The sequence below is a fragment of the Xanthomonas maliensis genome (assembly GCF_009192945.1).
GTDB classification, from domain to species: Bacteria; Pseudomonadota; Gammaproteobacteria; order Xanthomonadales; family Xanthomonadaceae; genus Xanthomonas; species Xanthomonas maliensis.
This window is the reverse complement of record NZ_NSET01000062.1, coordinates 1-57,671: the sequence shown is the minus strand read 5'-3', so window position 1 is coordinate 57,671 and position 57,671 is coordinate 1. Positions and strand designations below refer to the sequence as shown.

44 protein-coding genes and 4 tRNA genes (1 of these 48 running past the window's edge) are annotated in these 57,671 nt (G+C 64.1%); 35 read left to right on the top strand and 13 right to left on the bottom strand.

From position 1 onward, the window contains the following. From CKY51_RS18430 to CKY51_RS18420, 3 genes are all read left to right on the top strand, one after another. A protein-coding gene (locus tag CKY51_RS18430) for a pilus assembly protein (RefSeq protein ID WP_211904925.1) crosses the window boundary here: on the top strand, positions 1–3,864 show its 3' portion. The gene continues 9 nt to the left of window position 1, outside the view; 3,864 of the gene's 3,873 nt are visible here — the last part of the coding sequence; the start codon falls outside the window, past its left edge; the stop codon is at positions 3,862–3,864. A gap of 12 nt (positions 3,865–3,876) precedes the next feature. Continuing rightward, positions 3,877–4,326, top strand: coding sequence for a type IV pilin protein (locus CKY51_RS18425; RefSeq protein WP_152249632.1), 450 nt, complete (start codon positions 3,877–3,879; stop codon positions 4,324–4,326). A 54-nt stretch (positions 4,327–4,380) separates the two neighbouring features. After that, positions 4,381–4,457 (top strand) — tRNA-Asn (locus CKY51_RS18420). Between the two features lie 42 nt (positions 4,458–4,499). Here the strand turns inward: CKY51_RS18420 and CKY51_RS18415 are convergent. Continuing rightward, the gene (locus CKY51_RS18415) at positions 4,500–5,048 is read right to left on the bottom strand and encodes a GspH/FimT family pseudopilin (RefSeq protein WP_022974400.1); all 549 of its coding nucleotides are present in this window, start codon (positions 5,046–5,048) and stop codon (positions 4,500–4,502) included. 141 nt (positions 5,049–5,189) lie between these two features. On the opposite strand from CKY51_RS18415, the gene uvrB reads away from it, so the two are divergent. The 3 genes from uvrB (at position 5,190) to CKY51_RS18400 (ending at position 9,456) form a co-directional block, all read left to right on the top strand. Continuing rightward, positions 5,190–7,211, top strand: coding sequence for an excinuclease ABC subunit UvrB (gene uvrB / locus CKY51_RS18410; protein ID WP_152249631.1), 2,022 nt, complete (start codon positions 5,190–5,192; stop codon positions 7,209–7,211). Positions 7,212–7,321: 110 nt separating this feature from the next. Continuing rightward, positions 7,322–7,396 (top strand) — tRNA-Val (locus CKY51_RS18405). A gap of 443 nt (positions 7,397–7,839) precedes the next feature. Beyond that, entirely contained in the window at positions 7,840–9,456 is a 1,617-nt protein-coding gene (locus tag CKY51_RS18400; RefSeq protein WP_152249630.1) for an alpha-glucosidase, read from the top strand. Between the two features lie 390 nt (positions 9,457–9,846). On the opposite strand, the gene CKY51_RS18395 is transcribed toward CKY51_RS18400, so the two are convergent. Together CKY51_RS18395 and CKY51_RS18390 are read right to left on the bottom strand one after the other, a co-directional pair. Then, entirely contained in the window at positions 9,847–12,612 is a 2,766-nt protein-coding gene (locus tag CKY51_RS18395; RefSeq protein WP_152249629.1) for a TonB-dependent receptor, read from the bottom strand. A gap of 328 nt (positions 12,613–12,940) precedes the next feature. Beyond that, positions 12,941–15,028, bottom strand: a complete 2,088-nt coding sequence (locus CKY51_RS18390; protein ID WP_022974405.1) for a glycoside hydrolase family 97 protein — start codon at positions 15,026–15,028, stop codon at positions 12,941–12,943. A 237-nt stretch (positions 15,029–15,265) separates the two neighbouring features. Here CKY51_RS18390 and CKY51_RS18385 point away from each other — a divergent pair, with 237 nt between their 5' ends. The 3 genes from CKY51_RS18385 to CKY51_RS18375 are packed head-to-tail and all read left to right on the top strand — an operon-like array spanning position 15,266 to position 20,602. Then, on the top strand, positions 15,266–17,452 hold the full coding sequence (locus CKY51_RS18385) for a glucosidase family protein (RefSeq protein WP_022974406.1): 2,187 nt from the start codon (positions 15,266–15,268) through the stop codon (positions 17,450–17,452). After that, positions 17,449–18,933, top strand: a complete 1,485-nt coding sequence (locus CKY51_RS18380) for an MFS transporter (RefSeq protein ID WP_022974407.1) — start codon at positions 17,449–17,451, stop codon at positions 18,931–18,933. Before CKY51_RS18385 ends, CKY51_RS18380 begins: the two co-directional genes overlap by 4 nt. A gap of 4 nt (positions 18,934–18,937) precedes the next feature. Further along, positions 18,938–20,602, top strand: a complete 1,665-nt coding sequence (locus tag CKY51_RS18375) for an alpha-amylase family glycosyl hydrolase (RefSeq protein ID WP_425479908.1) — start codon at positions 18,938–18,940, stop codon at positions 20,600–20,602. 20 nt (positions 20,603–20,622) lie between these two features. Here the strand turns inward: CKY51_RS18375 and CKY51_RS18370 are convergent, their stop codons facing one another. Beyond that, positions 20,623–21,744 (bottom strand): LacI family DNA-binding transcriptional regulator, encoded by a 1,122-nt coding sequence (locus CKY51_RS18370; RefSeq protein ID WP_022974409.1) that lies wholly within the window; start codon positions 21,742–21,744, stop codon positions 20,623–20,625. Between the two features lie 319 nt (positions 21,745–22,063). Here CKY51_RS18370 and thrS point away from each other — a divergent pair, with 319 nt between their 5' ends. The 23 genes from thrS (at position 22,064) to CKY51_RS18255 (ending at position 46,106) form a co-directional block, all read left to right on the top strand. Further along, positions 22,064–23,968 (top strand): threonine--tRNA ligase, encoded by a 1,905-nt coding sequence (thrS, locus tag CKY51_RS18365; protein WP_152249627.1) that lies wholly within the window; start codon positions 22,064–22,066, stop codon positions 23,966–23,968. A 48-nt stretch (positions 23,969–24,016) separates the two neighbouring features. Further along, positions 24,017–24,559, top strand: coding sequence for a translation initiation factor IF-3 (gene infC, locus CKY51_RS18360; protein ID WP_152249626.1), 543 nt, complete (start codon positions 24,017–24,019; stop codon positions 24,557–24,559). Between the two features lie 249 nt (positions 24,560–24,808). Continuing rightward, positions 24,809–25,006 (top strand): 50S ribosomal protein L35, encoded by a 198-nt coding sequence (gene rpmI / locus CKY51_RS18355; protein WP_010342861.1) that lies wholly within the window; start codon positions 24,809–24,811, stop codon positions 25,004–25,006. A gap of 10 nt (positions 25,007–25,016) precedes the next feature. Further along, positions 25,017–25,376: a 50S ribosomal protein L20 gene (gene rplT, locus CKY51_RS18350; protein WP_003484828.1), complete on the top strand. Its 360-nt coding sequence runs from the start codon at positions 25,017–25,019 to the stop codon at positions 25,374–25,376. 247 nt (positions 25,377–25,623) lie between these two features. Continuing rightward, positions 25,624–26,619 carry a phenylalanine--tRNA ligase subunit alpha gene (gene pheS / locus CKY51_RS18345; RefSeq protein WP_022974414.1) on the top strand — a complete coding sequence of 332 codons (996 nt, stop codon included), beginning with the start codon at positions 25,624–25,626 and terminating at the stop codon, positions 26,617–26,619. A 115-nt stretch (positions 26,620–26,734) separates the two neighbouring features. Next, complete coding sequence (pheT, locus tag CKY51_RS18340; protein WP_022974415.1) at positions 26,735–29,113, top strand: phenylalanine--tRNA ligase subunit beta; 2,379 nt, start codon at positions 26,735–26,737, stop codon at positions 29,111–29,113. Positions 29,114–29,134: 21 nt separating this feature from the next. Continuing rightward, complete coding sequence (locus CKY51_RS18335; protein ID WP_022974416.1) at positions 29,135–29,434, top strand: integration host factor subunit alpha; 300 nt, start codon at positions 29,135–29,137, stop codon at positions 29,432–29,434. Beyond that, positions 29,415–29,771, top strand: a complete 357-nt coding sequence (locus CKY51_RS18330; protein ID WP_152249625.1) for a MerR family transcriptional regulator — start codon at positions 29,415–29,417, stop codon at positions 29,769–29,771. The genes CKY51_RS18335 and CKY51_RS18330 overlap by 20 nt, the downstream gene beginning before the upstream one ends. A gap of 61 nt (positions 29,772–29,832) precedes the next feature. After that, positions 29,833–29,909: transfer RNA gene (locus CKY51_RS18325), tRNA-Pro, on the top strand. Between the two features lie 475 nt (positions 29,910–30,384). Continuing rightward, complete coding sequence (locus CKY51_RS18320) at positions 30,385–31,083, top strand: polysaccharide biosynthesis/export family protein (RefSeq protein WP_170292350.1); 699 nt, start codon at positions 30,385–30,387, stop codon at positions 31,081–31,083. Further along, positions 31,065–32,504: a GumC family protein gene (locus tag CKY51_RS18315; RefSeq protein ID WP_211904923.1), complete on the top strand. Its 1,440-nt coding sequence runs from the start codon at positions 31,065–31,067 to the stop codon at positions 32,502–32,504. The genes CKY51_RS18320 and CKY51_RS18315 overlap by 19 nt, the downstream gene beginning before the upstream one ends. Before the next feature lie 239 nt (positions 32,505–32,743). Continuing rightward, positions 32,744–34,198: an undecaprenyl-phosphate glucose phosphotransferase gene (locus tag CKY51_RS18310; RefSeq protein ID WP_152249623.1), complete on the top strand. Its 1,455-nt coding sequence runs from the start codon at positions 32,744–32,746 to the stop codon at positions 34,196–34,198. Positions 34,199–34,292: 94 nt separating this feature from the next. Next, entirely contained in the window at positions 34,293–35,582 is a 1,290-nt protein-coding gene (locus tag CKY51_RS18305; protein ID WP_170292349.1) for a polysaccharide biosynthesis protein GumE, read from the top strand. After that, complete coding sequence (locus CKY51_RS18300; protein ID WP_022974424.1) at positions 35,582–36,676, top strand: acyltransferase family protein; 1,095 nt, start codon at positions 35,582–35,584, stop codon at positions 36,674–36,676. Before CKY51_RS18305 ends, CKY51_RS18300 begins: the two co-directional genes overlap by 1 nt. Further along, on the top strand, positions 36,673–37,821 hold the full coding sequence (locus tag CKY51_RS18295; protein ID WP_152249621.1) for an acyltransferase family protein: 1,149 nt from the start codon (positions 36,673–36,675) through the stop codon (positions 37,819–37,821). The genes CKY51_RS18300 and CKY51_RS18295 overlap by 4 nt, the downstream gene beginning before the upstream one ends. A 4-nt stretch (positions 37,822–37,825) precedes the next feature. Further along, positions 37,826–38,971 carry a glycosyltransferase family 4 protein gene (locus CKY51_RS18290; RefSeq protein WP_152249620.1) on the top strand — a complete coding sequence of 382 codons (1,146 nt, stop codon included), beginning with the start codon at positions 37,826–37,828 and terminating at the stop codon, positions 38,969–38,971. Beyond that, entirely contained in the window at positions 38,968–40,017 is a 1,050-nt protein-coding gene (locus tag CKY51_RS18285) for a glycosyltransferase (protein ID WP_022974427.1), read from the top strand. Before CKY51_RS18290 ends, CKY51_RS18285 begins: the two co-directional genes overlap by 4 nt. A gap of 17 nt (positions 40,018–40,034) precedes the next feature. After that, positions 40,035–41,516 (top strand): lipopolysaccharide biosynthesis protein, encoded by a 1,482-nt coding sequence (locus tag CKY51_RS18280; protein ID WP_031340909.1) that lies wholly within the window; start codon positions 40,035–40,037, stop codon positions 41,514–41,516. Between the two features lie 63 nt (positions 41,517–41,579). Then, a complete protein-coding gene (locus CKY51_RS18275; RefSeq protein ID WP_022974429.1) occupies positions 41,580–42,782 on the top strand; it encodes a GumK N-terminal domain-containing glycosyltransferase in 1,203 nt (400 codons plus the stop codon). Between the two features lie 36 nt (positions 42,783–42,818). Further along, on the top strand, positions 42,819–43,613 hold the full coding sequence (locus tag CKY51_RS18270; protein WP_152249618.1) for a polysaccharide pyruvyl transferase family protein: 795 nt from the start codon (positions 42,819–42,821) through the stop codon (positions 43,611–43,613). A 7-nt stretch (positions 43,614–43,620) separates the two neighbouring features. Further along, positions 43,621–44,412, top strand: a complete 792-nt coding sequence (locus CKY51_RS18265; protein WP_022974431.1) for a WecB/TagA/CpsF family glycosyltransferase — start codon at positions 43,621–43,623, stop codon at positions 44,410–44,412. 130 nt (positions 44,413–44,542) lie between these two features. Continuing rightward, complete coding sequence (locus CKY51_RS18260; protein ID WP_022974432.1) at positions 44,543–45,007, top strand: cupin domain-containing protein; 465 nt, start codon at positions 44,543–44,545, stop codon at positions 45,005–45,007. Between the two features lie 85 nt (positions 45,008–45,092). After that, a complete protein-coding gene (locus CKY51_RS18255) occupies positions 45,093–46,106 on the top strand; it encodes a TraB/GumN family protein (protein ID WP_031340912.1) in 1,014 nt (337 codons plus the stop codon). Positions 46,107–46,277: 171 nt separating this feature from the next. Here the strand turns inward: CKY51_RS18255 and dxs are convergent, their stop codons facing one another. From dxs to CKY51_RS18230, 5 genes are all read right to left on the bottom strand, one after another. Continuing rightward, on the bottom strand, positions 46,278–48,194 hold the full coding sequence (gene dxs, locus CKY51_RS18250) for a 1-deoxy-D-xylulose-5-phosphate synthase (protein WP_038223523.1): 1,917 nt from the start codon (positions 48,192–48,194) through the stop codon (positions 46,278–46,280). 184 nt (positions 48,195–48,378) lie between these two features. Then, positions 48,379–49,035 carry an HNH endonuclease gene (locus CKY51_RS18245; RefSeq protein ID WP_031340913.1) on the bottom strand — a complete coding sequence of 219 codons (657 nt, stop codon included), beginning with the start codon at positions 49,033–49,035 and terminating at the stop codon, positions 48,379–48,381. A 215-nt stretch (positions 49,036–49,250) separates the two neighbouring features. Further along, the gene (locus CKY51_RS18240) at positions 49,251–51,044 is read right to left on the bottom strand and encodes an acyl-CoA dehydrogenase C-terminal domain-containing protein (protein ID WP_022974437.1); all 1,794 of its coding nucleotides are present in this window, start codon (positions 51,042–51,044) and stop codon (positions 49,251–49,253) included. A gap of 31 nt (positions 51,045–51,075) precedes the next feature. Then, a complete protein-coding gene (locus CKY51_RS18235) occupies positions 51,076–51,555 on the bottom strand; it encodes an LEA/WHy family protein (RefSeq protein ID WP_022974438.1) in 480 nt (159 codons plus the stop codon). 76 nt (positions 51,556–51,631) lie between these two features. Beyond that, positions 51,632–52,174 carry a lipocalin family protein gene (locus CKY51_RS18230; protein ID WP_022974439.1) on the bottom strand — a complete coding sequence of 181 codons (543 nt, stop codon included), beginning with the start codon at positions 52,172–52,174 and terminating at the stop codon, positions 51,632–51,634. A gap of 180 nt (positions 52,175–52,354) precedes the next feature. Between CKY51_RS18230 and CKY51_RS18225 the strand changes: the two genes are divergently transcribed. The 3 genes from CKY51_RS18225 (at position 52,355) to CKY51_RS18215 (ending at position 54,891) form a co-directional block, all read left to right on the top strand. After that, a tRNA-Phe gene (locus CKY51_RS18225) sits at positions 52,355–52,430 on the top strand. A gap of 274 nt (positions 52,431–52,704) precedes the next feature. Beyond that, a complete protein-coding gene (locus tag CKY51_RS18220; RefSeq protein WP_152249647.1) occupies positions 52,705–54,267 on the top strand; it encodes a hybrid sensor histidine kinase/response regulator in 1,563 nt (520 codons plus the stop codon). Positions 54,268–54,438: 171 nt separating this feature from the next. Continuing rightward, positions 54,439–54,891: a DUF6491 family protein gene (locus tag CKY51_RS18215; RefSeq protein WP_022974441.1), complete on the top strand. Its 453-nt coding sequence runs from the start codon at positions 54,439–54,441 to the stop codon at positions 54,889–54,891. Positions 54,892–55,042: 151 nt separating this feature from the next. On the opposite strand, the gene CKY51_RS18210 is transcribed toward CKY51_RS18215, so the two are convergent. The 4 genes from CKY51_RS18210 to ftsY form a co-directional block, all read right to left on the bottom strand. Then, positions 55,043–55,321: an oxidative damage protection protein gene (locus CKY51_RS18210; protein ID WP_022974442.1), complete on the bottom strand. Its 279-nt coding sequence runs from the start codon at positions 55,319–55,321 to the stop codon at positions 55,043–55,045. 22 nt (positions 55,322–55,343) lie between these two features. Continuing rightward, positions 55,344–56,417: an A/G-specific adenine glycosylase gene (gene mutY / locus CKY51_RS18205; RefSeq protein ID WP_022974443.1), complete on the bottom strand. Its 1,074-nt coding sequence runs from the start codon at positions 56,415–56,417 to the stop codon at positions 55,344–55,346. Between the two features lie 61 nt (positions 56,418–56,478). Further along, positions 56,479–56,739: a hypothetical protein gene (locus CKY51_RS18200; protein ID WP_022974444.1), complete on the bottom strand. Its 261-nt coding sequence runs from the start codon at positions 56,737–56,739 to the stop codon at positions 56,479–56,481. Continuing rightward, the coding region (gene ftsY / locus CKY51_RS18195) for a signal recognition particle-docking protein FtsY (protein ID WP_152249616.1) at positions 56,740–57,671 on the bottom strand (932 nt) is incomplete at its 5' end. It abuts the gene before it with no gap.

Here is a 57,671-nt window from a genome sequence, read left to right as displayed (position 1 = left end):
CGCACCGTTCGAACCGCCATCGCCTCCGTCGTCCTGCTTGTCGCGGTGGGTGGCTACTTCGTCTACAGCTTGATCGCGGCCCAGGGGCAGGGCGCTTTGGCGCAGGCTCCACTCAATAACGCGACCTCGATCCCGCCGGCATTCATTATTTCGGTGGATGATTCCAACTCGATGACGTTCGAGCGCATCTTCACCGGTGGTGATGGACGTCTGCAATGGACAGGCAGTAGTTTCTTCAGCTCTGCTGGTGTCTTCTACAATTCTAGCGAGGGGTGTGCAAATAACTCAGCCGATTGCTATGTATACCTGTATCCAAGCGACGGCTATAACGCCTCTTATTCGCCAGGTGATGCGATGCCGCCGCTTGATGCGTTCGGGTTTGCTAGATCACCAACCTATAACAAGAGCTACTACAATCCCGACGTACTCTACCAGCCATGGACGCCGCCCACACAAACGACGGCGACAGCTAATCTTTGGCCGGCAGCCACGTTCAGTCAGGCGCGCCTGGATCCGCGTAATCCAGCGGTTTACGGCACTGATTTCACCAAGGGGTACAACACTACCTACAATCTTGCCTATCGCGAGGGAAACGACGAGTCGTTCCAGTTCCTAACGGGAATGACGATACCGTCGGGGACGCGATATCGGTCGAGCAGTCGGTCGTGTAATACGACCAACAGTAATGGATTGCCTAGCAGTAACGGAATTTGGGCAACATTAGGTAGCACAGTTTCCATCATGGCCAATTGCCAGGTTCAGATCGGCTACGTCCCGGCAACGTTTTATCTGCCTGTGGGCGCTCCTGCGCCGACGGGCTATCTCACTAACGATGCCAATCGACCGATTATTGCCAATGCCTGTGGTCCAGGCTGCAATATGCGGCGCTATCAGATATTGGCAGCGAATTACGGCACCAATACCGCTGCCTATACCGCTGCGCAACAGAATTTTGCTAATTGGTTTCAATATAGTCGTAATCGAATTCTTTCGATCATCGGCTCCGCATCGCGCACTTTGGCCGATGTCGACAAGATGCGAGTTGGGTATTTCACGATTAATAACCGAACTAACGTGACCATGTACGACATGGATGACGACGCCTCGCGCACATCGCTATTCGGGCTGATCTACAGACTTAAGCCGAATGGCGGTACGCCGAACCGCGTCGCCATCGATTTCCTGGGTAAGCAGTTCAAGCGGACCGGAGATGGTGCACCGGTGGTGCGTGCCTGTCAGAAAAATGGCGGTATGCTGTTCACTGACGGCTATACGAATAGCAACAATGTTGCTACTGGATATGGCAATGCAGATTCGACCGGCACGGTGGATTTTCCGGCCTCTCCCTTTGCCGACAATTACAGCAATACGATCGCCGATATCACTGCCAGCTATTATTCTGGCGCGTCTACGCCGTTGGTAACCGGTCCAAGTTTTCCGACAGGCCTCGTGCCCGTGGACGATAAGTGCGCGACGCTCGACAAGACATCGGCGGATTGGAAGCGCTTGGACTGCCAGAAAGACCTGCATATGAATTTCTATGCAATCACTCTGGGTGCTCAAGGAAATATCTACGAGGTCAATCAGGCAGCTACCAATGATCCTTATGCCAATGCTCCCGACTGGAATAGCAATGGCGATCCGATTGCAGATGACGATGGCCGCGTCATCGACGAGCTCTGGCACGCCACGATCAATAGCCGCGGTCAGTTCATCAATGCCAAGAGCCCTGATGAAGTGACTGGCGCCATGCGTCGGGTGCTGTCGGCTGCCAGCGCTGCCAATTCACCATCGGGAACCTTGGCCTTGACGGGTGCGCGTATTGGCGCGGGCTCCTTGACCGTGACTCCCGAATACCAGATCAAGAACAACGGTACCGATTGGTCGAGTAAGTTGAAGGCCAATCAGGCCACGGTCGATCCGGATACGCGGGAGGCGCGCTTCACCCCGATCTGGGAAGCATCTGCGCAGATGCCCGCTGCCACTGCGCGCAATGTGTACTTCAACGATGGCACCAATGTACAGAAGTTCGATGGCACTACGATCAGTTTGAGTGGCTTGTGCGGTCTGTCCAAGACCTTGTATCCCAGTCAGACGCTCTGCTCGCAAACGGATCTGACCAACCTTGGGGCAACAGCCGTCACTGCAGCCAATTATCTGCTGGGTGATCGGAGCGGGGAAATTCAGCAGGGTGGCAAGTTCCGCGACCGAACCACGGTGCTGGGCGACATCATCAACTCCGCGCCGGTGATCAGTGCGCCGGTCGACGACTATGGGTATCGTGGTCTGGGTGGGACGCTTGGAACCAGCTATACCAACTACCTGAACAGCAAGCGTAGCAGTCAGGGCTATATGGTGTATGCGGGCGCCAACGACGGCATGCTGCATGCGTTCGATGGAGGCATGGACAGCGCCGGCGCTATCACTGGCAGCGGTGGACGCGAACGCTTTGCGTACGTGCCTGCGACGTCTTATGGCCATATGGGAAATCTGCTGCTGCCGTATCAAGCAAACAAGGGAAATGCCCAGCCGTTTGATCATCGCTACTTCGTCGATGGTCCGATTGCTGTGGGAGATACGTATTACAACAACACCTGGAAAACGACCCTGGTCGGCACCACAGGGGCAGGCGGTCGCGGTGTCTTCGCATTAGATGTCACTAATCCGGCGACCTTCGGTACGAGCAGCCGCCTCTGGGAGATCAACGACCTCAGTGGTGATGCCACCGTGCGCGCGAATATCGGCCATGTGCTCGGCAAGCCTGTCATCGTCCCGGTGCGCGCCGCCAATGGCACGGTCAGCTGGAAGGCGATCTTCGGCAATGGCTATGATAGTGCCAGCGGTAAGGCAGTGTTGTTCGTTGTTGATATCGGAACCAATGCCACTCCGACCGTCCGTATGATTGAGGCAACGGAGTCGGGAAGCACACTTAGCGGTCGCAACGGGCTCGGCAACATCGTTGTGCTGGACCGCATCGATAATGTGACGATCGACCCTGCGACCAATAAGCCTGCTCGGACGCGCGATGGTTACGCCGATACGGTCTATGCGGCCGACCTTCGCGGGGCGATCTGGAAGTTCGATCTCACCTCGACCGCAACCTCGGTCACCGTTCCGGCGTTGACAACGGGTACCTATGTCGACGGTGGTTTGACCTACCGGCAGCCGATTACCGGCGGCCTGCAGGCTGCGTCTGGGGAGAACGGTGGCGTACTGGTGCTGTTTGGAACCGGTAGTTTTTCGTTCAATGACGACAGCCTCCCGAGTTCGGCGCTCCAGACTCAGAGCTTGTATGGTTTCACCGATCAGGTCGACGGTGTGATCAGCACGACGCTGACCAGAGCGAACCTGACGCCATATTCTGTCGTTACCTCTGGTACTACCCGCTCACTGCAAATTGGGACCGCACCGGCAGGCTCGCTTGGCTGGTACGTGGATCTGCCCGCTGGCGAGCGATTTGTGGGCTATCCGGAACTCGTCTCTGGAATCTTGTTCATGCCGACGTATTCGCCACTCGCGATCAGCAGCGGATGTAGTACCGACGGTGTGAACTGGTTGTTTGGGTTGAATCCGCGCACGGGCGTCGGTGCCCTGTCCGGCGTGCGCATGGGGGGCATTGGTGGCTCCACGCTTGCTGGCGGTTCTGCGGGCATCTCGCTCAATACCGGTGGCAATGCGCCGGTCAAGGACGTGGGGGTGTCGGTGGTGCCCAGACTTGAGCCGAAGGTCAATCCGAAGGATGGTTCTGCGGCGCCCAACGTGCCGGCAGGTTCGGGCTGCTGGATGATCGTCAGTGTGGCTGGTGCCCCGCCCATGTATGTTCCTTATCCTTGCGGTCGCCAGTCCTGGCGCCAGCTTCAGTAACGGAGGTTGCCAATGTCTTCAGGCTTGTCGCAGTCCGTGTCTCGTCACCTCCGTCAGCGTGCTGGTGCCAACGGCTTCACCTTGATCGAACTGATGATCGTCGTGGCGGTCGTCGGCATCCTGGCAGCGGTTGCCTACCCGTCGTATAGCGACCATATCCGCAAGTCTCGCCGCGCCCAGGCCAAGGCCGACCTGGTCGAGTACTCGCAGTTGTTGGAACGCTCGCATACCACCAACAACACCTATGCCAATTTCAAGTTCGGAAATGGCTCGACGACTATCCAGTCGCCGCGTGAAGGTGGTACGGCGCAATACAACATCACGCTCGCGACCAGTCAGTCCACCTTTACCTTGACCGCAACGCCGCAGGGTGGTCAGGCCAAAGACAGGTGCGGCACCCTGACTTTGAATCAGGCAGGGGTGAAGACGCCGAGCGCGACCACCACTTCAGGCTGCTGGTAGCCAGTCTGCGAGGTGTTGCGCTGCTGCAAGCTTGCGTCTAGAATACGCCTCCCCGCCCGAATAGCTCAGCCGGTTAGAGCACTTGACTGTTAATCAGGGGGTCGTTGGTTCGAGTCCAACTTCGGGCGCCAAAGTTGCAGGAAGGCCGCGAGCGATCGCGGCCTTCGTCTTTTTCAGCCGTTGGGATGTGGGCAGGGCGGTGGATCGCGATAGCGCAAGGTACGTGTCCTGCCCGCGTTGTTGACCACGACATCGGCCAGTCGACGCGCACCCGCACACAGGCTGATGGTCGCGTTGGTGCCGCGGCTGCGGCCATCGGGAAGGAAGCGAATCACCGCTCTGCCGATGCTGGTCTTGATGATCGGCTTGCTTGCGCTGGTGCGTTGTTCGGCGCGCAGGATCGCCGCTGGCCCAGTCGGAGTGCCGGTCCGTTCGCGGTCCTCGAACAGAATCCATCCGTCGCTCCAGTCTTGATCCTGGCGGCAGCTGACTCCATCTTTGGAGGGGCAGGCGCTGACTGGCTGTCGACGTGTCACCGCGGCATTGCGCGCCATCGCCAGGTGGGCGGTCAGCTGGTGCAGGCTGGCCGCCACTTGTTGTCGTTCGAACGTCGCGCGGAAGCCCGGCAAGGCAATGCTGGCGAAGATTGCCACTGCCGCCATCACGATTAGCAGTTGGACCGCCGTGTAACCTCGGACATGCAGGCGATTGAGCGTATGCATCGGGGTTGCCCTTGAGGACGATGCATCCAGTCTCTACGTCGTTGGGATGGCCGGTAATGCCCGGTGGGCCCAATGGAGCGTCAGAATTTCTCTCGTGTTGTTGTCCGGCGTCTCATACCGTCTTTGTTCCGAGAACCATCCATGACCGACCGCTTTCAACTCGTCTCCCCCTATGCTCCCGCTGGCGACCAGCCGGCCGCCATCGAGAAGTTGGTCGCCAACTTCGAGGCTGGCTTGGCCAAGCAGACGCTGTTGGGCGTGACCGGTTCGGGCAAGACCTACACCATCGCCAATGTTGTCCAGCAGGTACAAAAACCGACCTTGGTGATGGCGCCGAACAAGACCCTGGCGGCGCAGTTGTATGGCGAGTTCAAGTCGTTCTTTCCGCATAACGCGGTGGAGTACTTCGTCAGCTACTACGACTACTACCAGCCGGAAGCCTACGTGCCGTCGTCGGATACCTTCATCGAGAAGGATAGTTCGATCAACGAGCACATCGAGCAGATGCGGCTGGCAGCGACCAAGACTCTGCTGTCGCGGCCCGATGCGCTGGTGGTGGCGACCGTCTCGGCGATCTACGGCCTGGGCGCGCCGGAGGACTATCTGTCGCTGCGCTTGATCCTGTCGGTGGGCGAGCATATCGATCAGCGTCAGCTGATCCGTCATCTCACCGATCTGCAGTACACGCGCAATGAGTTCGAGCTGACCCGCGGCGCGTTCCGTGTTCGTGGCGAAGTGCTGGATGTGTTTCCGGCCGAGTCCGACAGCGAGGCGCTGCGGATCGAGCTGTTCGATGGCGATATCGAACAGTTGACCCTGTTCGATCCGCTGACCGGCGAGACCTTGCGCAAGCTGCAGCGCTATACCGTCTACCCGAAGACCCATTACGCCACCACGCGCGAGCGCACGCTCAGCGCGGTCGATACAATCAAGGAAGAGCTCAAGGAGCGACTTGAGCAGCTCTATGCGCAGAACAAGCTGGTGGAGGCGCAGCGCCTGGCGCAGCGAACCCAGTTCGATCTGGAGATGATGGCCGAGGTCGGCTTCTGCAATGGCATCGAGAACTACTCACGCCATCTCACCGGCAAGGCGCCTGGCGAGCCGCCGCCGACGCTGTTCGACTATCTGCCGCCCGATGCCTTGCTGGTGATCGACGAGTCGCACGTGACCATTCCGCAGATCGGCGCCATGTTCAAGGGCGACCGCTCGCGCAAGGAAACCCTGGTCGAGTTCGGTTTTCGCCTGCCGTCGGCGCTGGACAATCGGCCGTTGCGTTTCGAAGAGTGGGAGGCGCGCTCGCCGCGCAGCATTTATGTGTCGGCCACGCCAGGTCCGTACGAGCTGCGCGAGTCGGGTGAGGAAATCACCGAGCTGGTGGTGCGCCCCACCGGTCTGATCGATCCGGTGGTGGAGATTCGTCCGGTTGCCACCCAGGTCGACGACTTGATGTCGGAGGTCAACGAGCGGATCAAGCTGGGCGATCGTGTGCTGGTCACCACGCTCACCAAGCGCATGGCCGAGAACCTGACCGAGTACCTGGGCGAGCATGGCATCCGCGTCCGTTATCTGCATTCGGACATCGATACGGTCGAGCGGGTGGAAATCATCCGCGATCTGCGCTTGGGCAAGTTCGACGTGTTGGTCGGCATCAACCTGCTGCGCGAAGGCCTGGACATGCCGGAGGTATCCCTGGTCGCCATTCTCGATGCCGACAAGGAGGGTTTTCTGCGTTCGACCGGCTCGTTGATCCAGACCATTGGCCGCGCTGCGCGCAATCTGCGCGGCAAGGCGATTCTCTATGCCGACAACATGACCCGTTCGATGAAGTCGGCGATCGAGGAGACCGACCGGCGCCGACAGAAGCAGGTCGAGTACAACCTCGAGCATGGCATCACCCCGAAGTCGGTCGCGCGGCCGATCTCCGACATTCTGGAGGGCGCACGCGAAGAGGCGGGCGAGAAGAAGTCCGGCAAGGGGCGCTCGAAGGCGCGGCAAGTGGCCGAGGAGCCGGCCGACTATCGGGCGCTGGGCCCGGCGGAGCTTGCCAGCAAGCTCAAGGCGCTGGAGCAGCAGATGTACCAGCACGCCAAGGACCTGGAATTCGAGGCCGCGGCGCAACTGCGCGACAAGATCCAGAAGCTCAAGGCTGCCAGCCTGGCCTAGTGGGGCCAGGGCAGGCGGCTGGACGGCGGCGCTGGGCGCAGGGCTTGTGGCAACGCAAACCCTGCGCTAGAATGCGCGCCCTGCACAACGCAACGTTGCTGCAGCAAGACGGGCGGTTAGCTCAGCGGTAGAGCACTACCTTGACATGGTAGGGGTCACAGGTTCGAACCCTGTACCGCCCACCACTCGAAACCCAGGCATAGCGCGGTTTCGGTGGATCCTGCATCACCTCGCACTTCCTCGACTGACCCCGAACTAACCCCAGGGGGACGCAGTCGGGATGTCGCGCTTGCTCCTCTAAGAACTCCGGCCGCTTCGCGTGCGCCTGGCAGCGGTCGCATCGAAGCGCGCAATGGTGTTAGGCCCGGGTGGCCGCCGCGATCTTCGTCCCGAGGATACGCCGCTCCATGTCCACGACGGTGGCGGCGCATCGCGGCCCAATCGGTCCCCGCCGTGTCTACCCAACATCGATGACCAGAGTCTGCAGGCCGAGCACGCGTCAGTGCTTGTCGCCGCGCGGCGTGCCATGAATACGTATGCGCGCGCACGCCGCGACGCGCAGCTGCCGCTACGCTAATGCTCTTGGTTGGGTGCCCACTTGGCGCTCTCTTGCCCGGGAGGGGCGCACATGTCGCAGACACCGTGGTGGCGCGGGGCCGTCATCTATCAGATCTATCCACGCAGTTTCCTCGACTCCAACGGCGATGGCGTTGGCGATCTGCCCGGCATCGTGGCCAAGCTGGACCATATCGCCGATCTGGGCGTGGATGCGATCTGGATTTCTCCCTTCTTCAAGTCGCCGATGGCCGATTACGGTTACGACATCGCCGACTATCGCGCGGTCGATCCCCTGTTCGGCACGCTGGCCGACTTCGATCGCCTGCTCGACAAGGCGCATGCGCTGGGTCTGAAGGTGATGATCGATCAGGTACTCAGCCATACCTCTATCGCGCATGCGTGGTTCCAGGAAAGCCGGCAGGACCGCCGCAACCCCAAGGCCGACTGGTACGTCTGGGCCGATCCGCGCGAGGACGGCACGCCGCCCAATAACTGGCTCTCGTTGTTCGGTGGCGTCGCCTGGCAGTGGGAGCCGCGCCGCGAGCAGTACTACCTGCACAATTTCCTGGTCGATCAGCCCGATCTCAACTTCCATCATCCCGAGGTCCAGCAGGCGACACTGGACAATGTGCGTTTCTGGCTGGATCGGGGAGTCGACGGTTTCCGGCTGGACGCGATCAATTTCTGTTTCCACGATGCGCAACTGCGCGACAACCCGCCCAAGCCGGCGGACAAGCGCGTCGGTCGCGGCTTCAGCGCGGATAATCCGTACGCGTATCAGTACCACTATTACAACAACACCCAGCCGGAGAATCTGGCCTTCCTGGAGCGTTTGCGTGCGCTGCTGGACCGTTATCCCAACGCCGTGAGCCTGGGCGAGATTTCCTCGGAGGACTCGCTGGCCACCACCGCCGAATACACCGCGGCCGGTCGCCTGCATATGGGCTACAGCTTCGAGTTGCTGGTGCAGGATTACAGCGCGGCCTACATCCGCGACACGGTAAGCCGCCTGGAAGCGACGATGCTGGAAGGGTGGCCTTGCTGGGCGATCTCCAATCACGACGTGGTGCGTGCGGTGACCCGTTGGGGGGGCGCGCAGGCGTCGCCGACGTTCGCACGGATGGTGGTGGCGCTGTTGTGCTCGCTGCGCGGTTCGATCTGCCTATACCAGGGCGAGGAGCTGGGGCTGGCGGAAGCCGACGTGGCCTTCGAGGACCTGCGCGATCCCTATGGCATTACCTTCTGGCCCACCTTCAAAGGGCGCGATGGCTGCCGCACGCCCATGCCCTGGACTGATGCTCCTTCGGCGGGCTTCACCAGCGGAACGCCGTGGTTGCCGCTGGGCGCCGACCACCGTGCCAATGCGGTCAGCGTGCAGCAGGCAGACCCGACATCGGTCTTACATGCCGTGCAGGCGTTCCTGGCCTGGCGTAAACAGCATCCCGCCTTGCGCGAGGGCAGTATCCGGTTCGCGCAGACCGCCGAGCCGGTGCTGATGTTCGAGCGCGCACATGCTGGCCAGACCTTGCTACTGGCATTCAATCTGTCTGCCGTGCCTGCGATGGCCAGTTTGCCTGCGGGCAAGTGGCAAGCCTACACGGTCCCCGGAGTCTTGCAGGGAACGCTGCAGGATGGTCAGGTGCAGTTGCCGGGACATGCGGTCGTGTGCGCATTGGCGATCGATTGATCGCAGGATGGGGTAACGCAGGGCAGGGGAGCCGCACACGGTCGAGCGCCGCTGCGTGTGCGGTGATGGCATGGACGGTGCTCCCTGTGCAGAACTGGCCGGTGTGGACGGTGCGCCCAGTACGCGAACGCTGGCGTCGTCCCGAGCGCCTGCCGGCATCCGAAGCCGCGCGTAAGGCGTAGACGCCTCGCCGCAGACATCAGACAGCGCATGCGGGGCAGTGCCAGCAAGCGGCTCTGCACGCGTGTACCCGCAATAGACAATGTTGCTTGCCACCGCAGACATGGACTCGGCGGCACCGGTTGCCGGAGCTGGCTCGAAACGCATCCAACGCCAGCAAAAGAAACGCCCGCCAGCAGATGCCGACGGGCGTCGCCATCACGGCCGTACTCAGAACTTGTAGTTCACGCCAAGCAGCAAGGTGCGGCCCCATTCGGTGTATTCCAACGGGCGATCCTTGCTCTGGGCATAGGTCTTGTACGGCGTATTGCCCAGGTTGCTCGCCTGCAGGAGAACCGTCAGTCCGTCGAGACTGCCGCTGCCGAAGGTGTAGCTGATCTGCGCATCGGTGACGTTCTCGCCGACCACATAGCGCAAGGTACGGTTACCGTTGAAGTTACCTATCTCGCCGATGAAGTCCGAGCGTCGCCGCTGGCTGACGCGCGCCTCGAAACCACTGCGTTCGTAATAGGCAGTCAGGTTGTATACCCGCTTCGAAAGGCCCGGCAGGCTGATGTCGCCATCGCCGACGCTGTCCTTGCTCTCAGGATCGCGAATCTTGATGTCGCTGTCGTTGAAGGTGGCGCTGGCCTGGATGCCGAAGCCCTGCAGCGGTGCCCACAGCAGGTCCAGCGGGATCGAGGCGGTCAGCTCCAGGCCCTTGAGCATGCCGCCGTCGTTGTTCTCCGGGCCGGTGAAGGTGCCGGTGGTCTGGGCCGGCGGCTGGCCTGGTTGCGGGACGTAGTTGGCCACGAAGGCGGAGAAGTCGTAGCCGTCCTGGGTACGGGTGTAGATGTAGCTCTTGAGGTCCTTGTAGAAGAATGCCGCAGCGACATAGGCGCGCTCGGCGAAATACTTTTCATAGGACACATCGAGCGCGTTGGCACGCCACGGGTTGAGTTCCGGGTTGCCGCCGGACGCGCCAGGGCGCCCCGTGGTGGTGTCCACGCCAAAGTCGACGCCGGCGCGCAACTGATCCACGCGCGCACGTGCCAGTTGCTTGGCTGCAGCAAAGCGCACGGTCTGCTCGTGCGGCAGCATGAAAACCAGGTTCAAGCTGGGCAGCCAGTCGTTATAGGTCTTGCCGCCAGTGATCGGCTGCACTTCCTGTCCGGCCGGGCGCGTCGCATCGAAGTAATTCGAGCTGGAGGACTGGTCGGTGCGCTGCATCTGCACGCCGATGTTGCCGCGCAGAGTCACGTTGTCGCCCAGCGCGGTGTCCAGGTTGGCGCGCAGCCATGCAGTGGTGATCTTCTCTTCCACCGTCCATGCCTTGGGAATCAGGTAGGAGAGGTTATCTACCGGCTGGAAGCTCATGTAGCGAGAGACCGCCGCCGGCACGTTCCAGGCGGGAATGTAGCCGACGCCGGCGAATCCCAGGTTGACCGGCGCGTATTGCAGATCGCTGGCGATGGTGGTGTCGCCTTGTGCGCCAACCAGGATATTGCCCTCCGGCTGGGTCTTGTTCTTGCGACGGTCGGCGTAGTTGACGCCGATATCCAGATCCGAGATCCAGCCCACCGCTTCGGACATCGGAATGCTGGCCTGCAGGCGTGCACTCTTCAGCCGATCCTCCACACTGGGCACCTTGCCATAGCCGGACGCGTAGATAGTGTCGGTGAGGAACAGCGTATCGGGGTTGGAATAATCGCGGCCGGGGATCAGCTGCGAAAAGCCATTGCTACGGTAGCGTAGCTGCACGTCGTCCAGTTGCGGTTTGGGCGTCTGCTGTGTGTTGTTTTCCAGGTTCAACTCGTCGCGCGTGGCCTTGGAGTAGCTCAGATCGGCATTGAGGCGCACGCCGGACTCGAAGCTGAACTCGTTGTTCCAGCCAAAGGCATCGATCTTGTCCTCGCGCTTGTTGTACATGCCGCGGACCAGCGGGTAGACATTGTTGGCAGTGCCGCCGGTCATACTGTTGTTGCCGTTGACCTGCGGATCGCTGATGACCACCGTCGGCGTGTAGCCGCCATTCCAGCCGCTGAGGTTGACCTCGAACTGGTTGGCGGTATCGATCTGCTCGGCCTCGGTGTGAAAGGCGTCGAGCGTGCTGGTCCAGGCATTGGACGGGCGGTACTGCAGCGTCATCATGTAGCCGTCGCGCTTGTTGTTGCCGGTGCGACGCAGCGCCTTGATGCCGTCGCTGTAGTAGGTGCCAGCCGGCACGTTGGGGCGCGCGCCTGTGTCGGTGTCCTTGGTGCTCCAGGGTTCGTACAGGCCGACCTGATTCTCCTGGATCGGCATGTCGGTGTGGGCGTAGCCGATGGTCAGGCCGATGGTGCGATCGGCAAACTGATCGATGTAGCTGGCATTGAAGCGATTGCCATAGGGGTCGACATCGGCCGCCTTGCCCAGCGAGTTGCGCTGGTAGCGGCCGCCGACGGCGATCACGCGCTGGTCGAAACTCAGCGGGCGCGCAGTCTGTAGATCCACGGTGCCGGACAGGCCCTGGCCGACCAGGCCAGCATCGGGAGTTTTGTAGACGGTGACGCCACTGACCAGCTCGGACGGGTACTGGTCGAACTCCACGCTGCGGTTGTCGCCGGTGCTGACGACCTCGCGGCCGTTGAGCAGGGTGGTGGAGAAGTCCGGCGACAGGCCGCGCACGCTGATGACCTGCGCACGGCCGGCGACGCGCTGCGCCGCCAAGCCGGGCAGGCGTGCCAGCGATTCGGCGATGCTTACATCGGGCAGTCGGCCAATGTCTTCGGCGGAAATCGCCTCGACGATCGAGGTCGCGTCGCGCTTGACCGAGATGGCGCCCTCAATCGCGCGGCGCAAGCCGGTGACCTGCACCTTGTCCAAGTCGGTGACCTCGCCGCTGGCTTGCGTGCCAACGGCGTCCTGTTCCGGCGATGCCGTCTGTGCGGTCGCCCATGTCGGTGCCATGGCGAGCGCCAAGGCGATACTTAGCGCAGAGCGCTTGTGGTTCAACATTTTCCCCTCCCAGGTACATGTTGTTTCTTTGATGTGCCGATCCGGCAAACGCCTGGATGCGATGGAGCGCGCGCCATGACGGCGATCACGACTGCAACGTATGGTAGACAGCGCGCCCACATGGCAACGCGGGCTGCATACGTATTCAACGCGGGCGGATGCATTGGAATCGATTCCAAGCCGCAGCCATCCTCCCCATGACGGATAGCAGTGGCGTGCGGCAGTGCAGCGAAGATCGTCGCCGCTGGCGCCGCTTTTCTCGATGCTGGCCACGCATCGGCGCCCGCACGCGATCGCTCATTCTGCCGCGCGTGCGGACGCTGTGCCGTCATTGGTGCCCGACGGCATCGAGCGGAACAAAGCGGATCGCCTGTCCCCCGCCGGGCGCCAGCCGCAGGTCCAGGGTCTGACTGCTGCTTACCTCGCGTTCCTCGCGGACGAAGGCGAAGGGATTGCGCTGGTAGTCGGCGTCGTCGCCGTCGCGATAGATCTCGGCGCGATAGCGCACGCCGGGGTCGAGAAAGCCCAGCGGCACCTGCAGCAGGCGACCGTTCTCATCAGTGATGCTGCCCAGGAACCAGTCGCGTCCGCCGCGTTGCTTGCGGGCGATGGTGACGTAGTCGCCGACCTCGCCATTGAGCGCCCGGGTCTGCTCCCAATCCACGGCCACGTCCTCGATGAAGCGAAACGCTTCGCGATGTTGCAGATAGTGCTCGGGCAGGTCGGCGGCCATCTGGATCGGGCTGTAGAGCGCGACATAGAGCGCCAGCTGCCGTGCGAGCGTGCTGGGAATGGCCTGGCCATCGCGGCCCTTCAGGCTGAGGATGCCGGGGGTGTAGTCCATCGGTCCGGCCAGCATGCGAGTAAAGACCAGGTTGACCTCGTGCTCGGGCGGGTTCGGTGGCTGCCCCCAAGCGTTATATTCCATGCCACGCGCGCCCTCGCGCGACATCCAGTTGGGGTAGGTGCGGCGTAGCCCGGTGTCCTTGATTGGCTCGTGCGCGTTGATGGCGATATGACGACGTGCTGCCTCGCGTACCACGTGCAGATGATGGCGTGCCATCCACTGTCCATCGTGCCACTCGCGTAGGGCCTCGCCGCCGGCTGGATTGCGCCGTTCTACCTGGCCATCGTCGCAGACATAGCCGGTCTTGACGACATCCACACCGTTGCGGGCATACAGGTCCAGTGCCTGCGCGAGCTGATCTTCGTAGTGGTCCACCGCGCAGCCGGTTTCGTGGTGGCCGATCAGGTGGACGCCCTTGGCGGCTGCATAACGGCTCAGCGCCGGCAGGTCGAAATCGACGGTCGCGCGGGTGAAATCGAAGCTGCCGCCATTGCCGAACCACTCGCCATTCCAGCCGGGATTCCAACCTTCGACCAGCACGCCGCGGAAGCCGTGCGCAGCCGCAAAGTCGATGTAGCGCTTGGTGTTGGCGGTCGTCGCGGCGTGTCGCGGACCGGTTGCCCAGGTTTGTTGGTTGAGATGCATCGACCACCACACGCCCACGTACTTCGACGGCCTGACCCAACTCACATCGCCCAAGGCATTGGGCTCATTGAGGTTGAGGATCAGATTCGACTCGACCAACCCGGTGGCCTGGTCGGCGATCTGCAGCGTGCGCCAGGGGGTGTCGAACGGAAGCGTGCGGCGCACTTTCCAGCCTTCGGCCGCCGGCGAGAGTTGCGCGCGCAGGCGCTGGCCGTCGGTGCGACGCACCCACATGCCGGCATAGTCGACCAAGGCCGCTTCGTGCAGGGCGATATGCAGGCCGCCCTCGCTGCGCAGCGTCAGCGGCGTATGCGCCAGCGACACCTGGTTCAATGGCGTGCGGCGATACAGGTATTCGTAATGGATTGGCTCGCCGGCCGGGATCCACCATGCCTCGGCGGGTGCGGCAATGGCGAACTCGGTGAGTTCGTCGTCGATGATGGCCTCGCGCATGCCGACTTGTTGCGGGAACGCATAGCGAAAACCCACTCCATCGTCATAGACGCGGAACACCACGTCCAGCCGCCGTCGCTTGCCGCCGTGCTCGCCTAGCTGTACGCGCAGCTCGTTGTAATGATTGCCGATCCAGCGGGTTTCGCCCCACGGCTGTTCCCAGGTGTCGTCGGCCTCGCGCCGGCTTTGTCCAAGCACGATCAGGTCGCGGTCCAGGCGGCCGTCGCGTAGCTGGAAACCAAGCTTGGAGCGTTCGATCACCGATTGTCCCAGGCGCTGCACCCGGTAATACGGCGTGCCGCCATCGAGTTCCAGCGTCACCTGCAGAATGTTGCCGGGCGATGCGACATCGATGCTGGAGGATGCGGCGTGCACAGCGAAACTGCCACTGCCCAGCGCGATCAGGGCCAGCAGCCAGGCGATCCACCTGACAGAGCGTGTCGAGCGCGCTCGAGCGGAAAACAGCGGCATATCCCCTCCCAGGGCGATTCCAAGTGCCGGTGACTATGCCGCCGAGCGGGGTGGCTGCGTCGTGCCGGCATCGGCGCCCAGCGATGAATACGTATGCAGGGATGCCGCGTCAGCGGATGCCCGTCTACCATGGCATCACGGTACCTGGGAGGGGCCGCGGCCGTGGCCTGCGCCACGCATCACAACGCGTGCAATGAGGGAGGACGGCCGACCGCCGCAAGCCGGTGGGCCGCGTCGATGCTGAAAATGATCTGCATGGCTGCCACGCTGGGCATGGCGGCGAATTCGTCGGCACTCGCCGACACCATCGAATTTCAAGGGCGCCGCGCACAGGCGCAGGCGCTGCCGGATGGAGGCTTCGTGCTGCAGTCGCCGCAGGGCGAACGGCGTATTCCAGCGCAGGCCTTGCGCAGCCACACCGCCAGCCCGTTGTTCGATGCCTTGTTCGCCTTGGCGCAGCAGGAGCTGGCCGATGATCGCGTCGAGGCCATTCGTGACCCGGCCTTCAATCATGGCCAGCCGGTGCCCTGCGTTTGCTTCGAGACCGGAGAGCGCTGGCCTTACGTGTGGACGCGTGATCTCAGCTTCGCTGCCGATCTGGCGTTGGCGCGGCTGGAGCCGGAGCGCACGCGCACGGCGCTGCGGTTCAAGCTGTCGCAGGCGCGCGATGGCCATACACCTGGTCTGTTTGTGGCCCAGGACACCGGGTCGGGCGGCAGTTGGCCGATCAGCAGCGACCGGGTGGTGTGGTTTCTCGCCGCACGCGGTCTGCTCGACGACGATGCGTTCGCTACCGAGGTGTGGCAAGCGCTGCAGGCGACGTTGGCGCAGGATCGCGATGCGGTGTTCGATCCGCGGATGGGGCTGTATCGCGGCGAAACCTCGTTCCTGGACTGGCGCGAGCAGACCTATCCGGCGTGGACGCAGCAGGACGTGGTCTTCATCGGCGAATCGTTTGCCTTATCCACCAATGTGCTGCACTACCAAGCCTTGCGCCTGGCCGAGACGCTGGCGCGTCAGCGCGGCGATGCACGCGCGGGCAAGTACGCGCAGTGGGCCGACGCGCTGCGGCGCTCCATCGATGCGCGCTTCTGGGATGCACGCAATGGTCAATATGTCAGCTATCTCGGTCCTGCCGCCCATCCGGTGCGCGTGGCCAAGGTCGACCTACTGGGCCTGGCGCTGGGCGTCCTGGCCGAGGTGTTTCCTGCTGAGCGGGCGCGGCGGGCGCTGCAGCACTATCCAACCGTCGCCGGCGGCAGCCCGGTAGTGTGGCCACAGGAGGCGGCGCAGCCGATCTACCACAACCGCGCGGTGTGGCCATTCGTCAGTGCCTACAGCCTGCGCGCCGCGCGCGCGCTCGACGACGCGCCGCGCATCGCACTGGAGCTGGAATCGCTGATACGCGGTAGCGCATTGGCGGGCTCCAACATGGAAAACTATGAAATGCAGAGCCTGGCCGTGCATGTGGAGGAGGGTGCGCTCAGTGGCCCGGTGGTGAACTCCCCGCGTCAGTTGTGGTCGGTGGCCGGTTATTTGTCGGCGGTGCTCGAGGGGGTGTTCGGACTGCAGGCCGATGGGCAGATTGCGCCCAAGCTGCCGCGTCGCCTGCTGCCTTTGTTGTTCGGCGATACCGAGCAGATCGAGCTGAGCGATGGCCAGCAGCGCTGGGTATTGCGGCGGCCGCGCGAGACCGGTGGCACGCTGTTGGTCGCCGGCGATATCCGGAGGCAGGGTCAGACCACGGTCGTACAGCTGGTGGCGCGTGCTGGCGATGACACCCCGCCTGCGCGGCCAAGCCACATGTTCGCGCCGCAGACGCCGGAAGCACCGGTCGCTACCCCGCATGCCGATGGACATCGCATCGCGATCCCGTCGGGCACCACGCTATTCGTCGATGGTCGCGAGCAGGACGCGCGCGTCGTCTTCGAGCTGCCCGACGACGGCCGCTTGCATATGCTCAGCTTGGTGCGTCGTGCCAACGGGCTGGAATCGCTACCTAGCCCGCTGGTGTGGGTGGGGCCGCAGCAGGTGCTGCCCGGCGCCGAGCACTGGGACTGGTGGCCGACGCACAGCGGGCGACACCGCGTGGCCTTGCGCTATCGCAACGACAACGGACCGATCAATACCGGTGTGACGGCGGCGGTCAAACAGCTGGTACTGGAGTGCCCAGGGCGTGCGCCGCAGGTCACGACCGTGGTGATGCCGCACAGCGTTGGCGTGCAGGTGTCCACCCAGGTGAGCGTGGAGGCCGCGGCGGGACAGGCCTGTCGGTTCCATCTACAGCAGGGTTTCAACATGAGTGCACTGGCGCATTTCGCTCAATACACCGGCGGTCGCGGCGGTCGCGACGGCGTGCGCAACCAGGCCGATGTCGAGGCCTTGCTGGTTGGTCCAGCCAGCGATGCGGAGGCGGCGCCATGACCGCCAAGCCGCGTCTGCATTTCTGGCAGATCTGGAACATGTGCTTCGGCTTTCTCGGCATCCAGTTCGGATTCGCGCTGCAAAACGCCAATGCCAGCCGCATTTTTCAGACACTGGGCGCCCAGGTCGATGACGTGCCCGGCCTGTGGATCGCCGCGCCGCTGACCGGACTCATCGTGCAGCCCATCATCGGCTATCTGTCCGATCGGACCTGGACCCGCTGGGGGCGCCGGCGTCCGTACTTCATGCTCGGTGCGGTCTTCACCACGCTGGCCTTGTTGGTGATGCCCAACGCGCCGGTGCTGTGGATCGCAGCGGGCACGCTGTGGGTGCTGGATGCCTCGATCAACATCTCGATGGAGCCCTTCCGCGCGCTGGTCGGCGATCAACTGCCGCCGGTGCAGCGGCCGACCGGCTATGCGATGCAAAGCTTCTTCATCGGCGTCGGCGCGATCGTGGCCAGCTTGTTGCCGTGGCTGCTGGCGCACTGGGGCGTGGCCAATACCGCCGCTGCCGGGCAGCTGCCCGATAGCGTGCGCTATGCGTTCTATCTCGGCGCGGCAGTGCTGTTTCTGTCGATCGCCTGGACCGTCCTGCGCACGCGCGAGTACATTCCCGCCGAATTGGCAGCGTTCGACGATGTGCATCCACCCGCAGCCGCGGTGGCCAAGACCAGCACGTTGCCGCCACTGACGACCAGCCTGTGCTGGTGCGCGATGGGACTGGCGTTGGCGGCGACCATCGCCTGGCAGCAAGGCGATCGCATGCTCTACGTGCTGGCCGGCCTGTGCCTGGCCTATGGCGGGTTGCTGGCATTGGCACGAGTGACGTCTGCGAACGGCATGCTGGTCGCGATCGTGCAGGATCTGCGACAGATGCCGCTAGCCATGCGGCGGCTGGCCTGGGTGCAGTTCTTCTCCTGGTTCGCGCTGTTCGCAATGTGGATCTACACCACCGCGGCGGTAACGCAGTTGCACTTCGGCACCACCGATCCGGGCTCGGCGGCCTACAACGACGGCGCCAACTGGGTGGGCGTGCTGTTTGGCGCCTACAACGGGTTTGCGGCATTGGCGGCGGTGGTCATTCCACTGCTGGTACGGGTGATCGGCGTGCGCTGGAGCCATCTGTGCAATCTGTGGTTGGGCGCGGCCGGCTTGCTGTCGATGCGCTGGATCGACGATCCGCACTGGTTGTTGCTGTCGATGCTGGGCGTCGGCTTCGCCTGGGCCTCGATCCTGTCGCTGCCCTATGCATTGCTATCCGGTAGCGTGCCTGCCACCAAGATGGGCGTGTACATGGGGATCTTCAATTTCTTTATCGTGATTCCGCAGTTGGTCGCCGCCAGTGCGTTGGGCTTCGTGCTCCGCGCGTGGCTGGGCGGGCAACCGATCCATGCGCTGGCGATCGGCGGGCTCAGCCTGCTGCTTGCCGGGGTCTGCGTCCTGCGGGTGCCAGCGGCGGTGGAGGCCAGCAATGCGTAAGGTGATGGCGGCCGCGATCGCGGCATGGGTGGGAATGGCGCAGGCGGCGGAGCCGGGGGATTACTACGGAACGCTGGAGCCGTTCGCGTCCGAAGCGGTGTACTTCGTGGTCACCGACCGCTTCGTCAATGGCGATCCGGGCAACGATCAGCGCGACCAGGGCGGTGCACACCCTACCTTCGATGTGCCCACCCCGTGCGCCGATGGCAGCGAGGACAACATCGGTTACCTCGGTGGCGACTTCAAGGGCATCGTCGATCACGCCGACTACATTCGCGACCTGGGCTTTGGGGCGGTCTGGATCACGCCCATCGTCGACAATCCCGACCAGGCATTCACCGGTGGCAGACCGATCACGTGCGGCAGTACGTTGAGCGACCACGGCAAGACCGGCTATCACGGCTACTGGGGCGTCAACTTCTACAAGCTCGACGAGCATCTGCCCAGCCCGGGCCTGGACTTTGCCGGCTTCACTCGCGCCATGCACGCACAGCAGCTGAAGGTCGTGCTGGATATCGTTGGCAACCATGGGTCGCCGGCCTACACCATGCCGACCGCGCAGCCGATGTTCGGCCAGTTGTACGACGCCCAGGGCCGGCTGGTGGCCGATCACCAGAACCTGCCGCCGGACAAGCTCGACCCGCAGCACAATCCGCTGCACGCCTTCTACAACACCGGTGGCGGGCTGGCGGAGCTGTCCGATCTCAACGAAAACAATCCGGCGGTGCTGGACTATCTGGCCGGCGCCTACCTGCAGTGGCTGGAGCAGGGCGCCGACGCCTTTCGTATCGATACCATCGGCTGGATGCCCGACCGCTTCTGGCATGCCTTCGTGGCGCGGATCCGGCAACGCCATCCAGGCTTGTTCATGTTCGGCGAAGCATTCGACTACGACCCCGGCAAGATCGCCGGCCATACCTGGGCCCGCAATGCCGGGGTCAGCGTGCTGGATTTCCCGCTCAAGCAGCAGCTTGCCGCGGTGTTCGGCCATGCGCAGTCCGGCTATGAAGCCTTGCAGCAGCCGCTGTTCCTGCGCCAGGGCCCGTATGCCAATCCCTACGATTTGATGAGTTTCTACGACAACCACGACATGGCGCGGCTGGATGCCAGCGATAGCGGTTTCATCGACGCGCACAACTGGTTGTTCACCGCTCGCGGGATCCCGGTGATCTACTACGGCTCGGAGATCGGTTTTATGCGCGGAAGGGCCGAGCATGCCGGCAACCGCAACTACCTCGGGGCCGAGCGTATCGCTGCCGCTCCGCGTAGCCCGATCTTCGCGCCGCTGCGTGCCATCGCACGCCTGCGCAGCCAGACGCCGGCCCTGCAGCGCGGCCTGCAGGTGGATCTACGGCTACAGGGCACACAAGCCGCCTTTCTGCGCGTCTACCAGCATGCCGGTATCCGCCAGACCGCGCTGGTGCTGCTCAACAAGGGCGATCAACCGGCCACCATCACCGTCGAGCGCTTCCTGCAGCCGGGCCACTGGCGCGATGCGCTTGCTGGCGGTACGGTCGACGTGCAGGGCCGCTTGGCGGCCGAGGTGCCGGCGCACGGCGTGCGCGTGCTGCTGTCGGACGCTCCCATCGACGATCGCGCGCTGCGCCGTCAACTGGATGCGCAAATGGCCGAACAGGCCGCGCGCGATGCCCGCAATCGCGGCCGCTGAAGCGCGTGTGTGATGCGCGTCTAGCGGGTCGTGCGGGTCTTGCCGGGGCTGCATTCGGCCGGGGCGAGGTGCTCGCTGGCGGTGGGTCGCCAGCCTAGTGGCGGTTGCAGGCCATCGCTGCGGGTGGATTCGCGCACGGCCAGGCGGACCGGAATGGTGCGGCTCTGTGCCGGCTCGCCACGGATCAGCGCAACCAGGCTTTCCACCAGCAGGGTTCCGGCCTGCTTGGTGTCCTGTTGCACGGTCGACAGCGATGGTGCCACCGAGGCCGCCAGCGCGATGTCGTCGAACCCGCTGACCGCCACGTCCTGCGGCACCCGCAGGCCGCGCTCGCGCAGGGCCCGCATCGCCCCGATGGCGATCAGGTCGCTGGCGGCGCACACCGCATCGAAGGCTTGCCCTGAGTCCAGCAGCGCCTGGCAGGCGGCATATCCGGACGACTCGGTGGTGATGGCGTCGAACTGCAGTGACGGCTCGGCCGCCAGTGCGTGCTGTGCCAGCGCGGTGGCATGCCCGCGGTAGCGCTCCTCGAACTCAGGGTAATGGTTGGAGGCGTGGCCGAGGAAGGCAATGCGGCGGCAACCTTGCGCCAGCAGGTGGGCGGTGATGTCCAGGCCGCCCCGATAGTTGTCGCTGCCGATGGAAATGCCTGGCTGGCCGGGCAGGGCGGCGCCCCAGCGCACGAAGTGGGTGCCTTGTTCGACCAGCAATTGCAGGCGCTGCCGCGATTCCTGGTAATCGCCATAGCCGAGCAGAATGATGCCGTCGGCCTTGTTGCTGTCCTCGTAATCGGCCTGCCAGTCCTTGGACAGCTGCTGGAAGGACACCAGCAAGTCGTAGCCCTGCAGCGCGCAGGCGCGGGTGATCGAACCCAGCATGGCGTGGAAGAACGGGTTGATCAGCGAGTCGTCGGCGGTCGGGTCCTCGAAGAACAGCAGGGCCAGCGTGCCGGCATTGCGCAGGCGCAGTGCCGAGGCATTCTTGTCGACCTTGTAGTTCAGCTCGCGGGCGATCCGCAGGATGCGCTTGCGGGTTTCCTCGTTGACCATCGGGCTGCCGCGCAAGGCGCGCGAGACGGTGGGCTGCGAGACGCCGGCCAGGTAGGCGATGTCCAGGGAGGTGGCTTTACCCTTGATGGTCATGGGCGGCAGTGGCAGGGCAGGTGGCCGGCATCATGCCATGCGCCCGCCGCGCCCGTGCCGGCCTGCGCATTGGCGGGCTGATTGGTTTACCATGCGCGGCAGACACACTTGCGAGAAGGTGGCCCGCGCCCCAGCGCCGGCCGAGCGTGCGACATGAGCACTACCATCGCCCACCGCTGAGCCCTCCCGGCGCCGCTCCGCAAGGCGCCCGCCCGGCGCTTTTTTTTCGCCCGGCGCTTGCCGGCATCCCTTCCGATCCCATGTTGCCGTCGGCCCTCGTCAGGTCACCGACCGCTGCCCTCGACCTCTATCGTTGCCCATGATCACCATTACGCTCCCCGACGGCAGCCGCCGCGAATTCGAATCCCCCGTCTCGGTCATGCAGGTCGCCCAGTCGATCGGCGCCGGTCTGGCCAAGGCGACCATCGCCGGTCAGGTCGACGACCGCCTGGTCGACGCCAGCGACGTCATCGACCATGACGCCCGCCTGCGCATCATCACCGCCAAGGATGTCGAAGGCGTGGAGATCATCCGCCACTCCTGCGCCCACCTGGTCGGGCATGCGGTCAAGCAGCTGTATCCGGACGTCAAGATGGTCATCGGCCCGGTCATCGCCGAAGGCTTCTACTACGACATCTACAGCGAGCGCCCGTTTACGCCCGAGGACATGGCCGCGATCGAGGCGCGCATGCAGGAGCTGATCGCGCAGGACTACGACGTGATCAAGAAGGTCACCCCGCGCGCCGAGGTGATCGAGGTGTTCCGCCAGCGTGGCGAGGACTACAAGCTGCGCTTGATCGAGGACATGGGCGAGGACGTCACCGCCATGGGCCTGTACTACCACCAGGAATACGTGGACATGTGCCGCGGCCCGCACGTGCCCAACACCCGCTTCCTCAAGGCATTCAAGCTGACCCGCATCTCCGGCGCGTATTGGCGCGGCGACGCCAAGAACGAGCAGCTGCAGCGGATCTACGGCACCGCCTGGGCCGACAAGAAGCAGCTGGACGCCTACATCCTGCGGATGGAAGAGGCCGACAAGCGCGACCATCGCAAGATCGGCAAGGCCCAGGACCTGTTCCACCTGCAGGAAGAGGGGCCTGGCCTGGTGTTCTGGCATCCCAAGGGCTGGTCGATCTGGCAGGTGGTCGAGCAGTACATGCGCAAGGTGTATCGCGACAGCGGCTACGGCGAGGTGCGCTGCCCGCAGATCCTGGACGTGTCGCTGTGGCAGAAATCCGGCCACTGGGACAACTACCAGGAGAACATGTTCTTCACCGAGTCGGAGAAGCGCACCTACGCGGTCAAGCCGATGAACTGCCCCGGCCATGTGCAGGTGTTCAATCAAGGCCTGCACAGCTACCGCGACCTGCCGATCCGCTATGGCGAATTCGGCGCCTGCCATCGCAACGAGCCCTCCGGTGCGCTGCACGGCATCCTGCGCGTGCGTGGCTTCACCCAGGACGACGGGCACATCTTCTGCACCGAAGAGCAGATCGAATCGGAAGTCACTGCTTTCCACCAGCAGGCACTGAAGGTCTATACCGACTTCGGTTTCGACGACATCCAGATCAAGATCGCGCTGCGCCCGGAAAAGCGCCTCGGCGACGACGCCACCTGGGACAAGGCCGAGGCCGCCTTGCGGGCCGCGCTGGGTGCCTGTGGGGTGGAGTGGCAGGAGCTGCCCGGCGAGGGCGCCTTCTATGGGCCGAAGATCGAATACCACCTCAAGGACGCCATCGGCCGCACCTGGCAGCTGGGCACGATGCAGGTGGATTTCATGATGCCCGGCCGTCTGGGCGCCGAATACGTGGACGAACACAGTCAGAAGAAGCATCCGGTGATGCTGCACCGGGCCATCGTCGGCTCGATGGAGCGCTTCATCGGCATCCTGATCGAACATCATGCCGGCGCCTTCCCGGCCTGGCTGGCTCCGGTCCAGGTCGTTGTCGCCAATATCACTGACGCCCAGGCAGATTATGTCGACTCGGTTCGGAAAACCCTTGCAAATCAAGGCTTCCGTGTCAGCGCCGATTTGCGTAACGAGAAGATCGGTTATAAGATTCGTGAGCATACGCTGCAACGCGTGCCGTATCTGCTCGTGGTCGGCGACCGCGAGAAGGAAAACGGCGCGGTCGCCGTGCGAACTCGCGCTGGTGAGGATCTGGGAACCATGTCGGTCCAGGCCTTCGTCGAGCGCCTGCAGGCAGAGCGGGCAGCGTGAGCCAACCCCGGCCAGTCTGGATGATCCGGAAGAGCCGGTTCGATACCTCTGGGAGATTGCAATATCAGTACCCCTGACAACAAACAGAACCGCAAGAACCAAGAAATCCGTGTGCCGCGCGTCCGCGTGATCGGCAGCGACGGAGAGATGGTCGGCGTGTTGTCGCGCGACGAAGCGCTCGCCAAGGCCGAGGATGAAGGCCTGGATCTGGTCGAAATCCAGCCGCAGGCCGATCCGCCGGTCTGCAAGATCATGGACTTCGGCAAGTTCAAGTTCGAGCAGCAGAAGAAGGCCAACGAGGCCAAGAAGAAGACCAAGCAGGTCGAGATCAAGGAACTCAAGTTCCGCCCGGTCACCGACGAAGGCGACTACCAGATCAAGCTGCGCAACATGCGCCGCTTCCTGGAAGAGGGCGACAAGGTCAAGGTCAACATCCGTTTCCGTGGCCGTGAAATGAGCCACCAGGAACTTGGGCGCGAGATGGCGGCCCGGATCGAGGCCGACCTGGGTGACGACATCGTCATCGAATCCCGTCCGCGCCTGGAAGGGCGGCAGATGGTGATGATGATCGCTCCCAAGAAGAAGGTCTGAGTCTCGGCCTGCGCGCGGTGGCCGGCCCCTGACGGGGCGGTTGCCGCGGCGATGTTTCAGGTTTGCAACACGTTCCGACTCCGGGCATACTATGCGGCCCGGATTTCCGGGGAGCCGCGTGAGCGGTCTCAGGACCTGCCCCAACTCGTTTCCGATCAGGGGCTTACAAGCAGGCAAGGGCAAGGATGGAAAGTGCAGCCGCAAGGGTGCCGCCCGTGTCAGTGACAAAACATCATCAAGGACATAGCAATGCCCAAGATCAAGACCAACCGGGCGGCGGCCAAGCGTTTCCGCAAGACCGCCTCCGGCAAGTACAAGGCTGGCCACGCCAACCGTAGCCACATCCTCACCAAGAAAGCGACCAAGCGGAAGCGCAACCTGCGGCAGACGAACCACGTCCGCGCAGAAGACGCAGGCCGTCTGGACCGCATGCTTCCCTACCTCTGAGGACTGACACATGGCACGAGTTAAGCGTGGCGTACAGGCGCGTCGCCGCCACAAGAAGATTCTGACCCTGGCGAAGGGCTATTACAATGCCCGCCGCAAGGTCTTCCGCGTCGCCAAGCAGGCGGTCATCAAGGCACAGCAGTACGCCTACATCGGCCGCAAGCAGAAGAAGCGCAATTTCCGTTCGCTGTGGATCACCCGCATCAATGCGGCTGCCCGCATCAATGGCCTGAGCTACAGCCGTTTCATGAACGGTCTGCTGAAGGCTGGCATCACCCTGGATCGCAAGGTGCTGGCGGACATCGCCGTGCACGACGCCGCCGGCTTTGCCGCGCTGGCCGAAAAGGCGAAGGGCGCGCTGGCTGCGTAAGTGCGAGGCCCTCGCGAGAGTCCGCGCATGCATGTGCGGGCTTTTGAAGGGGGAGGTCATCGGCGGCGAGCGCATGGTCGTGCGCCTGTTCGGTGAGTAACACGCAGATATGCAGAGGGGAAGGGCGCAAGTCCTTCCCCTTTTGCGTTTGGGGCGATCGCTGCATTGTGGCGATGATCGCCAGGTGAGCAAGGCGGCCCGGTACGACCGGGAGAACGTTCGGTGGAGCAGTCGAGGCGCAAGTGCAATGAGTGAGATCCAAACCCTGACCGCGCGCGCGCTGGCCGATGTCGCCGCCGCGCAGACGCCGGAGCAACTGGAATCCCTGCGGGTGGCGCTACTGGGCAAGAGCGGCAGCATTACCGCCCAGCTCAAACAATTGGGTGCGCTGCCGGCCGAGCAGCGCAAGGCCGCCGGCGAGGCGATCAACCTGGCGCGCGATGCGGTAACCGCGGCGCTGGGGCAGCGCAAGCAGGTCGTCGAGGGTGCGGCGCTGGACGCGCGCCTGGCCGGCGAGCGCATCGACGTCACCCTGCCGGGCCGGCGCAGTGAGCGTGGCGGTCTGCATCCGGTCACGCGCACGCTGGAGCGGATCGTCGAGATCTTCGCGCGGCTGGGCTATGAGTTGTCCGACGGCCCGGAAATCGAGGACGACTGGCACAACTTCGAGGCGCTGAACTTCCCGCCGCACCATCCGGCGCGTGCAATGCACGACACGTTCTATTTCGGCGATGGTCGCTTGTTGCGTACCCATACCTCCGGCGTGCAGGTGCGGTATATGGATCAGCACGCGCCGCCGCTGCGCATGATTGCCGCTGGCAAGGTCTATCGCTCCGATTCGGATCAGACGCATTCGCCGATGTTCCATCAGGTCGAAGGTCTGCTGGTGGACGAACATTCCACCTTCGCCGATCTGAAGGGCACGTTGTCCGAGTTCGTGCGCGCGTTCTTCGAGCGCGATTTCGACATGCGTTTCCGTCCCAGCTATTTCCCCTTCGTCGAGCCTGGCGCGGAGGTGGATATCGCCTGGCAACAGCCCGATGGCAGCACCCGTTGGCTGGAAGTGCTCGGCTGCGGCATGGTGCATCCGAATGTGTTGCGTGCAGTCGGCGTCGATCCGGAGCGCTACACCGGCTTCGCGTTCGGTCTGGGCGTGGAGCGCTTCGCAATGCTGCGCTACGGTGTCAACGACCTGCGTGCCTTTTTCGAAAACGACGTGCGGTTCCTCCGGCAGTTCGCTTGAGGTTGGGTATGGGGGATGCGGCGGCAGGGATCGGCACCACTGTTCTTGTCCTGCGCAAACCCGGCAACCTGGCTCCGACGACTCTCACATCCCGAATCACGAATCCCGGCTCTCCATGAAATTCTCTGAAAACTGGCTGCGCAGCCATGTGCCCACGCAGGCGACCCGCGACGAGCTGGCCGCCACCCTGACCGCGATCGGCCTGGAAGTCGAGGAGGTCACATCGCTGGGCGATGCGCTCGGGCAAGTGGTGGTGGCGCGGATCGTCGAGGCCGTCCGCCATCCGGAGGCCGATCGTTTGCAGGTGTGCAGCGTCGATGCCGGGCAGGGCGAGTTGCTGCAGATCGTTTGCGGCGCCCCCAACGCGCGGCCGGGATTGGTCGCTCCTCTGGCACTGGTGGGCGCGCAGATCGGCACCTTGACCATCAAGGCGGCGAAGCTGCGCGGAGTGGCCTCCAACGGCATGCTCTGCTCGGCCAAGGAGCTGGGCCTGGATAGCGATGCGTCCGGGTTGTTCGAATTGCCGGACGATGCGCCGGTCGGGCAGCCGCTGGCGGACTATCTCGGCCTGCCGGATGCAAGCATCGAGATCAAGCTGACGCCGAATCGCGCCGATTGCTTCAGCGTGCGCGGCATTGCGTTCGACGTCGCCGCCGCCTTCGCCAGTGCGGTAGTGCCGTTCGAAACCGCCGCCGTGGCGCCGGTGTCCACCCGAACCTTGGCGGTCGAACTACAGGCAGGAGCCGAGGCGCCGCGCTACTGCGGGCGCGTCATCGAAGGCATCGACCCGGCAGCGCGTACGCCGGTCTGGATGGCCGAACGCCTGCGCCGCAGCGGTGTGCGGCCGCTGTCCCTGTTGGTGGATATCACCCAGTACGTGATGCTGGAACTCGGACAACCGATGCATGCCTTCGATCTGGACACCTTGCAGGGGCCGATCGGCGTGCGGCGCTCGCGCGGCGGGGAGCAGCTGTCACTGCTGGATGGTCGCCAGGTCGTGCTCGACGACAGCTTCCTGACCATCACCGATGGCGATCGTCCGGTGGCACTGGCCGGCCTGATGGGCGGGCTGGACACACGGGTCACCGACAGCACCCGCAACGTCTTCCTGGAGTCGGCGTATTTCGCGCCGGCGGCCATCATGGGCCGTGGCCGTAAGTTGGGGCTGCATACCGATGCCGGCCATCGCTTCGAACGCGGTGTGGATCCCGCATTGGCGCCGCAGGCCATCGAAGTGGCGACCCGGCTGGTGCTGGAGCTGGCTGGAGGCGTGCCCGGTCCGGTGGTGCATGCCGAGCTATCCGAGCACCTGCCGTTGCCGGCGGCGATCGCGCTGCGTCGTGCACGCATCGCGCGCGTGCTCGGCATCCAGATCGACGATGCCGAGGTCGAGCGCATCCTGACTGCGCTGGGCATGGAGGTGACGCCGTCGGCCGACGGCTGGCGCGTCATTGCGCCGTCGCGTCGCTTCGATATCGCCATCGAGGAGGATCTGATCGAGGAGCTGGCGCGTATCCACGGTTACGACCGCGTGCCGACGACGCTGCCGGGCGGCGCGAGCCGCATCGCCATGCCGAGCGAAACCCAGCTGGACGAGCTCAGCGTGCGTCGCCAGTTGGTCGCGCGCGACCTGCAGGAGACCATCAACTACGCCTTCGTCGATGCCGCGCTGTTGGAGCGGTGGCAGCTGAGCGCGGGTGTGGTGCCGTTGGCCAACCCGCTCAGTGCCGAATTGGCGGTAATGCGGCCGCGGCTGCTGCCCGGCATCGTGGCTGCGCTGGGGCGCAACGTCGCCCGACAGGCCGGGCGGGTGCGGCTGTTCGAATTGGGCAAGGTCTTCGGTGCACCGGTTGTCGAAGGCGATGCGCCGGGGGAGGCCCAGCACCTGGCAGCTGCCGTCTGCGGCGACGCGCTCGCCGTGCAATGGGGCGAGCCGGCGCGCAAGGTCGACTTTCACGATCTGAAGGGCGACCTGCTGTCGCTGGCGGCCGCCAGCGGCGCACTGCTGGAGTTCCGTCCATCGTCCCAGCCATTCGGGCACCCGGGGCGGTCTGCCGACATCTTCCGCGATGACGCCTGCATCGGCTGGATCGGCCAGCTGCACCCCGGCCTGGCCAAGGCGCTGGAAATCGATGTGGACGTGATTGCGCTGGAAGTGCACTTGCCGCCGCTGGTGCAACGGGCGCTGCCGCGGGCGGCGGAGGTGTCGCGCTTCCCCTCGGTTCGCCGCGATCTCGCCTTTGTGGTGCCGGAGCAGGTCAGCTGGGCCGCGTTGGCGCACAGCGTGCGTACCGCGGTCGGCCCAATGTTGCGGGATGTGCAGTTGTTCGACCGCTATGTGGGCACAGGGGTCGAGGCAGGATGCAAGAGTCTGGCTATGGGCTTGATTTTGCAGGATAACTCGCGCACTCTCACCGACCGGGACGTGGAAGGTGTGGTCGCCGAGGTGGTGGCCACGATCGCGCGCGAGCATGGCGCACGGATCCGGAGTTGAGGCGGTAGCCAGGGGAAAGCGATGGCGTTGACGAAAGCGGAGATGGCCGAACGTCTGTTCGACGAAGTCGGCCTGAACAAGCGCGAGGCGAAGGAATTCGTCGACGCGTTCTTCGACGTGCTGCGCGATGCCTTGGAGCAGGGACGTCAGGTCAAGCTGTCCGGCTTCGGCAACTTCGACCTGCGCTGCAAGAACCAACGGCCGGGGCGCAATCCCAAGACCGGCGAGGAAATTCCCATCTCGGCCCGCACGGTGGTCACCTTCCGGCCTGGCCAGAAACTCAAGGAGCGGGTGGAAGCCTATGCTGGATCCGGGCAGTAATCGCGAACTACCGCCGATTCCGGCCAAGCGCTACTTCACCATCGGTGAAGTCAGCGAGCTGTGCGACGTCAAGCCGCACGTGCTGCGTTATTGGGAAACCGAATTTCCGAGTCTGGAGCCGGTCAAGCGGCGCGGCAACCGCCGTTACTACCAGCGCCACGACGTGTTGATGGTGCGCCAGATCCGCGGCCTGCTCTACGAGCAGGGCTACACCATCGGTGGTGCACGCCTGCGGTTGGAAGGCGATGGTGCCAAGCGTGAGTCGGCACTGAGCAATCAGATCATCAAGCAGGTGCGCATGGAGCTGGAAGAAGTTCTGCACCTGCTGCGCCGCTAGGAAAACGCGACGCAAAGCCGCTATAATCGCGGGCCGCCCTCACCGGCGGATGCAATCTCTTCGGGGTATAGCGCAGCCTGGTAGCGCACTAGTCTGGGGGACTAGTGGTCGTCGGTTCGAATCCGGCTACCCCGACCAATTCGAAGGCCCATGTCGCTCGACATGGGCCTTTTTCGTTGCGGTGCAGCAATAGGGCGGACCGTGCCAGCGCTCCCTTGGGGCCATTTGTAGGGTCCGCTTGAACTTGTGGCGGCTGGCGGCTGCGTGAACTGTCGTGTTTGCTTCTAACATGTCGCCAAGATGACGACTTCGCCGCACAGATTGCGCAAAAACGTCGAGAAGTTCGTGGTAGCGATATCACTATAACGGACTTGGATCACAGTCTCTTAACGCCGAAACGACGAACTTGAATCAATAGGCCAACGCCGTCAAAAAAATGACGAGGCCTTGATTTCGGCGCGATCGATCTATGCCATAGTGCACTGCAACACGCGACCGGATCGTTGTCACGGTCACCGAAAGCACTCCCTGTCGTACGTTCCAGTTGGTGTTGGTTGCCAGGTGGGATAGCGCGCGGGGCCCGCCACATCCAACAGAGGCAGCCAGCCCCTGCATGAAAAAAATGATCGAACGTCTCTGCCAAGGCCTCAGCCTGGCTCTGATCTGCTCGATAGGGCTCGGTGCGTGCAGCACCGGCAAGAACATGGCCAGTTCGCTGCCGCACCCGGATCCGCTTGCGCTGTCGACGGTACAACCGGAGTACCGGCTGTCCCCTGGCGACCTGCTGCTGGTCAAAGTGTTCCAGATCGATGACCTGGAGCGCCAGGTCCGGATCGATCAGAACGGGCACATCTCGCTGCCACTGATCGGTGACGTCAATGCAGCGGGCTTGGGCGTCGGCGAGCTGGAAAAAATGGTGGCCGAGCGCTACCGCAGTGGTTATCTGCAGGACCCGCAAGTCTCGGTCTTCGTGCAGGAGGCCAACGGCCGGCGGGTGACCGTCAGTGGTGCCGTCGACGAACCGGGCACCTATCCGATCATCGGCGCCAACCTGACATTGCAGCAGGCAGTGGCGCAGGCCAAGGGTGTCAGCCAAGTGGCTAGCCGCCGCAACGTGGTGGTGTTCCGCACCGTCAACGGGCAGAAGATGCTGGCGCGTTTCGACCTGGCCGCCATCGAGAAGGGCGAAAACCCGGATCCGGAGATCTACGGTGGCGACATCGTCGTCGTCTATCGCTCCGACGCGCGGGTGCTACTGCGCACCATGCTGGAACTGACTCCCTTCGTGATGGTGTGGCGCGCTTACCGATGAGCATGAACTCCGACAACCGTTCTTCTTCCGCGCCTCGCCACGGGCATCTCGAGTTGGCCGACGTCAACCTGCTCGATTACTGGCGCGCGCTGGTCTCGCAGCGCTGGCTGATCGTCATGATCGTTGTGGGCACCGTGCTGCTTGCGCTGATCGTCACGCTGCTGATGCCGGTCAAGTACCGCGCCACCAGCACGCTGCAGATCGAGCGCGATTCGCTCAACGTGGTGAACGTCGAAAATCTGATGCCGGTGGAGTCTCCGCAGGATCGCGACTTCTATCAGACGCAGTACCAGCTGCTGCAGAGTCGCTCGTTGGCCCGTGCGGTGATCCGCGAAGCCAAGCTCGATCAGGAGCCGGCCTTCAAGCAGGTGGTCGACGATGCGCTCGCCGACGCGGCAGAGAAAAATCCTGAGGCAGGCAAGTCGCTGAGTTCCCGCCAGGCCATCGTCGAGCGCGCACTGACCGACACACTATTGGCTGGGCTGGTCATCGAGCCGATTCTCAATTCGCGCCTGGTTTACGTGAACTACGACTCGCCCGATCCGGCGTTGTCGGCCAAGATCGCCAACGCTTACTCGCACGAGTTCATCGTCAGCACGCAGCAGCGTCGTCTGAAAGCGTCCTCCTTTGCGACCAAGTATCTGGGTGAGCGACTGGCGCAGTTGCGTTCCAAGGTCGAGGAGTCGGAGAAGAATCTTGTCGACTACTCCACCGATCAGCAAATCGTCTCGGTGGGCGAAGACAAACCATCGTTGCCGGCCCAGAACCTCAGTGAGCTGAATGCACTGCTGGCCACCGCGCAGGATTCCCGTATCAAGGCCGAGGCCGCCTGGCGCCAGGCCAGCAGCGGCGACCCGATGTCGATGCCGCAGGTGCTCAGCAATCCGCTGATCCAGAACCTGCGGGGCGAGCAGATCCGCTTGACCACCGAGTACCAGCAGAAGCTGTCCACCTTCAAGCCTCAGTATCCGGAAATGCAGCGTTTGAAGTCGCAGATTGAAGAGTCGCGTCGGCAGATCAATGGCGAGGTGGTCAATATCCGCCAGTCGCTGAAAGCCGAGTACGACGCGGCGGCTCGCCAGGAGCAATTGTTGAACGACCGGATCGCCGGTTTGCGCAATGACGAGCTCGACCTGCAGAACCGCAGCATTCGTTACAACATGCTCAAGCGCGAAGTGGATACAAATCGTCAGCTCTACGATGCGCTGTTGCAGCGGTACAAGGAAATCGGTGTGGCCGGTAACGTCGGCGCGAATAACGTGACCATCGTCGATACCGCGGACGTGCCTACGTCGAAGGCCTCACCAAAACTCAAGCTGAATCTCGCGCTTGGATTTATTTTCGGTGTATTCCTAGCGCTGGCTGTTGCATTGGTGCGGTATTTCCTCCGTGGACCGGAGCCCGAACCACGTCTGCGCTGACATCATGATGTTGCAAAACAGTGGTTAATTGACGTGATAACCGATTCAGCGTGTAACGCGGCAGATGCCGTATGTTCCGAGCTCCACCGTTTGACAGTTCGTCTCTGTTGAAACAAATGGCTGTTGGGTGATCTGGGGTCGGCGATAGTGCCGCGGTGATTGCTCAACGGATGATTGAGAGCCTGTATGTGTCCGCATGTTCCCCCGCATGCGCCGCATCTGGTCTGGAGGACATCCCCATGCTTTTGGCAGATCTGAGTAGCGCGACCTACACCACTTCCTCGCCGCGATTGTTGTCCAAGTATTCGGCCGCTGCCGATTTGATGCTGCGCGTCTTCGACCTGACGATGGTCGTCGTCTCCGGCCTGGTCGCGTACCGCATCGTGTTCGGTAACTGGGTGCCCGCCGCGCCGTATCGTGTCGCGATCGGCACCACACTGCTGTACTCGGTGATTTGCTTTGCGTTGTTTCCGCTCTATCGCAGCTGGCGCGGGCGTGGCCTGCTCAGCGAGTTGATGGTGCTGGGTGGCGCCTTCGGTGGCGTGTTCGCCTTGTTCGCCGTGCATGCCTTGATCGTGCAGGTCGGTCAGCAGGTTTCGCGCGGTTGGGTGGGGCTGTGGTTCGTCGGTGGCCTGGTGTCGCTGGTCGCAGCGCGTACGCTGCTGCGTGGGTTCCTCAACCATTTGCGTGCGCAGGGCGTGGACGTGCAGCGCGTAGTGGTGGTGGGACTGCGTCACCCGGTGATGAAAATCAATCATTACCTGAGCCGCAATTCCTGGGTCGGTATGAACCTGGTCGGCTACTTCCGTACGCCTTACGACATTTCGTTGACCGAGCAACGGCAGACGCTGCCGTGCCTGGGGGAGCCGGATGAGTTGATCGAATATCTGCGCAACAACCAGGTCGAGCAGGTATGGATCTCGCTGCCACTGGGCGAGCGCGATCACATCAAGCAGCTGCTGCAGCGCCTGGATCGGTACCCGATCAACGTCAAGCTGGTGCCTGATCTGTTCGACTTCGGCCTGCTCAACCAATCGGGCGAGCAGATCGGCAATACGCCGGTGATCAACCTGCGCCAGGGCGGCGTGGACCGCGACAATTACTTCGTGGTGGCCAAGGCGCTGCAGGACAAGATCGTGGCCGTGGCGGCGCTGCTGGTGTTGTGGCCGCTGATGCTGGCCATCGCCGTGGGCGTCAAGCTGAGCTCCCCGGGGCCGGTGTTCTTCCGCCAGCGCCGAAATGGCTTGGGCGGTCGTGAGTTCTACATGATGAAGTTCCGCTCGATGCGCGTGCACAACGACAATGGTGCGTCGATCAAGCAGGCGACCAAGAACGACGCCCGCATTACCCGCTTCGGTGGCTTCCTGCGTCGCACCAGCCTGGATGAACTGCCGCAGATCTTCAATGTGTTGGGCGGCAGCATGTCCATCGTCGGGCCGCGTCCGCATGCAGCCCAGCACAACACGCACTACGAAAAGCTGATCAATCACTATATGCAGCGTCACTACGTCAAACCGGGTATCACCGGTTGGGCGCAGGTCAACGGCTTCCGCGGCGAGACCCCGGAGCTGCGGACGATGAAGAAGCGCATCCAGTACGACCTCGACTACATCCGTCGTTGGTCGCTGTGGCTGGATATCCGCATCATCGTTCTGACAGCGGTGCGCGTGCTCGGTCAGAAGACCGCTTACTGATGATGCTGGTAGGTAGGTACGTGGGCGCCTCATGCGCCGCGGGCGGCTGCGTCGCAGCCGCCCTTTCCATGCCGGGGGGCGCATGCTGATCCAGATGAGCGAGCAGACGCGCGTGCGGCTGCACAACTTGCTGATCGAGGTGGTGTTGCTGGTCGGGGTGGGCTACAACCTGCCACTGGCGGTGGTCAACGCCAACGTGTTTACCGTGCGGCCTGCGGTGACCTACGCGGTCGAATTCATGGTGTACGCAGGATGCTTCCTGCTCGGCCTTGGATCGATGAGTCGTAAGCGCATCGCGCTGGTCGTCAGCGGCTTGGGCTTCATCGTCACCTTGATGTTCGTGCGTTTCCTGGTCAACTGGGATGTCGACCCCAAGTTCTTCCGCGACGCCCTGGTCGTTTTTGCATTCGTGGTGCTGGGCTCGGCCTATACCGGCTCGCTGCCCAAGCTGTTCCTGCGGATGACGCTGATCATCTCGTTGGTGGCGGCGTTCGAGCTGGCATTGCCGACCCATTACGGCGACTTGGTCAATCCGAAAAGCTTCTTCGTCAACGCGCGTGGCATGAGCGCCGAGGGTTTCTGGAACCAGGACAGCAACCTGTTCCTCAGCGCGACCCGCCCAGGCGAGCGCAACTTCCTGCCCGGTTCCAATCTGCCGCGCGCTTCCTCGATCTTCATCGAACCGGTGACGATGGGGAACTACATCTGCTTCTTCACTGCGATCCTGCTGACGTTCTGGCGCTGGATGCGCCCATGGGCGTTGGTCCTCGCGGTCGGCTTGATCGGCTTTCTGATCGTGGCATCGGACGGACGCCTGGCAGCCGGTACCTGCGTGCTGATGGTGTTGCTGTCGCCACTGCTGAAACGGCTGGATCAGCGACTCGCGTTCCTGGTATTTCTGCTGGTCATCGCGTCGGCTTGGCTATTGATCTGGGTCACCGGTATCACCGCCTATCAGGACACCACGCTCGGCCGCGTGTTCTTTACGGTCGATTCGATGAACAACCTGTCCTTCGAAAGTTGGCTGGGGCTGGATTACGAACAGGCCTACCGTTACTTCGATAGCGGAATTTCCTACTTCATTGCCTCGCAATCGGTGGTGGGAGTGCTCGCCTTCCTGTTGGCGTATTCGTTCCTGATGTTGATGCCGAGCAAGGAAGGACAGTTGTTCAAGAACCTGGCGATCTTCGCGTTCGCCTTGAGCTTGCTGGTCTCCAACGGTTATTTCTCGATCAAGACCTCGGCGCTGTGGTGGTTCGTTTGCGGAGCGCTATGGCATCTGCAGCCGACCTGGGCGGCAGCGAAGCCTGCGCATCTGGCGCGTGTTGCCGAGGAGGACGCAGCGACGGGCGCCTGGCCGTCTCCCGCGGGAGGCGCGCGATGATGACGGCACTGGCGGCGCCCGCAACGGTGTCGGCGCGTTCGGTGCCCGCCACGGCAACGGCAGTCGTGGCCGGCCGGCAGCGCGATCCGCGCATCGATGCCACCAAGGCGATCGCCATCCTGCTGGTGGCGTTCTGCCACGCCAAGGGCGTGCCGCATGGCATGACGCTGTTTGCCTACAGTTTCCATGTGCCGCTGTTCTTTCTCGTGTCGGGCTGGCTTGCAGCGGGCTATGCCTCGCGTAGCAGCGGCGTGCTCCAGACCCTGCGCAAGCAGGCACGTGGTCTGTTGCTTCCGTATGTCATCTTCTATTTGCTGGGATATGCCTACTGGCTGCTGACGCGCAACATCGGCGAGAAGGCTGCTCGCTGGGGTAGCCACCCGTGGTGGGAGCCACTGGTTGCGATGTTTACCGGTGTGGGTCCGGATCTGTACGTCCAGCCTCCCTTGTGGTTCCTGCCGGTGATGCTGGTGACGGTGGTCGCGTACGTGGTGTTGCGCCGCTGGATGACGCCGCTGGTGATCGCGGTGGCGTCGCTGGTGCTGGCGTGGTGGTGGATGGGGTGGTTCCCGCAGCAAGGCGTGCGATTGTTCTTTGGCCTGGACGTGTTGCCGGTGTCCTTGTGCTTCTATGCGCTTGGAGCGTTGTTGGTGCATGTATCGGGCCGGTTGCCGACCTCGCTGCCTGCCAGCTTGGTCGCAACTGCCGTACTTGCGGGGGCGGTGGCGTGGCTGTCCGAACGCAATGGCCGCATCGACGTCAACATGCTCACGTTCGGGCAGAACCATGCGCTGTTCCTACTGAGCGCGCTGCTGGGCTCGTTGATGGTGATCTGCGCTGCGCGCGTCGTGCAGGGCTGGGCCTGGGTGCAGTGGATCGGGCGCAATACCCTGCTGATCCTGTGCACGCACATGCTGGTGTTCTTCGTGCTCTCCGGTGTTGCCGCGATCGTTGGCGGCTTCGGGGCGACCGGCCCCGGACTGGGCTGGGCCGTGTTCGTGACGGCATTCGCGCTGGCTGCCTGTGTGCCGATGCAGTGGTTCTTTCAGCACTTCGCGCCCTGGGCGATCGGCGCACGCCCGGTGACGGCATGAGCGGCATATCGGCCAGCGTGGGCGTGGATCGTCATGTGGCTGAAGCTGCCGTCGGCAGCGTGCCTGTGGCGTCGCGCGATCTGCAAATCGACGTTGCCAAGGCGCTGGCCATCGTGCTGGTGGCGTTGGGGCATGCCAGTGGCATGCCGCCGGCCTACAAATTGTTCGCCTACAGCTTTCATGTGCCGCTGTTCTTCCTGTTGTCCGGCTGGGTCAGCGAGCGCTTCGGGCGCCGCTCGCTCAATGGCGCAACCTTGGCGAAGTTGGCAAGGACGCTGCTGGTGCCGTATCTGGCGTTTTTTCTGGTGGCCTACGCCTATTGGATGCTGACAGCATTCGTCAACGGCGCTGCGCAGCAGTGGAACGGCCATGCGTGGTGGCATCCCTTGCTGGGGGTAGTGTGGGCCAACGGCTCCAGTCTCTACGTGCTGCCGGCGCTGTGGTTCCTGCCAGCGCTGTTCGTTGCCACGCTGGGGTACCTGGCGCTGCGCACGCGCTTGGGTGTTGCCGCTGCTGCCGCGGTGAGCCTGCCAGTTGCGCTGGCATGGTGCGCCTGGTTTCCGGCCCTGCATCTGCGGTTGCCACTCGCACTGGATGTACTGCCGGTGGCGCTGTTCTTCATTGCCGTCGGCGCCTGGTTGTCGACCCACGCGGCGCCATTGCAGAGCAAGCCTGTGTTCTGGATCGTCGCTCTGCCGGTGTTCGCCGTGTGTTGGGCGGTGCTGGCGTCGATGAACGGGCAGGTCGATGTCAACAACCTGCAGTTTGGGCACTCGGTCGCGCTGTTCCTGCTGGTCAGCCTGCTTGGCACCGGGTTGACACTGTGTGTGGCCTACTTGGTCCAGCAATGGCGCTGGTTGCAGTGGATCGGCAGCAACACCTTGTTGATCCTGTGCACGCACACCCTGGTGTTTCTGGTGGTGACCAGCGTTGTGACCCGGACCGGATTGATCGATCGTCACTTGATCGGAACGCCCGGGTGGGCAATGGGCTTGTGTGCGGTCGCCATCCTCGCCAGCGTGCCGATGCGCGCAGTGTTGATCCGCGTTGCGCCGTGGATGCTGGGATTGCAGCGTCCGCGCCGAAGTGGCCGCGGCATCGGTCGACGCAATCGCGATTTGCACGGCGCCGGTACAGGAGAGTGACGTAATGAAAGTGGTGCATGTGGTCCGCCAGTTCCATCCTTCGATTGGCGGAATGGAGGAGGTCGTGCTGAACGTGGCGCGTCAGCACCAGGCGACCAGTGACGACTCGGTCGAGGTCGTCACCCTGGACCGTGTTTTTACCAATCCGACCGCGCAGCTGGCCGCCGAGGAAACTTATCGTGGCCTTCCGATCCGTCGGATCGGATATCGCGGATCGTCACGCTACCCATTTGCACCATCTGTGCTCGCTGCGATCCGTTCGGCCGATCTGGTGCACCTGCATGGCATCGATTTCTTCTACGACTATCTGGCATTGACCAAGCCGCTGCACCGTAAGCCGATGGTGGTATCCACGCATGGCGGGTTCTTCCATACCGCTTATGCGTCACGCATGAAGCAGATCTGGTTCCAGACACTGACCCGCACCTCCGCGCTCGCCTATGCGCGAGTGATTGCCACCAGCGAAAACGATGGCCAGCTGTTTGCCAAGGTGGTTGCGCCCTCGCGCCTGCGGGTGATCGAGAATGGCGTGGATGTGGAGAAATATGCCGGCCAGGGGGCGCAGTCACCTGGCCGGACCATGCTGTACTTCGGGCGCTGGTCGGTGAACAAGGGGCTGGTCGAAACCTTGGACCTTCTGCAGGCGGCGCTGGTGCGCGATCCGCAATGGCAGTTGATCATCGCCGGACGCGAGTACGATCTGAACGAGGCCGACCTACGCAAGGAGATCGCTGCGCGAGGATTGCAGGATAAGGTCACCTTGCACATGTCGCCGTCCGAGGAAGCCCTGCGCGCATTGATGCGGCAGGCCCAGTTCTTCGTCTGCCTGTCGCGCCACGAGGGCTTCGGCATCGCCGCCGTCGAAGCCATGAGCGCTGGGCTGATTCCGATTCTCAGCGATATCCCGCCGTTCGTGCGGCTGGCGGGCGAGTCCAGGCAAGGCGTCATCGTCAATCGCGAGCGCATCGAGGCAGCGGCCGAGCAGGTGCAGGCGCTGGCGCTGCAGGCCGACCAGGATTTCGCCGCGCGTCGTGCGGCAGCGATGGCCTACGTCGGCCGGTATGACTGGCGACACGTGGTCGGCCGCTATGTCGACGAGTATCACGCGGCGTTGGGAAGCGTGCGTCCGGCGGGTCAGGTGGTGCGATGAGCGCAGTGACCTCCGCTCCGGTCGCGCCGAGTGGCGCCCGCCCGCCGATCACCGTGCTGTTCTCTACCGAGCGCCCAGGCAGCAACACCAATCCGTATCTCACCCAGTTGTACGATGCCTTGCCCGATGCGGTGAGCGTGCGCTTCTTCTCGATGCGCGAGGCGCTGTTGTCGCGGTACGACGTCTTGCATCTGCATTGGCCGGAGTATCTGCTGCGTCACCCCAGCACGCTGGGGACGTTGGCCAAACAGGCGTGCGCGGTCCTGTTGCTGTTGAAGCTGCAACTGACGGGCATACCGATCGTACGCACGCTGCACAATCTGGCGCCGCACGAGGATCGCGGTTGGCGCGAGCGCGCGCTGCTCGGGTGGATCGACCGTCTGACCCGCCGCTGGATCCGCATCAATGCGACCACGCCTCCGCGGCCGCCGTTCACCGATACCATCCTGCACGGCCACTACCGTGATTGGTTCGCGCCGATGGAGCGGGGCGCCGTCGTGCCTGGGCGCCTGCTGCACTTCGGGCTGATTCGCCCATACAAAGGTGTTGAGACGCTGCTCGACGTCATGCAGCAGGTACGCGATCCCCGCTTGAGCCTGCGCATCGTCGGCAACCCGGCCACCGCGCAAATGCGCACGTTGGTGGAGACGGCCTGCCATGAGGATCCGCGCATCAGTGCGCACCTCGCCTATGTGGAGGAGCCTGTGCTGGCGCGCGAGGTCAGCGAAGCGGAGCTGGTGGTGCTGCCGTATCGGCAGATGCACAACTCCGGCACCTTGTTGCTGGCCTTGTCGCTGGCGCGGCCGGTGCTGGCGCCGTGGAGCGAGTCGAATGCGGCCATCGCCGAGGAAGTCGGGCCAGGCTGGGTTTTCCTCTATGAGGGCGACTTCGATGCGGCGCTGCTGGGCGGCATGCTTGACACCGTCCGCGCGGCGCAGCGTGGTGCTGCGCCCGATCTTTCCCAACGCGACTGGCCGCGGATTGGCCAGCTGCATTACCGCACGTATCTGGAAGCGCTCGGCAAGGATGGAGGTCCGGCGCTGTGACCGTAGAGACTTCGACGATGACATCCGCTCCGCCACCTCCCCAGCGCAGCCTCGGTTCACGCGCCGCCGGCGGCGCAGCGGTCACGATGATCGGCCAATCGGCCAAGATGGTGGTGCAGTTCGGCGGCATCGTGCTGCTGGCGCGCCTGCTGACGCCTTATGACTACGGTCTGATGGCAATGGTGACTGCGATCGTCGGCGCGGCCGAGATCCTGCGCGACTTCGGTCTGTCGGCCGCAGCCGTGCAGGCCAAACATGTCAGTCGCGAACAACGCGACAACCTGTTCTGGATCAACAGCGGCATTGGGTTGCTGTTGTCGATCGTGGTCTTCGCATCGGCCCACCTGATCGCCAATTTCTACAAGGAACCGGCGCTGGTGACGATCTCCCAGGCGCTGGCGTTGACCTTTCTGCTCAACGGCATGACCACGCAATACCGCGCGCACCTGAGCCGGGCACTGCGCTTTGGCCAGGTGGCACTCAGCGACGTCGGCGCCCAGGTGCTGGGACTGGTGGCGGCCGTCGCCGCTGCGCTGGCGGGGTGGGGCTATTGGGCGCTGGTGGTGCAGCAGGTGGTGCAGGCCTTGGTCAACTTGGCCATCGCCGTTGGCTGTGCCCGCTGGCTGCCGCGTGGCTACCGCCGCGATGCGCCGATGGCTGCCTTCATGAGCTTCGGTTGGAACCTGATGGCGGCGCAGTTGCTCGGCTATGCCAGCCGTAACGTCGGTCAGGTGATCATCGGGTGGCGCACCGGCCCGGATGCGCTGGGTCTCTACAACCGCGCATTCCAGTTGTTGATGATGCCGTTGAACCAGATCAATGCGCCGGCCACCAGTGTCGCCTTGCCGGTGCTGTCGCAGCTGCAGGACGACCGCGAACGGTTTAGCGCCTTCCTGCTGCGCGGTCAGACGGTGATGGTGCATTTGATCGTCGCCTTGTTCTCGTTTGCCTGTGCGCTCGCCTTTCCACTGATCGTGCTGGTGCTGGGCAAGCAGTGGCGGGCCGCGGTGCCGTTGTTTCAGGTGCTCACCCTGGGTGGCATCTTCCAGACCGCGGCCTATGCGACCTATTGGGTCTTCCTCGCCAAGGGCTTGATGCGCGAGCAATTGGTCTACTCCCTGGTCGGTCGCGTCCTGCTGATCGCCTGCATCTTTGCCGGCTCGCAATGGGGCGCCATGGGCGTGTCGGTCGGTTACACGATCGGTCTGTTCTTGATCTGGCCGTTGTCGCTGATCTGGATCGGTCGCATTACCGATGTGCCAGTCATGCCGTTGTTCCACAATGCCATGCGCGCGATCGTCGCCTATGGTCTTGCGGGCGCGGCCGCCTACGCCGCTTCAGTCCGCATCGGCGGTCCGCTGTGGGAGCAGTTGGGAGTCGGTGCCGCAGCGATGGCGCTGAGTTGCCTGTTGTTGCTGGTGTGGCCGGCATTCCGTCGCGACGTCGTGTCCATCATCAGCATCCGCAAGCTGCTGATGCAGGCGCGGGCACGGCGGTGAGCACCACATGGTCTTCGCCTGCCTTCGGGCATGCTTTCCTTCATACGTCATAGGACTCGGCACATGAGCGATACGTCTGCTGCCCCTGCCACCGGCATCCGTCGGCCTTGCTATCTGGTCTTGTCCGCGCACGATTACCGGACGCCGCGCCGCGCCAATATCCATTTCATCACCGATCAGCTGGCGTTGCGTGGTACCACGCGCTTCTTCTCGTTGCGCTATAGCCGGCTGTCGCGCATGAAGGGCGACATGCGACTGCCGCTGGATCACACCGCCAATACCGTGGTGTCGCACAAGGGCGTGGATTGCTTCCTGTGGCGGACCACCGTGCATCCGTTCAATACGCGGCGCGCCTGGTTGCGTCCGGTCGAGGATCTGATGTTCCGTTGGTACGCGGCGCATCCGCCGCGGCAGTTGCTCGACTGGATGCGCGAGGCCGATGTGATCGTGATCGAGAGTGGCATCGCGGTTGCGTTCATTGAGCTGGCCAAGCGCGTCAATCCGAAGGCGAAGCTGGTCTATCGCGCGTCCGACGGCTTGAGCACGATCAATGTCGCCTCCTATATCGAGCGCGAGTTCGACCGCGTCGCGCCGATGCTCGATGTCATCGCGCTGGTATCCCCGGCGATGGCGGCCGAGGTGGCCAGTCGCGACAATGTCTATCACGTCGGCCACGGGGTGGATCACAACCTGGATCAACTTGGCGATCCGTCGCCGTATGGCGAAGGTATTCACGCGGTGGCGGTCGGTTCGATGCTGTTCGATCCGGAGTTCTTCGTTGTCGCCAGCAAGGCCTTCCCGCAGGTGACCTTTCATGTCATCGGCTCGGGGATGGGGCGCCATCCCGGTTACGGCGACAATGTGGTGGTCTATGGCGAGATGAAGCATGCCGAGACGATTGCATACATCAAGCATGCACGCTTTGGCATTGCGCCGTATGCGTCCGAGCAGGTGCCGGTCTACTTGGCCGACAGCTCGATGAAACTGCTGCAGTACGATTTCTTTGGGTTGCCGGCGGTGTGCCCCAATGTCGTCGTTGGGCCGTACCAGTCGCGCTTCGGCTACACGCCGGGCGATGCCGATTCGATCGTTGCCGCCATCGGGCGCGCCTTGGAGGCGCCGCGTGTGCGTTATCGACAGTGCCTGAATTGGTCCGACACCACCGACCGCGTACTGGATCCTGCCGCCTATCCCGAAACCCGTCTGTACCCCCAGCAGCGTGGCGCAGCCATGGCTGCGCCCGCGGAGACCGCATTTGCGCCTTGATCGGCGCGCTCATTGCTTTGAAGGAGACCTCTTGTTATGGCCAACGCCTTGCTGCAGAAATGGATAGAACATGCCGAACGACGCGCACTGTTCTGGTGGCAGCCGAAAAACAAGGGAGTCAACATGGGCGATCACCTGTCCAAGGTGATCGTGTCATGTGTGTTGTCGATGCAGGACAAGACGCTGATCGAAAAGCGCGATCTGAGCAAGAAGCTGATCGCGATCGGTTCGGTGCTGCACTTCGCCAAGGACGGAGATACCGTCTGGGGCAGTGGCATCAACGGTAAGATTCCGTCCGAGCGCAACACCTTCAGCACGCTCGATGTCCGCGCGGTGCGTGGGCCGAAGACCCGTCAGTTCCTGCTCGATCGCGGCATTGCCGTGCCCGAGGTCTATGGCGATCCGGGCCTGCTCACGCCGCGCTTCTTCCCGGCCGATGCGCTGGGGCCGATCGAGAAGCGACCGTTCGCCATCGTTCCGCATTTCAATGAGCCGGTAGAAAAGTACAGCGCCTTCGCCGACCACCTGGTGTTCCCCAACGTCAAGCCTGCGACCTTCATGAGTGCCTTGCTCGGTGCCGAGCTGGTGATCAGCAGCTCGCTGCACGGGCTGATCCTGGCCGAAGCCTATGGCATCCCAGCGGTCTATCTGGACTGGGGCAATGGCGAGGACCGCTTCAAGTACGACGACTATTATTTCGGCACTGGTCGTCAGCAGTGGCATGCCGGACACAGTGTGGAAGAGTGCCTTGCCCTGGGTGGCAACGGCGATTTCGACCTCGCCCGCCTGCAGGCCGGATTGTTGGCGGCCTTCCCCTACGATCTTTGGTGAGGTGGCCATGCACGGTCAGCAAGCGCATACCGGCACAGCCGAGATCACGGTGACGCCGCCGCCGCAGGGCGTGATCATTCCGCTGGGAGGCATGCCGGTGCTGTCCACGACGCAGGACGTGTTTGCACTGGAGCTGTTCCACGCCTTGGCCGCTGGCCAGCGGCGGCGGGTGTTCTTCGCCAATACCAACTTCATCGTGCAGTGCCAGGGTTTGCGCCAGCGGATGCGTGAGCCGAGCGTGCGCATCGTCAACGACGGCATCGGTATGGATCTAGCGGCGCGTCTGATCCATGGGCGGCGCTTTGCAGGCAACCTCAACGGCACCGATCTGATCCCTTATCTGTGCCGCGAGGCCGCCCAGCCGCTGAAGTTCTTCTTGTTGGGCGGGCGCCCTGGTGTGGCGCAGACGGCGGCCAAGACCTTGACCGAGACGCTGGGGCAGCAAGTGGTCGGCCTGTGCGATGGTTACGGCGAATTCGCTGCCGCCGGCGAAGGCTTGAGCGAGCGGATCAACCAGTCCGGTGCGGATGTCCTGCTGGTCGCGTTCGGCAATCCCTTGCAGGAGCGTTGGATTCTCGATCATAGCCAGGCGCTGCAGGTGCCGTTGGTGTTCGGCGTCGGTGCCTTGTTGGATTTCCTGTCCGGTACCGCGCAGCGGGCGCCGCAGTGGGTGCGGCGCCTGCACATGGAGTGGATGTACCGCTTGCTGCGCGAGCCGCGTCGCCTGTTCAAGCGGTATAGCTGGGACTTGTTGGTGTTCTTCCGCACCTGCCTGCGTGCGGGAAAGCATCTGTCCTGACGCAGTGCGGGACGCCCGGCGCCGAAGACGGCCAGGGGACAAGCCAGTGGCCGGAAGCGCGACGACGCAAGCGTGTCGGCGCAGTCTCACGGACTGTCTCCCTGCATCTGACACGTTCTAGGATGACGGCATGCATCCGATTGCCGCCGACCTGATTCGCTCGCTTGAGCTCTCTCCCCATCCGGAGGGTGGGCACTTCCGACGGATCTATGCATCCACCCACCAGGTCAGCGACGGCGTTCGTCTGCGCCCGGCATTGACCGCAATCCGCTTCCTGCTCGCTGCGGGCGAATGCAGTGCCTGGCATCGGGTCGACGCGGAAGAAAGCTGGCATTGGCAGCAGGGTGCGGCGCTCGAACTGTCGCTCTACGATGAGGTCTCCGGGCAGCTGCGCCGCCGGATTCTGGATGCCGCCGAGCGTGGCGGCGAGCCGATGCACGTAGTGCCTGCCGGGCACTGGCAGGCGGCCCGCTCGCTGGGCGATTTCACCCTGGTGGGCTGTACGGTGTCGCCAGGCTTCGTCTGGGAAGGGTTCATGCTGCTCGACCCGCAATCCCCGCTGGCCGCGCATCTGGCAGCGCTCGCTCCGCGCTGAGGCGACGCCGCTGGCGGCAAACGCTTCCCTAACGCAGCGGCGGTCCGCTTGGCATAGTGTGCGCGTCAAACAGGGAGCGTGTGTGATGCGATACAGGGGAGTGCTTTGCGGAGCCGGTTTGATGCTGGTCGCGCTGATGGCCACTGCCGGGGAGACTCCACCTTCGGCCGTCACTGCGCCACCGCCAGTGGTCGACCTGGAGGCGATGGTCGTGCGTGGCGTGCAGCCAGGACCAGGCCTGTGGAAGGTCAGCAAGGGCGATCACGTGTTGTGGATCCTGGGCACCGTGTCGCCTCTGCCAAAGCGGCTGCAATGGCAGTCCGCCGAGGTGGAGGCCATCATTGGCCGGTCGCAGCAGGTCTTGGAGGCGCCCAGCGTCAAGTTGGATGCGGACATCGGCTTCTTCGGCAAGCTGACCTTGCTGCCTTCGGCGATGAAGGCGATGAAGAACGAGGATGGGCGCGAACTGCGCGAGATCCTGCCGGCCGACGTGTATGCGCGTTGGCTGGTCGCCAAGGCGCGTTACATCGGTCGCGATGGGGGCGTGGAACGCAAGCGCCCGATGGTGGCTGCCGGGGAGTTGTACGAGGCGGCCGTCAAACGATCCGGTCTGGCGCGTTCGCCAGTGGTCTGGCCGGTGGTGGAACGGGCGGCCAAACGCGCAGGTCTCAAGCCGACATCCACGGCGCTGGATTACACGATCAAGGACCCGCGGCAGGCGCTGAAGGAGTTCCGCGCCGGCGGCATGGACGATGTCGGCTGTTTCCGCAGCATCCTGGCGGCGGTGGAACGCGATCTTCCCACCATGGTCGAGCGCGCCAATGCCTGGTCGGTCGGCGACATCGACACCCTGCGCCAGTTGCCGCGCGAAGATCCGCAGGCTGCCTGCATGCAAGCGATTGCCAGCTCCGAAGCGATCAGGAAACGTGGGATCGACGATCTTGACCGCCGCATGCGCGAACACTGGCTCGCCATCGCCACCGGTGCGCTGCAACGCAACCGCAGTACCTTCGCGGTGTTGCCCATCAGCCGTTTGACTGCGCCGGATGGCTATGTGGCGCGCTTGCAGGCGCTGGGCTACGCCGTCGAAGCACCGTGAGCTACTCGTTGGCTTGCCACAGACAGAGCCATGCCGGCGACGCGCGCCGCAATGACGTCCACGCGCTGAAGCACGCATACGACTGACGGCACGCAATGGACCAGGCAGCCGACGTTAAACCCCTGCAACGACGCCATGTCGCGTCGCTGCAGTAGCCCTCCGGTGCCGTACTCAGCCAGCGGCGGCGTTGAGTGCGGGAAGCGGGCTGCCGGCCAATTGTGGCCAACGCTTGAGCACCGCGGCCTGGATGCCGGCTTGATCGATGCCGGCTTCGGCCAGCAGATCCTCACGGCTGGCGTGGTGCTGGAAGCTATCGGGCAGGCCGAGGTGCAACATCGGCATGACCACCGCCTCGGCATTGAGCAATTCGGCCACGCCCGAGCCGGCGCCACCGGCGACCACGTTGTCCTCGATGGTGACCATGCCTTCGTGGTTGCGTGCCAGTTCCAGCAACAAGGCCTTGTCCAGCGGTTTGACGAAACGCATGTTGACCACGGTCAGGCCCAGTGCCTGGCCGACGGCCTCGGCGGCACCGAGGGTCGCGCCGAAGGCGAGCAGGGCGATGCGCTGGCCATGGCGGCGCAGCTGCGCCTTGCCGATCGGCAAGGTCTCCAGCGCGCTACCGGGCGCGATTCCCGGTCCAGTGCCGCGCGGATAGCGCACCGCGGCCGGGCCGGCATGCCGCAGGCCGGTGGTCAGCATCTGCCGGCACTCGGCCTCGTCGGCCGGCGCCATCACCACCATGTGCGGCACGCAGCGCAGGAAGCTCAGATCCAGGTTGCCGGCATGGGTGGCGCCGTCCGGGCCGACCACGCCGCCGCGATCGATCGCGAACAGCACATCCAACTGCTGCACAGCCACGTCATGGACCAACTGGTCGTAGCCGCGCTGCAGGAAGGTGGAATAGATCGCCACCACCGGTTTGGCGCCCTGGGTGGCCATGCCGGCGGCCAGCGTCACTGCGTGCTGCTCGGCGATCGCGACGTCGAAGTAGCGCTGCGGATAGTCCTTGCTGAAGCGGACCAGGCCCGATCCCTCGCGCATTGCCGGGGTGATCGCCAGCAGCGCCGGTTCGGCGGCGGCCATGTCGCAGATCCAGTCGCTGAAGACATCGGTGTAGGTGGGCTTCTTGGCGCCGGCCTTGGTCACCAGCCCCTTGCTGGGGTCGAACGGACCGACCGCGTGGTAACCGATCTGGTCGCCCTCGGCCAGTTCATAGCCCTTGCCCTTGGTGGTAATGACGTGCAGCAGCTGTGGGCCCTTGAGCGTCTTCAAGGTCTTCAGCGCACCGATCAGACCGGGCAAGTCGTGGCCATCGATCGGGCCGGTGTAATGGAAGCCCATTTCCTCGAACAGGGTGGATGGCACGAACATGCCCTTCCAGTGTTCTTCCCAACGGCGCACGAAGCGCGCGGTCGGGTTGTTCTTCTTGTCGCCGAGGATCTTCTTGCCGCCCTCGCGGATGGCATTGAGGGTGCGGCTGCCGCTGGCACGACCGAGCATCTTGGTCAGCCCGCCCACCGCCTCGGAGATCGACATGCGGTTGTCGTTGAGGATCACCAGCAGGTTGGGTTCCGGGTCCATGCCGCCGGCGTGGTTGAGCGCCTCGTAGACCATGCCGGCCGTCATCGCGCCATCGCCGATCACCGCCACCACCTTGCGCTCATCGCCGTTGCGCTGGGCGGCGATCGCCATGCCCAGTGCGGCGGAGATCGAGGTCGACGAATGGCCGACACCAAAGGTGTCGTAGACGCTTTCCTCGCGCTTGGGAAACGGCGCGACGCCGTCCTTCTGCTTGACCGTGTGGATCTGGTCGCGGCGGCCGGTCAGGATCTTGTGCGGGTAGGTCTGATGCCCGACGTCCCACACTAGTTGGTCGACCGGGGTCTGGTAGAGATAGTGCAGGGCGACGGTGAGTTCGATGACGCCCAGCCCGGCAGCGAAGTGGCCGCCGCTCTTGCCCACCGATTCGATCAGATAGGAGCGCAATTCCGAAGCGACGGCCGTCAGGTCGGCTTCATCGAAGCGGCGCAGGTCGTCGGGGGTCTGGATGCGCGACAGGCGCGGATAGCGGGTGGAGTCGATCATCATCGTGTCAATGTGCTGAGCCCATATTGTCCTCCCCATCCGAAGGCCCGGCAAGCAAACCGGTTCATGCGTCAGTGCGAAGTGAGGGCGCAGCGCCACGCGCCGCAAGGGCGGCGCAGCACCATGGGCAGGGTGCGTCGATCTGTCGCAGGCAGCGCGCGCGGTCGCGGCGGCTTGCCGTCGCTCAGCGCGAGAGCTTGGAGCGCTTGGGCAGCTGCGCCTTGAGGAAGGCCATCTGGTCGGACAGGATGTTGCGATTGGACAGGATCAGGTGCTCGATCCAGCTGGGCCGGTATGGCACCGCCAGCAGCGGCATGTGCGCCTGCTGCGGCGTGCGATTGGCCTTGCGCGAGTTGCACTGGAAACAGGCGGTCACCACGTTTTCCCAGATGTCGCGGCCGCCCTTGGACACCGGCACCACGTGGTCGCGGGTCAGGTGCGGGCGGCTGAAGTGCTCGCCGCAGTAAAGGCACAGCTGCGAATCGCGCGCGAACAGCGCCGTATTGCTCAGCGTGGGCGTGGGGTCCAGCGCCCGCGAGCGCGCATGCCCGCGGGCGGCGATGATCGGATGCAGCTCCAACAGGCTGCGTTCGCCGGTACGGCGCGAGATGCCGCCATGAATCTGCATGCAGGGTTCGCCCAGCGTCCACGACACCGCGTCGCGGGCATACAGGCAGGCGGCGTCCTGCCAGTTGATCCAGTCGAGCACGCGGCCATGCGCATCAAGCGACAACAGCCGCACGCTGGGAAGAGGCGAGGGAATGGCGACAGCGATGCCCGCGACCGGAGCAGTGATGCCTCCGGGGACGATCACACCACCTACGTGCGTGTCTGTCTCCATCGGGAAAACAGCTTATACCCGATCGTTGACAGTTTGTGTATCGCAAGTGTCGGCGTGCGACCAGATGCGTCGTGCCGGCAACGCCTTGGAGCCTGGCCAGGCCTGCACAGGCTCTGCCGCCGGTGCCCAGACCGGGTCCGATGGCCAGGCATCGGACCTGCGCTAGATCGCGCCGCGGGCAGTGGGCCGTGCGTTTGCTGCCCGCAGCGGGAGGGTCACGGTGCGCCGAACAGCGCGGCGTCCAGCGTCATCAGCGGCGCGGCACCGCTGCGGACGGCCGCCGCGTGGGTCAGGGTGCGTGGCAGGATGCGCGCGAAGTAGAAGCGCGCGGTCTCGCGCTTGGCGCGCTTGAAGTCTTCGCCATGGCTGGAGGCGTCCGCCGCTGCCACCGCGCGTGCCCACCAATAGGCCAGAACGACATAGCCTGAATAAAACAGATAGTCGTAGCTGGCCGCGCCCAGCTCGTCGGGATTGCGGGGCGCGCGGTCCAGTACGTCGCGGGTCAGCATGGCCCACTCGCTGGCCTTGTCGCGCAAGGGCACGAGGAACTCGGCCAGGGCGGCGTTGCCTTCCTGCGCCTTGGCGAAACGTTCGACGTCGGCCAGGAACAGCTTCAGGCCGGCGGCCTGGCTGGCGGCGGTCTTGCGGCCGATCAGGTCCAGCGCCTGGATACCGGTCGTGCCTTCGTAGATGGTGGTGATGCGTGCGTCGCGGGCCAGCTGTTCCATGCCGTATTCGTGGATATAGCCGTGGCCGCCGAAGCACTGCAGCGCATGGTAGGTGTTCTCGATCGACCACTCGGTCTGGCAGGCCTTGGAGATCGGGGTGAGGAAGCTCACCAGCGTGTCGGCATCGGCGCGCTCCTGTTCGCTGGCGCCGCGATGGGCGACGTCGACCAGGCTGGCCGCATGCAGGGCCAGCAGCCGACTGCCTTCGGTCAGCGCCTTGATGGTCAGCAGCATGCGGCGCACGTCGGCGTGCACGATGATCGGGTCGGCCGGCTTGTCCGGGGCCTTGGGGCCGCTGAGCGCACGCGATTGCAGTCGCTCGCGCGCGTAGCGCAAGGCGTTCTGGTAGGCCCGCTCGGACAGTCCCACGCCTTGCAGGCCAACGCCCAGGCGCGCGGTGTTCATCATGGTGAACATCGCTTGCAGGCCCTTGTGCGGCTGACCGACCAGATAGCCTTGCGCGCCCTCGAAATTCATCACGCAGGTGACCGAGCCCTTGATGCCCATCTTGTGCTCGATCGACCCGCACTGCAGCGCGTTGCGCTCGCCCACCGTGCCATCGCGGTCCACCTTGAACTTGGGGGTGACGAACAGCGAAATGCCCTTGGCGCCGGCCGGTGCGTCCGGCAGCTTGGCCAGCACCAGGTGCACGATGTTGTCGGTGAGGTCGTGCTCGCCGGCGGTGATGAAGATCTTGGTGCCGCTGATGGCGTAGCTGCCGTCGGCATTGGGTTCGGCGCGGGTCTTCAACAAGCCCAGGTCGGTGCCGCAGTGCGGTTCGGTCAGGCACATGGTGCCGGTCCAGCGGCCCTCGACCAGCGGCTTGAGGAAGACCTCCTGCTGCCACGACTCGCCGTGCTGGCGCAGGGCTTCCATGGCACCGTGCGACAGTAAGGGGAAGTTGCCCCAGGCCAGGTTGGCCGCATAGATCATTTCGCTCAACGGCACACCGAGCGCATGCGGCATGCCTTGGCCGCCGAATTGGGATTCGGCGGTGAGGCCGGTCCAGCCGCCTTCGACGTACTGTGCGTAGGCCTCGCGGAAGCCCGGCGGGGTGGTGACTGCGTGGTTGCTCTTATCGAGTACGCAGCCGATTTCGTCGCCGACGCTGTTCAACGGCGCCAGCACCTGCGCGGTGAAGCGGCCAGCCTCTTCGAGCACGGCGTCGATGATGTCGGCGCTGGCCTGGTCGTAGCCGAGCCGGGCGAACAGCGCTTCTGCACCCAGCACGTCATGCAGGGCAAAACGGAAATCGGTCACGGGGGCGGTGTAGCTGCTCATGCGAGCTCCTGCGGATCGAGGAAGGGCGGTGTCAGCGCAGCACGCCGGGCAGGCCGGGTGCGGGGCTGAGCGTATTGCGCGCGTCGATGGCGAAGTCGCGCTGTTTCTTGTCCTGCGGCGTTGCCCACACGGCGCCTTTGAGCGCGTAGGGCAGCGAGCGGCCGCTGGCCAGCACGTCGGCCACGGTCAGTCGGCCCAGCGAGGTCGGTTGCACGGTGACCGAGACCACGTCGGCCGTCTCCGGCCCGATCGAGATGCCGACGGTCTGGTCCACCGCACCGACCAGCGACTCGCCGCTGAGGATCTGCAAGCTCACCCGTTCGAACTGCATCGGGATACTGCTGTAGTTCTGCAGCCGCAGCTCGACCGCCCAGGCGCCATCGGCACGCACGCTCAGTTGCTGGATGCTGGCGGCCGGCTCCGACACCCGGCGTACCGGGCCACCGCCGCAGGCGCTCAACAACAGTCCACAGGCCAGCAGGACGAGCAGAAGGTGGAGGCGATGACGCATGGACGGGTTCCTTGGCGGATCTGGCGGCGCCAAGAATACTACGCAGTACGGTCGTTGCCGGTAGCTGCGCGGGCGGTCACTGCAGCGGTGCGGCGACGATCAAGGCGGACAGGTCGTAGCCCATGCGGCTGGCGTGCGCCTTGATCTGCTCGAACTGTGCACGCTCCATCTGCGGCGAGCGCGACAGGATCCACAGATACTTGCGGCTGGGTTCGCCGACCAGCGCCCATTGATAGTCCGGGTCCAGCGCGATCACCCAATAGTCGGCCCAGACCCAGGGCAGCCACGCCAGCCAATCCGGCGCGAAGCGCACCTGCAGCTGGCCTGGTTGCCCTGGCACCGGACGCGCGACGCCGTCGGCCGCGGCCAGCGTACCGTCGCCGGTGCGGCAACTGTTGCGCACGCCGATCAGGCCATCGTCGCGCAGCGTGTAGCTGGCGGTGATGTCGCCGCGGCACTTCTTCTGGAACGACACCGGCAGGTGGGCGATCTCGTGCCATTGCCCGGCGTAGCGCGAGACATCCAATTGCGGTACTGCCCGTACCGGGCTCTGTACCAGCGCGACGCCGGGCAAGGGCAGCAACGACAGCAACACGAACAGCAGGTGGCGAAGGCGCATGCGACTCTCCCGGACGGACGCGCGCAGGCTAGGCCACAGCGGGCATGCGGTGGCGTGAACGGGCGCAAGAAACCCGACGCTGGCGGCCATCCCAACAAAAAGCCTGGCCAAGGCTTGCCCAAAGGGCGCGTGGTCGTTATGATGCGCGTCCTCGCAACGCAGGTAGTTTGTTGCGGCAGTGGCCGAGTAGCTCAGTTGGTAGAGCAGGGGATTGAAAATCCCCGTGTCGGCGGTTCGATTCCGTCCTCGGCCACCATTTTCAAGCATTGCAGCGCGGGCATTCGCCCCTCTCTCTCTACGCTGCCCCCGACACCTCCCCATGCGTTCGATCGGTTTGGCGCCAGGTGCAGCCGGGACGAATGTCTGGCGTGTGGACGGGAGAACGCCGCGGTCGCGATGGAATGCGCGATGACAATGGCCTCACCGGCGCTGGCTAAACTGACTTCGCGGGAACAGGCCCGCGGGAGACGATTTTGAACCAGTCCGGTGACGGTGCGCCACATCAGCCGCCTTTCGATCAATACCAACGCCTGCGCAATCAGTCCCATCGCGCCGATATCTTTTTCGCCGCCGTGGAGACCACGCGCATGCCGATGACGGTGACCGATCCGCACCTGCCCGACAATCCCATCGTGTTCGCCAATCGGGCGTTTCTCGAGATGACCGGCTATTCGGCCGAAGAAATCATCGGCAATAACTGTCGCTTCCTGCAGGGGCCGGAGACCGATCGCCAGAGCGTGGCGGAAGTACGCGAGGCCATCGAACACCGTCGCGAGTTCGCGACCGAGGTGCTGAACTACCGCAAGGACGGTTCAAGCTTCTGGAATGCCTTGTTCGTCTCGCCGGTGTTCGACGATGAAGGGAATCTGATCTATTTCTTCGGGTCGCAGCTGGATGTCAGCCGCCGCCGCGATGCCGAGGATGCACTGCGCCAGGCGCAAAAAATGGAGGCGCTGGGGCAGCTGACCGGCGGTATCGCGCACGATTTCAATAATCTCCTGCAGGTGATGTCCGGCCATCTGGAAATGATCCAGATGCTGGTCTCCAAGGATGGCAGCAGCACACGGATCGCAACCAGCGCCGAGCATGCGGCAGCGGCCGCTGCGAGGGCTGCCACGCTGACCCAGCAATTGCTGGCGTTCTCGCGCAAGCAGAAGTTGCGGGGCCGCGTGGTCAACCTCAACGGGCTGGTCGCGGGCATGAACAATATGGCCGAGCGCGCGCTGGGAGGTGGCATCACGCTGCGGCAATCGCTGGAAGAGGGGCTGTGGAACTGCCAGATCGATCCCACCCAGGCGGAAGTGGCGCTGTTGAACGTGTTGATCAATGCACGCGATGCGATGGCCCATGCCGAGCGCAAGGAAGTGCTGGTGCAGACCCAGAACGTGGAGATCACCAGCAACGATCTGGCGCTGTATCACCAGCTTGCGCCTGGGCGCTACGTCAGCATCGCGGTCAGCGATACCGGCTCGGGCATGCCGCCGGAGGTGGTGAGCCGGGTGATGGAACCGTTCTTCACCACCAAGGAAGAGGGGCAGGGAACCGGTCTGGGGCTGTCGATGGTCTATGGCTTCGTCAAGCAGTCTGGCGGTACGGTGCGCATCTATAGCGAAGTCGGCGAGGGCACGACCGTGCGGTTGTACTTCCCGGCCTCGGACAAGTACGAGAACACGCTGCCGGGGAACAAGAACCGTGCGATGGACAAAGGCGGCAACGAAACCATCCTGGTCGTGGAAGACAAGGAAGACGTGGCGGTGGTGGCGAAGATGTTCCTGGAGGGCGCTGGCTATCGCACCTTGTCGGCATCGAGCGGGCGCGAGGCGCTCGATCTGCTGGCGCAACACGCCGACGTGGATGCGGTGTTCACCGACCTGATCATGCCCGGAGGCATGAATGGAGTGGTACTGGCGCGCGAAGCGCGACGGATGCTGCCGAAGATCAAGGTGTTGTTGACCACCGGCTACGCCGACGCGAGCATCCAGCGCACCGATGCCGGCGGGGCAGAGTTCGATGTGGTCACCAAGCCGTACACGCAGAAGGAATTGCTCAAGCGCATGCGTATCCTGCTGGATGGGCCAACCGGCGTCGGCTGAGTCGCCGGTCGGTCAGCTGTGATGCCGGCCAGGCTGGCGCAGCCTTCATGGTGCGCATGCGGTGGCCCCTGTGTCAGCGGCAAGTGAGCGCGCGCGCCCGCGGCTGCCGGGCGTTCAGATGCGGACGACGGCACCGGGCGCAGGATCAGGGACATGACGGCGAGGTGGCCCATGTTCAAATGCGCTGGTGTTGTGCTCTGTGTCCTGGTGCTGTTGACGGCCTGCGCGAGCGTGCGTCTCTCCGATGTCGAGCGCGCGCAGCTGTACCGCACGCAGGCGGGCGAGCCGGTGAAGGCGTTTCGCTACCAGGGGACATTGACCGGTTGGACCGCGCTGGGCGACAGCGCGCTGGCGGTCTGGACCCGTCCTAACGAGGCCTATCTGCTGGAATTGCGCGGCAATTGCCCGGAGCTGCCATATGCGCAGGCCATCGCGGTGACCCAGCGGTTCGGCCAGGTAAGCGCGCGTCTGGACGATGTCATCGTGTTGGGGCGGCCGACGGTGGTGCGCTTGCCGTGTCGGATCGAGACGATCCGGCCGCTGGATGCCAAGGCGATCCGCCAGGCCGAACAACAGCGACGTGCAGTCAGCCTGCGGGAGCGTCGGAGCGAAGATGGCGACTGAGGTTGCTGAATTGAATGTCGCCGGCAGGTGGGTGCGGCGCACAGGAACCGGAGTCTGCGCGGGCTCCGTGAGGAGTCCGGGCACCGGCTGCGCCGGCATGGCAGTAACCTCGCCGTTTTGTTGGCTGCGCTTAGAACGTGAATAACACGCTCTAGTCTTGCTCGCCTGGGGAGACATAGCCCTGCGGCTTGTCCGCAGTGCGCTCGAACAGAAACTTCTGCAGTTCGGCCTCCAGGAAAGCGCGGTGCTTGGGATCGCGCGGCGATAGACGATTCTCGTTGATCAGCATGGTTTGGTGTGCCAGCCAGGCCTGCCAACCGGCCTTGCCGATCTGCGCGAAGATCCGTTGGCCGAGTTCGCCCGGATACGGCACGAAGTCCAGGCCGTCGGTATCGCATTGCTGGTACTGGCAGAACACGGTGCGGGACATGCGGCTTCCTCGTCAGTGCGCGCTATAGCGCGTCGAGCAGTTTACGAATGGGGGCGGGCAGGCCCAGCGTTGCGAGATCGGCGCGGGCGACCCAGCGCAGCGCGTCATTGTCGCGCACGCCCGCACGCAACGCGACCTTGCGCAAACGCAGTGGCTGCAGGTGCAGGCGGTAATGGCTGAAGGTGTGCACGATGGGCGGCAGCGGTTCGGCGCGATCGTAGTGCCCATCGACATTGGCATCGAACCAGGCCTGCAACGCACTGTCGGTATCGGCCTGCGGCAGCGTCCACAGGCCGGCCCAGATGCCGGTCGGCGGTCGCCGCTGCAGCAACAGCGCGCCATCGGCGTTTTCCAGCAGCAGCGCGCTGGCTTCGCGCTCGGGCAGTTGCTTGCCGGGCTTGGGCGTGGGCAGTGCTTCCACCAATCCGTCGCGGCGCGCCACGCAACGCTCCTGCAGCGGGCAGAGCACGCAGGCAGGCCGGGCACGCGTGCACAGGGTGGCCCCGAAATCCATCTGCGCCTGGGTGTAATCGGCCATGCGCCCCGCGGGCACCTGAGCGACATGCGCCTCGGCCAACTGCCAGAGCTGTTTTTCGACCGCCGGCAAGCCGGGATACCCGGCGATGCCGTGGACGCGGGTCAGCACGCGCTTGACGTTGCCGTCCATGATGGCGAAGCGATCGTTCCAGGCCTGGCTGAGGATCGCGCCGGCCGTGCTGCGGCCGATGCCGGGCAGCGCGAGCAGGGCATCGAAGTCGCGCGGCAAGTCGCCGCCATGCAGCTCCACGCAGCGTTTGGCGGCCGCATGCAGATTGCGTGCGCGTGCGTAGTAGCCCAGCCCGGCCCAGTGCGCCATCACCGCATCGTTGTCGGCGGTGGCCAGGTCGGCCAGGGTGGGAAAGCGGGCGATGAATTTCTGGAAATACGGAATGACCACCGCAACCTGGGTCTGTTGCAGCATGATCTCCGACAGCCACACGCGATACGGCGCGCGCGGATGCTGCCAGGGCAGGTCGTGGCGGCCATGACCGTCGAACCAGTGCAGCAGGGGATCGACGAAGCGGTCGGCAGTGGAAACGGGGCGGTCGGCGGGCATACGGTCTGCTGGCGAAGGGGCGGGCGCAGTGGCCAGCGGGCAGCCGCTGGCGTGCAGCGGGTCAGTGCAGCGGAAAGGTGAGGCCAACCAGGCAAGGTTCGCAGAAGAAGCCTTCGTCGCCTGGCCAATGCGGGCTGGCTGGGACGCGGTAGTAAGCCAGGTCGGGATTGCGGCGGCCCTGGTTGCGCAGGGCGGCGGGCAAGGGCTGGGAGAACGCCACCATGCGCCTGGCCCGCGACGCCTGCGACACGTCGCGCACGTGGCAACCGGCTTGCAGCGCCTGCACGCACAAGGGCTGCAGATGCGGGCAGGCAGCGATCACTCAGCCGCCCAGCGCTTCCGGCAACAACGCGTCCACGAACGCTTCCGGATCGAACACGCGCAGATCTTCCGGCCGTTCGCCGATGCCGGCGTAGCGGATCGGAATGCCGAACTCGCGCGCCAGCGCGAACACCACGCCACCCTTGGCAGTACCGTCGAGCTTGGTCACCACCAGGCCAGTCACCCCGACCGCGGCATGGAACTGCCGCAACTGCGAAATCGCGTTCTGGCCGGTGGTGCCGTCGATCACCATCAGCACCTCGTGCGGCGCGGCGGCGTCGATCTTGCCGAGCACGCGGCGGATTTTGCCCAGTTCGTTCATCAGGCCGGTCTGGGTGTGCAGGCGCCCGGCGGTATCGGCGATCAGCACCTGGGTGCCGCGTGCCTTGGCAGCTTGCAGTGCGTCGAACGCCACCGAGGCGGCGTCTGCGTTCTGGCCCTGTGCGATGACGCTGACGCCGTTGCGCTCGCCCCAGGCTTGCAACTGCGCCACGGCCGCAGCGCGGAAGGTGTCGCCGGCGGCGAGCATCAGGCTATGGCCGTCGTCCTTGAAGCGCTTGGCGAGCTTGCCGATGGTGGTGGTCTTGCCGACGCCGTTGACGCCGACGGTCAGCACCACGAACGGCTTGCAGTCGCGGTCGATGACCAGTGGGCGCGACACCGGCAGCAGCAGCGCGATCAGGTCGGCGCGCAAGGCCCGCAGCAGCGCCTGCGCATCGACGAATTCGCGCGCCTTCATGCGCTTGCGCAGGCCTTCGATCAAGGCAGTGGTCGCGCCGATGCCGACATCGGCGGTGAGCAGGGCGGTCTCGATTTCGTCCAGCAGGTCGTCGTCGAGTCGCGGGTTGCGCGAAAACAATCCGCCGAAGCTACGGGCGAAACTGCTGTTGCGCAGGCGCTCGCGCCAGCCGGGCTTGCCGGCCGGTGCCGCCG

What these genes read in the sequence shown, in the direction of transcription:
- CKY51_RS18425 (WP_152249632.1), top strand. Translation starts at nt 3,877, where the DNA reads ATGTCTTCAGGCTTGTCGCAGTCCGTGTCTCGTCACCTCCGTCAGCGT.
- CKY51_RS18415 (WP_022974400.1), bottom strand. Translation starts at nt 5,048, where the DNA reads ATGCATACGCTCAATCGCCTGCATGTCCGAGGTTACACGGCGGTCCAA.
- uvrB (WP_152249631.1), top strand. Translation starts at nt 5,190, where the DNA reads ATGACCGACCGCTTTCAACTCGTCTCCCCCTATGCTCCCGCTGGCGAC.
- CKY51_RS18400 (WP_152249630.1), top strand. Translation starts at nt 7,840, where the DNA reads ATGTCGCAGACACCGTGGTGGCGCGGGGCCGTCATCTATCAGATCTAT.
- CKY51_RS18395 (WP_152249629.1), bottom strand. Translation starts at nt 12,612, where the DNA reads ATGTTGAACCACAAGCGCTCTGCGCTAAGTATCGCCTTGGCGCTCGCC.
- CKY51_RS18390 (WP_022974405.1), bottom strand. Translation starts at nt 15,028, where the DNA reads ATGCCGCTGTTTTCCGCTCGAGCGCGCTCGACACGCTCTGTCAGGTGG.
- CKY51_RS18385 (WP_022974406.1), top strand. Translation starts at nt 15,266, where the DNA reads ATGCTGAAAATGATCTGCATGGCTGCCACGCTGGGCATGGCGGCGAAT.
- CKY51_RS18380 (WP_022974407.1), top strand. Translation starts at nt 17,449, where the DNA reads ATGACCGCCAAGCCGCGTCTGCATTTCTGGCAGATCTGGAACATGTGC.
- CKY51_RS18375 (WP_425479908.1), top strand. Translation starts at nt 18,938, where the DNA reads ATGGCGGCCGCGATCGCGGCATGGGTGGGAATGGCGCAGGCGGCGGAG.
- CKY51_RS18370 (WP_022974409.1), bottom strand. Translation starts at nt 21,744, where the DNA reads ATGACCATCAAGGGTAAAGCCACCTCCCTGGACATCGCCTACCTGGCC.
- thrS (WP_152249627.1), top strand. Translation starts at nt 22,064, where the DNA reads ATGATCACCATTACGCTCCCCGACGGCAGCCGCCGCGAATTCGAATCC.
- rpmI (WP_010342861.1), top strand. Translation starts at nt 24,809, where the DNA reads ATGCCCAAGATCAAGACCAACCGGGCGGCGGCCAAGCGTTTCCGCAAG.
- rplT (WP_003484828.1), top strand. Translation starts at nt 25,017, where the DNA reads ATGGCACGAGTTAAGCGTGGCGTACAGGCGCGTCGCCGCCACAAGAAG.
- pheS (WP_022974414.1), top strand. Translation starts at nt 25,624, where the DNA reads ATGAGTGAGATCCAAACCCTGACCGCGCGCGCGCTGGCCGATGTCGCC.
- pheT (WP_022974415.1), top strand. Translation starts at nt 26,735, where the DNA reads ATGAAATTCTCTGAAAACTGGCTGCGCAGCCATGTGCCCACGCAGGCG.
- CKY51_RS18335 (WP_022974416.1), top strand. Translation starts at nt 29,135, where the DNA reads ATGGCGTTGACGAAAGCGGAGATGGCCGAACGTCTGTTCGACGAAGTC.
- CKY51_RS18330 (WP_152249625.1), top strand. Translation starts at nt 29,415, where the DNA reads ATGCTGGATCCGGGCAGTAATCGCGAACTACCGCCGATTCCGGCCAAG.
- CKY51_RS18320 (WP_170292350.1), top strand. Translation starts at nt 30,385, where the DNA reads ATGAAAAAAATGATCGAACGTCTCTGCCAAGGCCTCAGCCTGGCTCTG.
- CKY51_RS18310 (WP_152249623.1), top strand. Translation starts at nt 32,744, where the DNA reads ATGCTTTTGGCAGATCTGAGTAGCGCGACCTACACCACTTCCTCGCCG.
- CKY51_RS18305 (WP_170292349.1), top strand. Translation starts at nt 34,293, where the DNA reads ATGAGCGAGCAGACGCGCGTGCGGCTGCACAACTTGCTGATCGAGGTG.
- CKY51_RS18300 (WP_022974424.1), top strand. Translation starts at nt 35,582, where the DNA reads ATGACGGCACTGGCGGCGCCCGCAACGGTGTCGGCGCGTTCGGTGCCC.
- CKY51_RS18295 (WP_152249621.1), top strand. Translation starts at nt 36,673, where the DNA reads ATGAGCGGCATATCGGCCAGCGTGGGCGTGGATCGTCATGTGGCTGAA.
- CKY51_RS18290 (WP_152249620.1), top strand. Translation starts at nt 37,826, where the DNA reads ATGAAAGTGGTGCATGTGGTCCGCCAGTTCCATCCTTCGATTGGCGGA.
- CKY51_RS18285 (WP_022974427.1), top strand. Translation starts at nt 38,968, where the DNA reads ATGAGCGCAGTGACCTCCGCTCCGGTCGCGCCGAGTGGCGCCCGCCCG.
- CKY51_RS18280 (WP_031340909.1), top strand. Translation starts at nt 40,035, where the DNA reads ATGACATCCGCTCCGCCACCTCCCCAGCGCAGCCTCGGTTCACGCGCC.
- CKY51_RS18275 (WP_022974429.1), top strand. Translation starts at nt 41,580, where the DNA reads ATGAGCGATACGTCTGCTGCCCCTGCCACCGGCATCCGTCGGCCTTGC.
- CKY51_RS18270 (WP_152249618.1), top strand. Translation starts at nt 42,819, where the DNA reads ATGGCCAACGCCTTGCTGCAGAAATGGATAGAACATGCCGAACGACGC.
- CKY51_RS18265 (WP_022974431.1), top strand. Translation starts at nt 43,621, where the DNA reads ATGCACGGTCAGCAAGCGCATACCGGCACAGCCGAGATCACGGTGACG.
- CKY51_RS18260 (WP_022974432.1), top strand. Translation starts at nt 44,543, where the DNA reads ATGCATCCGATTGCCGCCGACCTGATTCGCTCGCTTGAGCTCTCTCCC.
- CKY51_RS18255 (WP_031340912.1), top strand. Translation starts at nt 45,093, where the DNA reads ATGCGATACAGGGGAGTGCTTTGCGGAGCCGGTTTGATGCTGGTCGCG.
- dxs (WP_038223523.1), bottom strand. Translation starts at nt 48,194, where the DNA reads ATGATCGACTCCACCCGCTATCCGCGCCTGTCGCGCATCCAGACCCCC.
- CKY51_RS18245 (WP_031340913.1), bottom strand. Translation starts at nt 49,035, where the DNA reads ATGGAGACAGACACGCACGTAGGTGGTGTGATCGTCCCCGGAGGCATC.
- CKY51_RS18240 (WP_022974437.1), bottom strand. Translation starts at nt 51,044, where the DNA reads ATGAGCAGCTACACCGCCCCCGTGACCGATTTCCGTTTTGCCCTGCAT.
- CKY51_RS18235 (WP_022974438.1), bottom strand. Translation starts at nt 51,555, where the DNA reads ATGCGTCATCGCCTCCACCTTCTGCTCGTCCTGCTGGCCTGTGGACTG.
- CKY51_RS18230 (WP_022974439.1), bottom strand. Translation starts at nt 52,174, where the DNA reads ATGCGCCTTCGCCACCTGCTGTTCGTGTTGCTGTCGTTGCTGCCCTTG.
- CKY51_RS18215 (WP_022974441.1), top strand. Translation starts at nt 54,439, where the DNA reads ATGTTCAAATGCGCTGGTGTTGTGCTCTGTGTCCTGGTGCTGTTGACG.
- CKY51_RS18210 (WP_022974442.1), bottom strand. Translation starts at nt 55,321, where the DNA reads ATGTCCCGCACCGTGTTCTGCCAGTACCAGCAATGCGATACCGACGGC.
- mutY (WP_022974443.1), bottom strand. Translation starts at nt 56,417, where the DNA reads ATGCCCGCCGACCGCCCCGTTTCCACTGCCGACCGCTTCGTCGATCCC.